Annotated in this window: 55 protein-coding genes and 1 pseudogene (2 of these 56 only partly in view); 30 read left to right on the top strand and 26 right to left on the bottom strand. The window is 61.9% G+C overall.

Annotated features, from left to right (window positions below; all coding sequences use genetic code 11):
• Together P4U43_RS00805 and P4U43_RS00800 are read right to left on the bottom strand one after the other, a co-directional pair.
• Positions 1-91: the 5' portion of a hypothetical protein gene (locus tag P4U43_RS00805; protein WP_277357024.1), read on the bottom strand. Its footprint begins 524 nt before the window's first position; only the first 91 of its 615 coding nucleotides appear in the window; its start codon is at positions 89-91; the stop codon falls past the left edge of the window.
• A gap of 41 nt (positions 92-132) precedes the next feature.
• On the bottom strand, positions 133-1176 hold the full coding sequence (locus P4U43_RS00800) for an NAD(P)-dependent alcohol dehydrogenase (protein WP_277357023.1): 1044 nt from the start codon (positions 1174-1176) through the stop codon (positions 133-135).
• Between the two features lie 147 nt (positions 1177-1323).
• Between P4U43_RS00800 and P4U43_RS00795 the strand changes: the two genes are divergently transcribed.
• Entirely contained in the window at positions 1324-2544 is a 1221-nt protein-coding gene (locus P4U43_RS00795; RefSeq protein ID WP_277357022.1) for an NAD(P)/FAD-dependent oxidoreductase, read from the top strand.
• Positions 2545-2597: 53 nt separating this feature from the next.
• Here P4U43_RS00795 and P4U43_RS00790 read toward each other — a convergent pair whose 3' ends face one another.
• Both P4U43_RS00790 and P4U43_RS00785 read right to left on the bottom strand, forming a co-directional pair.
• Complete coding sequence (locus P4U43_RS00790; RefSeq protein WP_277357021.1) at positions 2598-3335, bottom strand: class I SAM-dependent methyltransferase; 738 nt, start codon at positions 3333-3335, stop codon at positions 2598-2600.
• A complete protein-coding gene (locus P4U43_RS00785; RefSeq protein WP_277357020.1) occupies positions 3335-4366 on the bottom strand; it encodes an NAD(P)/FAD-dependent oxidoreductase in 1032 nt (343 codons plus the stop codon). The genes P4U43_RS00790 and P4U43_RS00785 overlap by 1 nt, the downstream gene beginning before the upstream one ends.
• Positions 4367-4432: 66 nt before the next feature.
• On the opposite strand from P4U43_RS00785, the gene P4U43_RS00780 reads away from it, so the two are divergent.
• On the top strand, positions 4433-5011 hold the full coding sequence (locus P4U43_RS00780) for a helix-turn-helix domain-containing protein (protein WP_204534488.1): 579 nt from the start codon (positions 4433-4435) through the stop codon (positions 5009-5011).
• Positions 5012-5018: 7 nt separating this feature from the next.
• On the opposite strand, the gene P4U43_RS00775 is transcribed toward P4U43_RS00780, so the two are convergent.
• Complete coding sequence (locus P4U43_RS00775) at positions 5019-5762, bottom strand: helix-turn-helix transcriptional regulator (RefSeq protein ID WP_277357019.1); 744 nt, start codon at positions 5760-5762, stop codon at positions 5019-5021.
• A 90-nt stretch (positions 5763-5852) separates the two neighbouring features.
• Between P4U43_RS00775 and folE the strand changes: the two genes are divergently transcribed.
• Complete coding sequence (folE, locus tag P4U43_RS00770; RefSeq protein WP_277357018.1) at positions 5853-6458, top strand: GTP cyclohydrolase I; 606 nt, start codon at positions 5853-5855, stop codon at positions 6456-6458.
• Between the two features lie 71 nt (positions 6459-6529).
• Entirely contained in the window at positions 6530-7780 is a 1251-nt protein-coding gene (locus tag P4U43_RS00765; protein ID WP_277357017.1) for an NAD(P)/FAD-dependent oxidoreductase, read from the top strand.
• A gap of 151 nt (positions 7781-7931) precedes the next feature.
• Here the strand turns inward: P4U43_RS00765 and P4U43_RS00760 are convergent, their stop codons facing one another.
• From P4U43_RS00760 to aztA, 3 genes are all read right to left on the bottom strand, one after another.
• On the bottom strand, positions 7932-9401 hold the full coding sequence (locus P4U43_RS00760; protein ID WP_277357016.1) for an HNH endonuclease signature motif containing protein: 1470 nt from the start codon (positions 9399-9401) through the stop codon (positions 7932-7934).
• A gap of 153 nt (positions 9402-9554) precedes the next feature.
• Complete coding sequence (locus P4U43_RS00755; RefSeq protein ID WP_277357015.1) at positions 9555-10091, bottom strand: GNAT family N-acetyltransferase; 537 nt, start codon at positions 10089-10091, stop codon at positions 9555-9557.
• Complete coding sequence (gene aztA / locus P4U43_RS00750) at positions 10088-10750, bottom strand: zinc ABC transporter ATP-binding protein AztA (protein ID WP_404800672.1); 663 nt, start codon at positions 10748-10750, stop codon at positions 10088-10090. The genes P4U43_RS00755 and aztA overlap by 4 nt, the downstream gene beginning before the upstream one ends.
• A 141-nt stretch (positions 10751-10891) precedes the next feature.
• Between aztA and aztD the strand changes: the two genes are divergently transcribed.
• Positions 10892-11959 (top strand): zinc metallochaperone AztD, encoded by a 1068-nt coding sequence (gene aztD / locus P4U43_RS00745; RefSeq protein ID WP_277357013.1) that lies wholly within the window; start codon positions 10892-10894, stop codon positions 11957-11959.
• A 206-nt stretch (positions 11960-12165) separates the two neighbouring features.
• Positions 12166-13155, top strand: a complete 990-nt coding sequence (locus P4U43_RS00740) for a copper resistance D family protein (protein WP_277357012.1) — start codon at positions 12166-12168, stop codon at positions 13153-13155.
• A 42-nt stretch (positions 13156-13197) separates the two neighbouring features.
• Here the strand turns inward: P4U43_RS00740 and P4U43_RS00735 are convergent, their stop codons facing one another.
• Together P4U43_RS00735 and P4U43_RS00730 are read right to left on the bottom strand one after the other, a co-directional pair.
• Positions 13198-13851 carry a class I SAM-dependent methyltransferase gene (locus P4U43_RS00735; protein ID WP_277357011.1) on the bottom strand — a complete coding sequence of 218 codons (654 nt, stop codon included), beginning with the start codon at positions 13849-13851 and terminating at the stop codon, positions 13198-13200.
• 40 nt (positions 13852-13891) lie between these two features.
• Positions 13892-14923: a matrixin family metalloprotease gene (locus tag P4U43_RS00730; protein WP_277357010.1), complete on the bottom strand. Its 1032-nt coding sequence runs from the start codon at positions 14921-14923 to the stop codon at positions 13892-13894.
• Positions 14924-15125: 202 nt separating this feature from the next.
• Here P4U43_RS00730 and P4U43_RS00725 point away from each other — a divergent pair, with 202 nt between their 5' ends.
• Positions 15126-15776, top strand: a complete 651-nt coding sequence (locus P4U43_RS00725) for an SDR family oxidoreductase (RefSeq protein ID WP_277357009.1) — start codon at positions 15126-15128, stop codon at positions 15774-15776.
• A 69-nt stretch (positions 15777-15845) separates the two neighbouring features.
• Here the strand turns inward: P4U43_RS00725 and P4U43_RS00720 are convergent, their stop codons facing one another.
• Entirely contained in the window at positions 15846-16376 is a 531-nt protein-coding gene (locus P4U43_RS00720) for a hypothetical protein (RefSeq protein WP_277357008.1), read from the bottom strand.
• A 305-nt stretch (positions 16377-16681) separates the two neighbouring features.
• On the opposite strand from P4U43_RS00720, the gene P4U43_RS00715 reads away from it, so the two are divergent.
• Positions 16682-17890, top strand: coding sequence for an aspartate transaminase (locus P4U43_RS00715; RefSeq protein WP_277357007.1), 1209 nt, complete (start codon positions 16682-16684; stop codon positions 17888-17890).
• Between the two features lie 16 nt (positions 17891-17906).
• Entirely contained in the window at positions 17907-18581 is a 675-nt protein-coding gene (locus P4U43_RS00710) for a 4-carboxy-4-hydroxy-2-oxoadipate aldolase/oxaloacetate decarboxylase (protein ID WP_277357006.1), read from the top strand.
• A gap of 480 nt (positions 18582-19061) precedes the next feature.
• Here P4U43_RS00710 and P4U43_RS00705 read toward each other — a convergent pair whose 3' ends face one another.
• Positions 19062-20015: a LysR substrate-binding domain-containing protein gene (locus tag P4U43_RS00705; protein WP_277357005.1), complete on the bottom strand. Its 954-nt coding sequence runs from the start codon at positions 20013-20015 to the stop codon at positions 19062-19064.
• A gap of 250 nt (positions 20016-20265) precedes the next feature.
• Here P4U43_RS00705 and P4U43_RS00700 point away from each other — a divergent pair, with 250 nt between their 5' ends.
• The 13 genes from P4U43_RS00700 to P4U43_RS00640 all read left to right on the top strand — a co-directional run bounded on the left by P4U43_RS00700 (position 20266) and on the right by P4U43_RS00640 (position 32612).
• Positions 20266-21348, top strand: coding sequence for an extracellular solute-binding protein (locus P4U43_RS00700; RefSeq protein ID WP_277357004.1), 1083 nt, complete (start codon positions 20266-20268; stop codon positions 21346-21348).
• A 39-nt stretch (positions 21349-21387) separates the two neighbouring features.
• Positions 21388-22506 carry an ABC transporter ATP-binding protein gene (locus P4U43_RS00695; RefSeq protein ID WP_277357003.1) on the top strand — a complete coding sequence of 373 codons (1119 nt, stop codon included), beginning with the start codon at positions 21388-21390 and terminating at the stop codon, positions 22504-22506.
• Positions 22503-23420, top strand: a complete 918-nt coding sequence (locus P4U43_RS00690; protein ID WP_277357002.1) for an ABC transporter permease — start codon at positions 22503-22505, stop codon at positions 23418-23420. Before P4U43_RS00695 ends, P4U43_RS00690 begins: the two co-directional genes overlap by 4 nt.
• The gene (locus P4U43_RS00685; RefSeq protein WP_277357001.1) at positions 23420-24232 is read left to right on the top strand and encodes an ABC transporter permease; all 813 of its coding nucleotides are present in this window, start codon (positions 23420-23422) and stop codon (positions 24230-24232) included. Before P4U43_RS00690 ends, P4U43_RS00685 begins: the two co-directional genes overlap by 1 nt.
• Before the next feature lie 190 nt (positions 24233-24422).
• Positions 24423-25202, top strand: coding sequence for a LamB/YcsF family protein (locus P4U43_RS00680; RefSeq protein WP_277357082.1), 780 nt, complete (start codon positions 24423-24425; stop codon positions 25200-25202).
• A 1-nt stretch (position 25203) separates the two neighbouring features.
• Positions 25204-25920: a 5-oxoprolinase subunit B family protein gene (locus P4U43_RS00675; protein WP_277357000.1), complete on the top strand. Its 717-nt coding sequence runs from the start codon at positions 25204-25206 to the stop codon at positions 25918-25920.
• Positions 25917-26930 (top strand): 5-oxoprolinase subunit C family protein, encoded by a 1014-nt coding sequence (locus P4U43_RS00670; protein ID WP_277356999.1) that lies wholly within the window; start codon positions 25917-25919, stop codon positions 26928-26930. Before P4U43_RS00675 ends, P4U43_RS00670 begins: the two co-directional genes overlap by 4 nt.
• Positions 26931-26974: 44 nt before the next feature.
• On the top strand, positions 26975-28315 hold the full coding sequence (locus tag P4U43_RS00665) for an MFS transporter (protein ID WP_277356998.1): 1341 nt from the start codon (positions 26975-26977) through the stop codon (positions 28313-28315).
• 70 nt (positions 28316-28385) lie between these two features.
• Positions 28386-29138: an SDR family oxidoreductase gene (locus tag P4U43_RS00660; protein ID WP_277356997.1), complete on the top strand. Its 753-nt coding sequence runs from the start codon at positions 28386-28388 to the stop codon at positions 29136-29138.
• Positions 29135-29914 carry an SDR family NAD(P)-dependent oxidoreductase gene (locus P4U43_RS00655; RefSeq protein WP_277356996.1) on the top strand — a complete coding sequence of 260 codons (780 nt, stop codon included), beginning with the start codon at positions 29135-29137 and terminating at the stop codon, positions 29912-29914. The genes P4U43_RS00660 and P4U43_RS00655 overlap by 4 nt, the downstream gene beginning before the upstream one ends.
• A gap of 88 nt (positions 29915-30002) precedes the next feature.
• Positions 30003-31025: an L-idonate 5-dehydrogenase gene (locus tag P4U43_RS00650; protein WP_277357081.1), complete on the top strand. Its 1023-nt coding sequence runs from the start codon at positions 30003-30005 to the stop codon at positions 31023-31025.
• A 44-nt stretch (positions 31026-31069) separates the two neighbouring features.
• Complete coding sequence (locus P4U43_RS00645; protein ID WP_277356995.1) at positions 31070-32014, top strand: 2-hydroxyacid dehydrogenase; 945 nt, start codon at positions 31070-31072, stop codon at positions 32012-32014.
• Positions 32015-32063: 49 nt separating this feature from the next.
• Entirely contained in the window at positions 32064-32612 is a 549-nt protein-coding gene (locus P4U43_RS00640) for a gluconokinase (protein ID WP_277356994.1), read from the top strand.
• 417 nt (positions 32613-33029) lie between these two features.
• Here P4U43_RS00640 and P4U43_RS00635 read toward each other — a convergent pair whose 3' ends face one another.
• The 5 genes from P4U43_RS00635 to P4U43_RS00615 form a co-directional block, all read right to left on the bottom strand.
• Entirely contained in the window at positions 33030-36245 is a 3216-nt protein-coding gene (locus tag P4U43_RS00635) for a UvrD-helicase domain-containing protein (RefSeq protein ID WP_277356993.1), read from the bottom strand.
• Positions 36242-38950, bottom strand: coding sequence for a PD-(D/E)XK nuclease family protein (locus P4U43_RS00630; RefSeq protein ID WP_277356992.1), 2709 nt, complete (start codon positions 38948-38950; stop codon positions 36242-36244). Before P4U43_RS00630 ends, P4U43_RS00635 begins: the two co-directional genes overlap by 4 nt.
• 93 nt (positions 38951-39043) lie before the next feature.
• The gene (locus tag P4U43_RS00625; protein ID WP_277357080.1) at positions 39044-39757 is read right to left on the bottom strand and encodes an endonuclease/exonuclease/phosphatase family protein; all 714 of its coding nucleotides are present in this window, start codon (positions 39755-39757) and stop codon (positions 39044-39046) included.
• 173 nt (positions 39758-39930) lie between these two features.
• The gene (locus P4U43_RS00620) at positions 39931-40692 is read right to left on the bottom strand and encodes a maleylpyruvate isomerase family mycothiol-dependent enzyme (protein WP_277356991.1); all 762 of its coding nucleotides are present in this window, start codon (positions 40690-40692) and stop codon (positions 39931-39933) included.
• Complete coding sequence (locus P4U43_RS00615; RefSeq protein ID WP_277356990.1) at positions 40689-41390, bottom strand: HAD family hydrolase; 702 nt, start codon at positions 41388-41390, stop codon at positions 40689-40691. Before P4U43_RS00615 ends, P4U43_RS00620 begins: the two co-directional genes overlap by 4 nt.
• A gap of 124 nt (positions 41391-41514) precedes the next feature.
• Between P4U43_RS00615 and P4U43_RS00610 the strand changes: the two genes are divergently transcribed.
• Positions 41515-41877: an Asp23/Gls24 family envelope stress response protein gene (locus P4U43_RS00610; RefSeq protein ID WP_056550403.1), complete on the top strand. Its 363-nt coding sequence runs from the start codon at positions 41515-41517 to the stop codon at positions 41875-41877.
• 40 nt (positions 41878-41917) lie between these two features.
• Here P4U43_RS00610 and P4U43_RS00605 read toward each other — a convergent pair whose 3' ends face one another.
• The gene (locus tag P4U43_RS00605; RefSeq protein WP_277356989.1) at positions 41918-42523 is read right to left on the bottom strand and encodes a cysteine hydrolase family protein; all 606 of its coding nucleotides are present in this window, start codon (positions 42521-42523) and stop codon (positions 41918-41920) included.
• 218 nt (positions 42524-42741) lie between these two features.
• On the opposite strand from P4U43_RS00605, the gene P4U43_RS00600 reads away from it, so the two are divergent.
• Positions 42742-44091, top strand: coding sequence for an MFS transporter (locus P4U43_RS00600; RefSeq protein WP_277356988.1), 1350 nt, complete (start codon positions 42742-42744; stop codon positions 44089-44091).
• A gap of 83 nt (positions 44092-44174) precedes the next feature.
• Here P4U43_RS00600 and P4U43_RS00595 read toward each other — a convergent pair whose 3' ends face one another.
• Positions 44175-44963, bottom strand: coding sequence for a DUF4386 domain-containing protein (locus P4U43_RS00595; RefSeq protein ID WP_277356987.1), 789 nt, complete (start codon positions 44961-44963; stop codon positions 44175-44177).
• 121 nt (positions 44964-45084) lie between these two features.
• On the opposite strand from P4U43_RS00595, the gene P4U43_RS00590 reads away from it, so the two are divergent.
• Complete coding sequence (locus P4U43_RS00590; protein ID WP_277356986.1) at positions 45085-45753, top strand: TetR/AcrR family transcriptional regulator; 669 nt, start codon at positions 45085-45087, stop codon at positions 45751-45753.
• Between the two features lie 378 nt (positions 45754-46131).
• On the opposite strand, the gene P4U43_RS00585 is transcribed toward P4U43_RS00590, so the two are convergent.
• The gene (locus P4U43_RS00585) at positions 46132-46914 is read right to left on the bottom strand and encodes an alpha/beta fold hydrolase (RefSeq protein WP_277356985.1); all 783 of its coding nucleotides are present in this window, start codon (positions 46912-46914) and stop codon (positions 46132-46134) included.
• Positions 46915-46992: 78 nt separating this feature from the next.
• Entirely contained in the window at positions 46993-47349 is a 357-nt protein-coding gene (locus tag P4U43_RS00580) for a hypothetical protein (RefSeq protein ID WP_056550394.1), read from the bottom strand.
• Between the two features lie 100 nt (positions 47350-47449).
• On the opposite strand from P4U43_RS00580, the gene P4U43_RS00575 reads away from it, so the two are divergent.
• The 4 genes and pseudogenes from P4U43_RS00575 (at position 47450) to P4U43_RS18015 (ending at position 51915) form a co-directional block, all read left to right on the top strand.
• Positions 47450-50581: a DEAD/DEAH box helicase gene (locus tag P4U43_RS00575; protein ID WP_277356984.1), complete on the top strand. Its 3132-nt coding sequence runs from the start codon at positions 47450-47452 to the stop codon at positions 50579-50581.
• Between the two features lie 235 nt (positions 50582-50816).
• Entirely contained in the window at positions 50817-51074 is a 258-nt protein-coding gene (locus tag P4U43_RS00570; RefSeq protein WP_277356983.1) for a helix-turn-helix transcriptional regulator, read from the top strand.
• Positions 51071-51346, top strand: a pseudogene (locus P4U43_RS18020) (HipA N-terminal domain-containing protein); the annotation flags it as partial. The gene P4U43_RS00570 and the pseudogene P4U43_RS18020, both read left to right, overlap by 4 nt.
• 89 nt (positions 51347-51435) lie before the next feature.
• Entirely contained in the window at positions 51436-51915 is a 480-nt protein-coding gene (locus P4U43_RS18015; RefSeq protein WP_318532991.1) for a HipA domain-containing protein, read from the top strand.
• A gap of 47 nt (positions 51916-51962) precedes the next feature.
• On the opposite strand, the gene P4U43_RS00560 is transcribed toward P4U43_RS18015, so the two are convergent.
• On the bottom strand, positions 51963-52820 hold the full coding sequence (locus P4U43_RS00560) for an SDR family oxidoreductase (protein ID WP_277356982.1): 858 nt from the start codon (positions 52818-52820) through the stop codon (positions 51963-51965).
• A gap of 15 nt (positions 52821-52835) precedes the next feature.
• Positions 52836-53282 (bottom strand): nuclear transport factor 2 family protein, encoded by a 447-nt coding sequence (locus P4U43_RS00555; protein ID WP_277356981.1) that lies wholly within the window; start codon positions 53280-53282, stop codon positions 52836-52838.
• Positions 53283-53336: 54 nt separating this feature from the next.
• Here P4U43_RS00555 and P4U43_RS00550 point away from each other — a divergent pair, with 54 nt between their 5' ends.
• The gene (locus P4U43_RS00550; protein ID WP_277356980.1) at positions 53337-53984 is read left to right on the top strand and encodes a TetR/AcrR family transcriptional regulator; all 648 of its coding nucleotides are present in this window, start codon (positions 53337-53339) and stop codon (positions 53982-53984) included.
• Between the two features lie 34 nt (positions 53985-54018).
• Here the strand turns inward: P4U43_RS00550 and P4U43_RS00545 are convergent, their stop codons facing one another.
• From P4U43_RS00545 to P4U43_RS00535, 3 genes are all read right to left on the bottom strand, one after another.
• Complete coding sequence (locus P4U43_RS00545; protein WP_277356979.1) at positions 54019-54279, bottom strand: Txe/YoeB family addiction module toxin; 261 nt, start codon at positions 54277-54279, stop codon at positions 54019-54021.
• Entirely contained in the window at positions 54276-54518 is a 243-nt protein-coding gene (locus P4U43_RS00540) for a type II toxin-antitoxin system Phd/YefM family antitoxin (protein ID WP_449658164.1), read from the bottom strand. The genes P4U43_RS00545 and P4U43_RS00540 overlap by 4 nt, the downstream gene beginning before the upstream one ends.
• Positions 54519-54625: 107 nt before the next feature.
• Positions 54626-55349, bottom strand: the final stretch of a protein-coding gene (locus tag P4U43_RS00535) for an amidohydrolase family protein (protein WP_277356977.1). The gene runs 746 nt beyond the window's last position; only the last 724 of its 1470 coding nucleotides appear in the window; its start codon lies off the right edge, out of view; its stop codon occupies positions 54626-54628.

The following is a 55349-nucleotide window of genomic DNA, read 5'->3' as shown; positions in this document are numbered from 1 at the left end:
AGGCCACGCGGATGATGCGCGTGAGCGTTCGCCGTGCCTCCTCCGATAGCTGCAGCTCATTGAGCGCCGAATACTTTGCGGGATACGCCATGGGAATCACCCTTCGGGTTCAGATGCGGTACTTGGTGGCAGTTACTTGTTGAGACGGGGGACGAGGATGCCGCGGCCCACCAGGGCGCCGCTGTCAAGATCGTGCATGGCCTGGACCGCATCCTCGAGGTCATACTTCTGGGTGTGGAGCGTTACCTTGCCCTGGGCAGTGAGCGTCATCAGCTCGACCAGATCGGTGTAGGTCCCCACCAGGTTTCCGACGACGTTGATTTCCCGCGAAATGATCTCGATCGTGTCGATATTCACCGCGCCGCCGTAGCCGATACTGTAGTAGCTGCCGCGGTTGCGCAGCGCCGTGACGCCGAGGGACTCCGTGCCGTGCTCTCCCACGAAGTCGAACACCACGTGTGCGCCGCCGTCCGTGATATCGAGCAACCGGCCGGCGTCGCCGTTGCCGTCGGAAGAAGCGTTGACGGTATGGTCTGCACCGAGTGAGTGTGCCAGTTCAAGTGCCTCGGCTGAGCGGTCGACTACGGTGACGGTTGCCGCCGTCAGCGCCTTCAGGGACTGGACTCCGATGTGGCCGAGGCCGCCGCTGCCGATGACCACCGCGTGCGATCCGGGCGGCAGTTGCGGAACCGCCTTGCGGACCGCGTGGTACGCGGTGAGGCCGGCGTCGGCGAGGGCAGCGATGTCGGCCGGCTGGAGGGAGGAATCGAGCTTCACCACTGAGCGGGCGTTGGTCCGCATGTATTCGGCCATGCCGCCGTCGACGTTGAGACCGGGGAAGGTGGCGTTGTCGCAGTGGGAATCCTGGCCCTCGCGGCAGGCCATGCAGAGTCCGCAGGTCACCAGCGGGTGCATGATCACGGTGTCTCCGGCGCTGACGTTGCTGACGGCGCTTCCCACTTCACGCACCCAGCCCGCGTTTTCGTGCCCGAGGATGTAGGGGAGTGAGGGATGCTGGATGTGATCCCACTGGCCTTCAATGACATGGAGGTCGGTCCGGCAGAGCCCCGCCGCACCCACCTCGACAATCACATCCCAGGGGCCGATGACGGTGGGCTCGTCAACATCATCTAGGTGCGGATCTTCCCGGTACCTGTGCACGCGGACGGCTTTCATGGTCCTCCCTCGACAGCGAAGTGGTGTGACTTCGAGTGTGAGGCGGGTCACCCACTCCGCATAGAGTCGTTATCGCGTGGTGAGAAAGCCGGTAGGGTCGAGGCATTCGGTCTCTGTTCGGCAACAGTTCGACCCAGGAGGTGCTCGATGCACAGCAGCAAGGACGTCCAGCGGATGGAAAAGGGGCACCACCAGGTACTCGTGATCGGAGCTGGGAACGCGGGTATTTCCCTCGCCGCCCGCCTGAAGCGTTACAGGGTGAAGGGTATTGCCGTCGTCGACCCCACCGAACAGCATCTCTACCAGCCGTTCTTCTCCCACATTGCCGGCGGTACAGCGAAAGCGGAAATGGCCGTTCGACCGCAGGAATCCGTGATGCCAAAGGGTGTCACCTGGCACCGGGACTCCGCGACCGCCATCGACCCGTCGGCGAAGACCGTGACGCTCGCGTCCGGGCAGACCTTCACGTATGAGCACCTGGTGGTGTGTCCCGGTATCCAGAAGAACTGGAACGGGATTCCCGGACTGCAGGACGCCTACGATTCTCCCTACGGCGCAACGAATTACAGCCTCGATTTGGCGGTGAAAGCGTGGCGGCTGCTGAGCGGCCTACGCTCCGGGACCGCCATCTTCAGCATGCCGGACGGCCCCATCACCTGCGGCGGCGCTGCCCAGAAGCCCATGTACCTGGCGTGCGACTACTGGCGCTCGCAGGGCGTGCTGGACAATATCCGCGTCATCCTCGCGGTGCCCACCAGTAGCGTGTACGGCGTCGACGTGGTGGACGAGGAGCTGAACCGCAAGATCACCGAGTACGGGATTGAGTTGCGCTGCAGCACCGAGCTCACGTCGGTTGACGCCGAGGGCCGCCTCGCCACCCTTCGGGATACCGCGCGCGGTACGGAGGAACAGATCCGGTACGACGTCCTGCACGCTGCACCGCCGCAATCCGCTCCGGATTGGATCCGCAGCACCGGACTGGCTGACGACGACGGTTTCGTCGCCGTGGACAAGCACACGCTCCGACACATCACCCATCCAACGGTGTGGTCACTCGGCGACGCCGCAGGGACACCGAACTCGAAGTCCGGTGCAGCGCTCCGTCAGCAGACCAAGGTGCTCGCGAAGAACCTGCAGTCTGTACTCAAGGGCAATCAGCCTGGCCAGAAGTACAACGGGTATGGCGCCTGCCCTTTCACGGTGAGCCGCTCCACCGTGGTGCTTGCCGAATTTGATGACACTCTCGCTCCAAAGCCATCCGTTCCCGGCTGGAAGGGTCTGGCAAAGGAGAAGCGACTCACCTGGCTCGTGGAGCGGTATGGGTTCATCCGGCTCTACTGGTACGCCATTCTGAAGGGCCGGGCCTGAGCCGCGACCCATCCTGCAGGCTTCTCCGAGGACCAGCGCGGCCGGATCGGACCTCAGCCGCGCCGGCGCCCCCGGTAGACCGCATCCGCTACTGCGAGTGTGGCGCCGTCAGGACCGCTGGCTTCCCGCGGACGGGACTCGACTCTCTGGTGTTCCCAACCGTCGTCGAGCAGGTCCACTATGTCCTCCGCCGTGAAGTACAGATCCGGGAGATCGGGTCGTGATGCGCCGCTCTGCATGTCTGAAGGATGGTGCCCGACGATGAACAAGGTTCCGCCCGGCGCGACGGCGCGTGCCAGGCTACGGAACAGCGGTTCACGTTGCGCGGTGGGTAGGTGCATGTACTGCGCCGTGACGAGATCGAATGCTCCGGCCGGAGGTTCCCAGACCGTGAGATCGTGATGTTCCCAGCGCACGGGCGGGGTAGCGAGGTCTTGGCTTCCGCTTTGGTTCTTGTGCTGCTCCTGCTGATGCTCCTGCTCGTGTTCGGCTGCGCGGGCAAGGGCAACCGCTGAGATGTCGACGGCGGTGACTTGCCAACCCTGTTCGGCCAGCCAGAGGGCGTCGGCACCTTCTCCGCAGCCGACGTCGAGCGCTGTGCCCGGCGGTAACCCGTTTGCCTCAGTGATTAGTTGCGGATTGGGACGACCACTCCAGATACGCTTCTTTTCGCCATAACGTGCATCCCAGAAGGCTTCGTCGAACTCGCGGGAACCGTGGTCGTGATGATTGTGCTGGTGACCGTGGTCGTGCTGATCGTTGGGCGTGTGGTGTGAGTGCTGCGACTGCATCAGGAAACCTCCGCTCCTATCCTGCTATCCCGCAGGGTTGCCGCGGAAGAGGAAGCACCCATGGAAGATGCGCGGTGAGCTGCAAGATCCTGCTGGAGTTCTTCGACCATCAGGTCATTGTTGATTGCCATCGCTGCCACTGATCCCGACGCAGCGGACGGCAACACCTGCAGCATCAGGTTGGCGACGTTTCCTGCTGCCCATACGCCGTCCACGCCGGTTGCGCCCATCTCATCCGTGGCCAGGTGCTCGCCGACTCCCATCGGGTGCTGGACCGGAGCAAGGCCGAGACTCGCGAAGATTCCGGTGTTGGCGACGAACCGCGGCGCAACCACGAGGGCTTCCAACGGAACCACGCGGCCGCCGGTGAGTTCGACGCCGCTGAGGGTGCCGCCGTCGTTCTGGTTCAGGACACGGGCAACCGAGCCGTCGACCACAGAGACGCCGCGGGCGGCCAGGTGCTCCCATTCTTCTTCGGTAGGTTCAACGGTGTCGTTGAGAAGAAGAGTGATGTTGTTGCTCCACTGGCGGAACAGCAGTGCCTGATGTACTGACATGGCGCTGGTGCCGAGGATACCGATCTGCTGGTCGCGCACCTCCCAGCCGTGGCAGAACGGGCAGTGCAGCACTTCCTGGCCCCACTGTTCGCGGAGTCCGGGGATTTCCGGCAGTACGTCACTGAGCCCTGTGGTCAGAAGCAGGCGGCGGGAGAGGAGGACCGTCCCGTCGTCGAGCGTGGTGCGGAAGCGATCACGGGAATCATCGGTGGAAGCGACGTCGACGGCGGTGCCGGGAACAATGACGCCACCGTACAGCTGGACGTCGGCCCGGCCCGCGGCCACAAGGTCCAGCGGGTTCATGCCCTCGCGGGTGAGGAAACCGTGTACACCGCTGGCTGGGGAGTTGCGTGGGTGGCCGGCATCGACCACCGCGACACTCCGGCGGGTACGCCCGAGCATCAGTGCCGCGCTGAGGCCGGCAGCCCCGCCGCCGATAACGACGACGTCGTATGAGTTCAGTTCAGATGTCATGTATTCATCGTGGATTGCAGAACATGGATCAGCAAGTAACATTGCTGATCTGGCAAACTAGGGTCTATGACGGATGAAATTGGTGAAGCACTTGCGGCAGTAGGTCCGCGACTGAGGGCGCTGAGAGTGAAGCGGGACGTGACACTGCAGTCGTTGTCGGAATCGACCGGAATTTCGGTGAGTACCTTGTCGCGGTTGGAGTCGGGCCAGCGTAAACCCAACCTTGAGTTGCTGCTTCCTCTGGCCCAGGCGCATCAGGTGCCGTTGGATGAGCTCGTTGGTGCGCCGACCACGGGGGATCCGCGCGTTCACCTGCGCCCGATCGACATGGGTCGCGGAACGGTGGTTCCGCTCACCCGCAGGCCAGGCGGCATTCAGGCCTACAAGCACGTGTTGCATGCCGAAATGGCACTGGAGGAGCCGGACCTCAAGGTACATGAGGGTTACGAGTGGCTGTACGTACTGAACGGGAACCTGCGGATGGTCCTCGGTGAGCTCGACCTGGTGTTGCCCGCCGGTGAAGCGGTTGAGTTCGACACCCGGGTGCCGCACTGGTTTGGGAAGGCTGACAGGCATGCGGTGGAGTTCCTCAGCCTGTTTGGCCGTCAGGGGGAGCGGCTGCATCTTCGGGCGAAGACGACGTAAGCGCAGCTTACCTGGCGTCGGTGCGCCGGGTGATGCGTGCGCAGCAGTGAGGTCCCTCGGGGTCAGGCGTTACCGCGTGTGTGACGTCGCCACTGCCTTCGAGTGCGCCGGAGAGAAGTGCGCCGTTCATTCCGCACACCACCTCCGAATGGCTGCGCGACAGTCGATGGAAGGGGCAGTTGTGCAACAGGAAGCCACCATCTCCGTCCGGATGCGGTTCGTAGCCGGACGAATCAAGCACTCCGTCGATGCTGCCGGCTTTCAGGCCAAGGCGACGACCGGCGTCGTACGCGGTTTTTGACAGCGCAGGCTGGATGGCAACGTTCTCGCGAATGGAAGCTTCGATTGCGGCCGCCATCAACTCGGCGGCGAGGTCGTAGCGGCGGTCCGGAACCGATGCCGTCACCTCTGCATGAGCAAGCTGATATAGCTTTGCCGGTCTGCCTGACCCCGGTCCGCTACGTTCACCGAGTTTCCGGAACTCCACGGTGAGGAGTCCTGCATTCACCAACTTCTCCAAGTGGAACAGCAAGGTACTGGACGAAAGCCCGGTGAGTTCTGCCAGCTGGTTTCGGGTCATTGCTTCGGCGTTGCGCTGGAGGGTTTGGTACACCTCGCGTCGGACAGGGTCACCAAGGGTTGCTACCGACTCCAGCCGCTCATCAAGGTTGGCGTGTAGGCGCAGCGTGGCATCTGATGCGCCGCGACCTGAGCGGGCTGCCGGGCCTGGATTGCCCTCGAAGTCAGACATATGCCGAGCCTATCTGGAGTTTGTTCACCATTGACTTCTTCAGTGTGCGCTTCTAAAGTCAACAATACAATATTTAGAAAGAGGGACGCCATGTCATCGCATTCAGAGGTTGCGCTCCGGCTGTTGGAAGACGACATTGAGCAGGACAGCTCTGTCGGGGCTATCGATCTGCCAGCAGCGAGGTTGGCGGTGGCCGACTTGCTGCGTGCGCTCGGGCGGGACGTGAATGATCCGCACCTCAGCGATACCCCGCGCCGCGTGGCGGGCGCTTTCGAGGAAATGCTGACACCCCGGACCACCTCGTGGACTACCTTCCCGAATGACGAGGGGTATAACGACCTGGTGCTCGTAAAGAACATCCCATTCAATTCACTGTGCCAGCATCATCTGTTGCCATTCAGGGGAATCGCGCATATCGGCTATCTGCCGGGGGAACGACTTCTCGGTCTGTCCAAACTGGCGCGGGCACTGGAGATGTTTTCACGTGACCTTCAGGTGCAGGAGCGGCTCACCAAGCAGGTGGCGGACTGGCTGTTGGACCTGCTCAATCCGCGTGGAGTCGGTGTGGTGCTGGAGGCAGAGCACCTGTGCATGTCGTTGCGCGGTGTGCAGAGTGCCGGTACCACTACCCGGACGGCGACGTTCTATGGCGACCTCGCAGTCGGGGGCCCGCTACGCGACCAATTTCCAAACTAACGCTTCTGCCCGAATCAACGCTTCGTGGCACCGCGCATTCGCAGGCCACCCCACCAGAAGAGAGAGTATCCATGGACAACACCAGTTTCCCGGCATCTGATGACGCAATGGTGATCATTGGGGCAGGCCTGACGGGCGCGACGGCGGCCGCAACTTTGCGCGAAGAAGGCTTCACTGGTCCTGTGGTCCTCGTTGGGGCGGAAGGTCAGGCGCCCTATCTGCGTCCGCCGCTGTCGAAGGGATTCCTTGCCGGCAAGGAGAGCGAGGAGTCACTCCTGCCCTGTCCCGAGAAGTGGTACGCAGAGAACGACGTCGAACTCCTCACCTCGGATGAGGCGGTCAGTGTGGATCCCACCGCCCGTACTGTTGCTTTGTCGAGCGGCCGTTCGCTTTCCTATGGTCGGCTCCTGCTCGCTACGGGCGCTGTTCCCCGTCAGCTGAACCTGCCAGGTACCGATCTCCAAGGGGTGTACTACTTCCGTACGAAAACGGATAGTCAGCGTCTTCACTTAGAGTTGGCAGGAGGTGGCCGTCACCTCGTGCTTATCGGTTCCGGCTGGATCGGTATGGAGGTTGCCGCAACTGCACGGGAACTTGGCAATGAGGTCACCTTGCTCGGGTTGGAAGAGGTCCCGATGAGTGCGGCGATCGGTCCCAGGCTTGGCACCGTCTTCATGGATCGCCATAGTGAAGCTGGTGTTCAGTTCAGGCTGCCGGCTTCGGCGAAAGAGATCAGGGGTGACGATGCAGGCCGTGTCACTGCAGTAGTGACCGATGCGGGTGAAACCTTGTCCGCGGATCTTGTTGTGATCGCCATTGGCGTGGTGCCGCAGACGGCGCTTGCAGAGGAAGCCGGGCTTACCATCGGGAACGGTATTCAGGTCGATTCGGGGCTGCGGACCAGTGCCGAGGGCATCTTTGCAGCTGGGGATGTGGCCAGCGCGCTGCATCCTGTCACGGGCCAGTATGCCCGCAGTGAGCATTGGGCAAACGCTATTAGCGGCGGGAAAGTGGCCGCACAGTCGATGCTCGGCCGAGACGCTGTGCTGGACGACATTCCGTACTTCTACACAGACCAGTTCGATCTGGGCATGGAGTATTCCGGCTACGGTGCCCTGACAAAAGATGCGGACGTGGTGGTCCGGGGCAGCCTCGAAGATCGCGAATTTGTTGCCTTCTGGCTCCGCGAGGACCGGGTGGTAGCCGGCATGAACGTCAATGTGTGGGACGTGCAGGAGGAAATTCAGGATCTCATCCGGAGCGGCAGGGCTGTGGACCGGGCTGTGCTCACTGATCCGGACTCGGACTTGAAAACTGCCTGATGGGGGAGCAGGATCCGAGGGCCGCCTGATCTGGAATCGACGCCTGCCACGTGCGCTCGCGGTTCTGTCACCTCTGCCACGCGCTCGGGGCACAGTTGACTTGGCGGTGCTGCGCTCGCTCAGACGCCGGCTACGGCGGCATTTCCGCTGATCAGGGTGGTGCCGTGCCGATGCTCGTGGACACGTGACTGACCGTGTCTGCAAGTTGGTCGTGTATGGCTTGTTCTACTTGCCAGTAGCGGTTGCGTCTGGGTGTTCGTTGCGGGTCGTGGTATTTGGGTGGTGTGAACCAGGGGATTCCGTGGACTGATTCGACTGTCCAGTTTCCTTCGTGGATCTGGTGGTGGTGTCGGGTGCAGAGCAGCACGCCGTCGCTGATGTTGGTGGTTCCGCCTGCAGCCCAGGGAATGATGTGGTGGGCTTCGCACCAGGTTGCGGGCGTGGTGCAGTCGGGGAACGCGCAGCCTTTGTCGCGTGCGACCAGTCCCCGTCGCAGATGTGGTGGGAAGAGACGTTGGGTGCGGCCGATGTCCAAGACCTGACCCTTGCCGCCGAGGACGAGCGGGAGGATGTCGGCGTCGCAGGCGAGTTTGCGGATGCTGCGGGCGCTTATCTGTTGGGCGAAGACCGAATGCCCGTCGTGTCCGCTGCCTGTCAGGTCTTTGAGGAGGTCGCGGTAGTTGATGGTGACCATTACCTGGGGTCGGTGTCCTCCGGTCGCTGGAAGACCATCACCTGTTAGCGCAATCCGGCATGCTGAAACCAGTCCGTCGAGGAGGTTCTGTTCACGGGTCGGTTGGCCCGGACTGGTTAGAGCTTCTTTGCCGCGGTCCGTCGTGCCGTCTCCGTCGGTCGTGCGGTCTCCGTCGGCCTCGCCAGTGATGCTGTGGGTTCTGGGGTTGGTGGCGGTGTTCATGACGGTGATGAGGTGTTCGTATTGTTCGTCGGTGGCGCCGATTTCCATGAAGTGCAGGCCGTGGCGCCTACCGCGCAGGAACACGCCCTGGCGTGCGCGGAGGGTTTTGTCGGTGGGTTCGGTGCCGTCCTGGTCGATGATGTCTTCCCAGCGTTGGGCGAGGGCCCGCAGGACGTCTTCGTCGGACTCAACGGCCTGGCGGACCAGGTGCTCTTCCATGGCATCCAGCTCACGGCCGGTCGCGACAGTGGAGACCCGGTGCACGGAGTTGCGGATGATGGTCGCAGCACGGCTGCTGAGCGCACCGACCTTGGTCGCTTCAGCCAGCACACCCAAGGCAGGTACGAGCGCGGCTCCTGGCCCGGGAACCTCGGGCAGGACGTCATGTCCGAGGCGTAACCGGCGGTTCGCTTCGGAGCGGCTGATACCGATTTTCGCCCGCAAATAGTCCGCAGTGTTCTTGTACGGATCTAGGGCGTCAACGGTAGCGAGTTGGTGGTCCTCAGCGGCACGGGCAACCACAGTCTGCAAGTGGTCGACCAGGTTGGAGAGCTGCTCAACCTCGACCAGCGTTGCCGCGGCCTCCTCAGGCCGAAGCGTCAGGTAGTTGGACTCGAGATCCCGCACGTAAGCCAGTAAGCCGGACCGCATCCCACCCAGGAGAGACGTGTCCTCCGGGCGGGGTTCGAGCAGTGCGACGGCCATACCCAAAATTTTATCGAACACGTGTACTAACCGCGACCGAAAACCACCAATGTGCAGGACAAGTCAAACGGACTTATCCACACCCCGGCGTGGGGGTAGGCCCCCTGCTCAAGCCGCACGCCGCTCGACTGGCACAATCCCGCCAAACCCCACTCAGCCCAACGCACGCTCCAGCACGAAGTCCGTTTCCACGTTCCGTCCAAGCTGAAACGTCTTTGCCCCCACGCGGGTGAATCCGTGCTTCTCATAAAATCGGACTGCACGGGCATTGCGGTCATTGGTGCCGAGCCAGATTCCCTTCGCGCCGGTTCCCTTCGCCGCGATCTCCAGTGACGCTTCCATGAGGTGCGACGAGGAACCTTGTCCATGATGCGACGGGTGCACATAGAACTTGCTCAGCTCGATGGTCGGGAAAAGCGAGAGAGAAGACCGCACCTGCTCGTCCTTGGGAAGTCCTTTGACCAACGTGCTCCAGGCAAGAAGGTGGCCGTCCTCCCGCAGGCACAGCAAGATCTTGTCAGGGTCCGCTATGTGCTGGGTGAACCGTTCCTCGGAAAGCTCTGATGCGATGAAGTGTGCAATGTCGTCGGGGTGCGACGTCGGTGGACAAGCGAGCGGGAAGGTGACGGCAGCCAGGGTGGCGAGGGGGCCGGCGTCGTTCGCGGTGGCATGGTCAATAACAACGGTCACGAAGTCAGGGTAGCGCTGATCGCCGGCCGGAACATCGATCCTGTATCGGAGATGACGAGGCCGCCCTCGAGTGTGACTACCCGCTCCGCTCGCTCGATGTCCTCGGGCGAGTGGCTCGATTCGATGACGGTCACGCCACGCAGCAGTTCCTCGTCGACCGCCAAGCGGATGAGCCGGTGTGCCGCACTGTCCAAGCCGGCCGTGGGCTCGTCAAGGATCAGGATGTCCGATTCCTGCGCCAGCCCCTGCGCAATAAGCGCACGCTGACGTTGCCCGCCGGAAAGCCCGGCGAGTTGCCGATCAGCGAGGCCCGAAATCCCCAAGCGTTCCATGGCATCCCGCCCGATACGGCGATTTTGCGGACCAAGCGGCAACAGCCAGGAACGATGAGGCCACCGTCCCATCTCGACCGTCTGACGCACCGTACAGGGAAGGATCTCCGAGGTCCGCGTGTGCTGGATGACAAAGGCCGGCCGGCGGCTGGTGGTGAGGGTCACCGATCCGGACTGCGGCTTCAGCGCGCCGGCAACCAACGCCAGCAATGTCGACTTTCCTGAGCCGTTGGTGCCCGTGACCACGGTGTGCACCCCTCGCTCGAGCGCGAGAGACACCTCCCCAAGCGCGCGCCTGCCCTGATAGGCGTATCGAACGCCGCTCACAATCACCATCATTTCTCCTTATGTGCGAATCATTCTCATTATCAATATAGGATGAGTCGCGATGGAATGGTTACTTGAGCCCCTGAGCGCGTCGTTCGTGCAGCCGACGCCGCAGTAACCGTTGCTGAACCCACCCCTCGCGTGGTCACCACATACGACGGCGGCATCCAGGTGCTCGACGGAGACACTTTCGAGGTGCTCGGCGACTTCCCGATGGAGGGCTTCAACCGGATTAATCCGGCCGGCGATGGACGCCACGTCATCATCTCGACCGCCGAAGGCTTCGAAGTGCTCGACACCGGAGCCTGGACCGACGGCGGCACCTCCCACGCTGAGGAACCGGTGATGACGGACATCGCCTTTCCCACGAGCAAGCCCGGTCACGTGGTCCGCCACGACGGCAAGACCATCCTCTTCAGCGACGGAACCGGCGAAGTGACGGTTTTCGAATCCAGTGACCTCGCCGAAGGCCAGCCGGAAGTCGAGACCTATTCGACGGAGGAAGCGCACCATGGTGTCGCCGTCGAGCTTTCCAGCGGTGAACTGGTGCTGACGCTCGGCAACGAGGAAGAACGCCCCGGCATTGTGGTCTTCGACGAAGACGGCAAGGAGATCGCCCGTAACGAGGATTGCCCGGGTGTACACGGTGAGGCGACGGCCGCAGGGGAAGCCGTGGTGATCGGTTGTCAGACCGGCGTCCTCATCTACGACGACGGCAAGATCACCAAGCTCGACAGCCCCACCGAGTACGGGCGGATCGGCAATCAGGCAGGGTCTGAGGAATCGGTCATCACACTTGGCGATTACAAGCAGGATCCCGACGCCGAACTTGAGCGCCCCGAAACAATCTCGCTGATCAACACCGAGACGAAGGACCTCACCCTGGTTGAGCTCGGCACGAGTTACAGCTTCCGGTCACTGGCCCGCGGTCCGCATGGTGAAGCGCTGGTCCTGGGCACGGACGGCTCGCTGCACGTGATTGACCCTGAGACCGCCGAGGTGACCAACAGTTTGCCGGTGATTGGGGAGTGGGAGGAACCGCTCGAATGGCAGCAACCGCGACCAACCATCTTTGTCGAAGACCACACTGCCTACATCACCGACCCGTCAACCAACTCCATCCATGCAGTTGATGTGGAATCCGGGGAAATCACCGGAACCGGTGAACTGAAGCAGACTCCGAACGAGCTGACCGCCGTCACCGGATGACCTGAGCAGATCAGGAGGACCCCGTCGCTGGGATCGATCAGCGGCGGGGTCCTTTCGCGGGTCCACGGCGGGGCCCACTGCCGATCCTAGGCCGCACGCTGGCTTAGGATCGGAGGACCGTCTCTGAGCAGTGCCGATGCTGAGGCGTACTGACCGTCCGGAAGGCTGGGATGCAGGTGTTCCCTCGAACAGCGCACGCTGTCGGTGTGCCCTCCCGACATTTCCTCAGCGCCATTTCGGTGGCCGTGTTGGTGGCGGCATTGATTCCGCTGGCACTTTTCGGACTGTCCGACGACGACGGCACCGCCAACTTTGTCGGCTGGACTTTGCCGCTGGTGCGCGTGCTGGTGCACCTCACGAGCCTGACGGCGATTGCACTGTTGTGCGTTGGCGTCCTGTTACCCGCAGGCAACCCCCAAGGCGACGACGCCGGTTCGGAAGTTCTCGCCCCCTTAGCCGTGCGGCTCGGCAGGCGGGGAAGTGTGGCGGCGCTGGCCGCCGTCGTCGTTTGTGGGTTGTTCCTGCTCTGGACCTACTTCGACGTGCTGGGTGAGGGCCCGTTGCAGGGGGCAGGGTTCGCGGACTTCGGGGTCTTTCTGGATCAGCTCGCGTCGGGGCGTGCGTTGATTGCGCAGATCGGATTCCTGCTGGCCAGCGCTGTCATGGCGTGGTTTGCTCGGACCTCCACTGCATTGAGAATGGCACTGTTCCTGGCCGTTGCGGGCACCACTACGCTGGCCCTCGGCGGACACGCCGCTTCCGAGTCGGGGCACAGTCTCGCGATGTTCAGCATGACCGGGCACATAGCGGCAGCATCGGTGTGGGTCGGTGGGCTTGCGGGTCTCGGATGGCTGGCGCTGTACCGGGTTGAGGTGCTGCACGCCGTGGTGAAGCGGTTCAGCCGCCTCGCGCTGATCTGTGCAGCGGTGGTCACTATCAGCGGTGTGGTCAGCGCACTCGTGCGGGTACCGGACCTGACGGCGCTGCCTGGCTCCCCGTATGGCCTGGTGCTGTTGTTGAAGGTGGTTGCGCTGGGAGGGCTGATCGGGTTCGGGGCGTTGCACCGCCGTCGTCTGCTTGCGGGAACCACATTCAGCTGTGCCGATTTCGGAAGGCTGGCGGCCGGTGAACTGGTGGTCATGGGCGCTGCGTACGGGTTGGCGGTTGCGCTGGTGGGGCTTGAACCGCCGCTGTAGATTCGGCCCGGACCGGCGCTCGCAGGGTCCCGGAACTCCTGCTCAAGGGGCAACCGCGTGACCGAGGATGTGCGCAACGCGCGGGGCCAACGGCTGAACCGAGAACCCGAAGCGCTCGTTGTCCCTGATGTCGAAGCCGGCGGCGCTGATTGCTTGCAGCGTGTCCCGGTTGGGGTGGCAGCCGCCGGCAGCTCGTTGCCACAGGGGTGTCATCACGTCCTCGAGGGCAGCGAGGACTTTCCGGTCCGAGCGGACGTGCTCGTAGAAGGCCAGAATCCCGCCCGGGCGCAGCACCCTGCGCGCTTCAGCCAGTGCAACGCCCTGGTCCGGCACGCTGCACAGTACGAGGCTCGCGACAACAGCGTCCGCACTGCCATCCTCAGCCGGAATGCTTTCGGCCGTGCCGGTGATCACTCGAACGGGAACCGGCGCACCGGACGCCCGGCGGATGGCGATGGACCTGAGGTGATCGTCCGGTTCGACCGCCAGAACCTCGGTGACCGTGCGCGGATAGTGTGCGAAATTCGATCCCTCACCGGCACCGATCTCGACCACGACACCGGTCAAGTCCGCCAGGAGCGCGCGGCGGTGTTCATCGGCGCCCCTGCGGTTCATTCCCTCCACAGCCCGGGCATAGGCACGCGCGAATCGGGGATGTTGGAGTTCGGCGGGGCCTGACTGGAACGGAACGGTCATTGGCCCACTGTGGAGCCGCGGTGAGCTGGCGTCAAGGGTCTTAGAGCTCCGGCACACACGGCCCTGCGCCGAGCTTCGCCAGACCGGCAAGATCCCCGTCTGCGAGGGTGGTCAGCTCCCGGGTCTCCTCATACATGAGCTGGTTCGGATCATCCACGTGGTCGAGACCGAGCACGTGCCCCAACTCGTGGATGACGATGGCCCTCACGTGGTCGCGCCCGCCCGGATACCCGAGGATCTCGGTCATGGCCGGCGCATCGAGCATCACCTGACCCGCCACGAGAACTATGGGCTTGTCCGGACGCTGCGCTACCTCACTGCCGCCGAGTCCCGCTGTGGGACCGGCGAGATCCGGCGCCTCGGCCGGGCTGGTCCACGTGATCAGGACCGGTGCCCAGCGCTTGCCGTACAGCTCAGGTTGGTAGGAGTCGCGGCTCTCAGGGCTTGGAGCTTCGGTTGTTGGTCCGTCGAAGACGAAGGTAAGCCCGGTCGCAGCGGCCACCTCGGCAACGGCTTCCTGAACGATCCCCTCGGTTCCAGCCGGCGCAAAATCGGGACGGATCACATAGTGCACGGGCCGGCACGGGTCATAGGCGACAAATTCCTGCCGGAGGCCGGGGTACTCAAACAGCTTGTACTGCGCAGAACCGGTCGACGGCGGCGGCGTCCCCAGCGGCGCTGCTGCTGCTTCCACACCGCGCGGCGGCACGTTGGACCAGGGCAGATGTGGAAGTACATCCGGGAAGATGTCGCGCTCGAAGACGGTGGGAGTCAGATAGAGGGCAAGAACAAACGCGATGAGCACCCCGGTGCGGACCCGCAGCTTACGGACTGAAGACCGCTCACGACGACGGCGGCGGCGCTCTCCCCGAACCCGCCTCCCGCCGTTCTCAGCTGCGTACGCGCGAAGCTGTTCGTTCAGCGCTTCCTCGAGCGCCCATTGCGGAACGCGCCCCGAGCTGGATTGCCGCATCCCGCCCGACAACGGCGGCACTGACGACGACGACGACAGCCTGCCCGACGACGGCGGCACGTCATCCCTCCGGGACCATTCGCGGTCCAGTACCCCCATGTGTGTGTCTCTTTCTCCTAGGGCAGGCCTTCCCAGAGTCAGTTTTCCCTACGGATTGTGGCTCATCTCCTGTTTTGGGCCAATCCTGCTGAAAAGCTGCGCGGCGGCAACGCCCCATTCTTTGGTGGCGGACATCCCGTTGGAATGCCCAGCGGCTTCGTGGTGTTGCCAAGGACAAGACACCCAACGAAAAGGAGCGGATATGTCACGCATTGCCATCATTGGAGGCCACGGGAAAGTGGCGTTGCACCTGTCGCGGATCCTGTCCGGAGCCGGTCATGAAGTCAGCTCGATCATTCGCAATCCCGATCAGTCAGCCGACATCGAGGACACAGGAGCGAAGCCGGTGATCGCGGATGTGACTCAGTTGGCGGTGGGCGAGCTGGCCGACGTCGTGCGTGGGCATGATGCGGTGGTGTGGTCCGCGGGTTCGGGCGGCAGTAGCCCTGAGGCAACCTACGCCATCGACCGGGACGCCGCGATTCGTTCCATGGATGCCGCGAAAGAGGCCGGCGTCAACCGGTACGTAATGGTTTCCTACATCGGCGCGCGCAAGGATCACGGCGTACCCGAGGACAACGGGTTCTTCCATTACGCGGAGGCGAAGGCTGCGGCAGACGAGTACCTGCGCGGGACTGACCTCGAGTGGACCATCCTCGGCCCGGGCGCGCTGACCACGGATCCCGGCAAGGGAACCATCGAAGTGTCGGCCGAGCCGCAGCAGGATTCAGTGGCCCGTGAGGACGTGGCACAGGTGGCTGCATCGGTGCTGAACAACCCGGGAACTGTTGGGAAGTTTATCCAGTTCAACACCGGCGAAACCCCGATCGCGGAGGCGCTTGAGGTGGTGTGACGCCGTCGTCGTTCTTGTGGAGTGCTGCCCCTGTGCCCGTGTGGTGCGGGGGCGGTGCTCTGTCTGGGTTCAGCGGGAAGGGCTGCTGTGCCGCACCTTCGTGCAAACCCTGCGGATTACATTGCGAACTTCCTGCGGGGTCAGTCCTGTTGCAATGGCCAGATCGAAGCTGTCGCATTCTGTAAGAGTTCGGGCACGCTGGATGAAGAGTTCCCGCTCCTTTTCAAGTGATGCTTTCAGATTTGTAGCCTCGACGAGTTCGTCACAACATCCTTGGATGTTCGTCAGATGGGTTTCCGCGCGGGTGGTGCTTCGTTCCAGATCATCGTAAGTTCGAGCAATTCTACGAACTATGCGGGGAGATTCTCCGCTCACCTGGGCTACTCGCACCTCCGGGACACCGTCTTTGACCGCTTGAGCGATCATCATGTTTCTGTCGACTGTCAGCGTCCGGATACTACTGGCGACCTGTGTCAGCACCTGACGCTTGTGGCCGAATAGTTCCCTAAGTCGTTCAACCATCGACTGCCCTTGTTCCGGACTGCCCATGCGCTCCGACGCGGGGCCGGCAGCCGTCGTCTTCGACCGGTAGCTGTACACGGGGTTCGTCCTTCCTGGTTGCCAGGTTCCTCGTCGGGCAGTCCTGCGAGATGACGGATGAGCACCTTCACGCTAGGGCACTGCTGACCGCGTGGACCAATACCAATTCTCCGTGGGGTCATAAGGAGAAGTTCTAATACGAGCGCAAAGAGCGGCCCGCACCCGCCCCAGGCTGTGGGTTTTCCTCCCCACGTCATAAGCCCGGCTTATCCGCCCACGCACTATTGGTCTTATTCACACGGCAGCGCAGTGCATACGCTCGAACCTGATTACACCTGTAATAGGAAGCCGTTCAAGGAGGAAACGTGGCCCACTATGAGCCAGCTGCGCGGGTCACTCGTATCAAAGCTTCGGCGAGTGTTGCCGCGGCAGCACGAGTGCGAGAGTTGCGCGCCGACGGACAAGAGATCATCGATCTGACCGTTGGCGAACCGGACTTCGACACTCCTGACCACATCAAGCAGGCAGCCGTGGCCGCCATGGACGCGGGCAAGACGAAGTACACGTCTGTCAACGGAACCCCGGAGCTACAAGCGGCCATAATCGAACGTCTTGCGCGCCATACCGGGATCCGGTATCGAACGAGCCAGCTCACCATCGGTGGCGGGGCGAAGCAAATCATCTACACGGCGCTCATGGCTTCGCTGAATAGGGGAGACGAGGTAATCGTCCTCGCCCCATACTGGGTGTCTTACCCGGACATGGTTCTGGCCAACGACGGCACACCCGTCATCGTAGAGTGCGGCGAGGATGTCGGTTTCAAGCTCACGGCAGCGGCCCTCGAAGAAGCGATTACGCCGCAGACGAAGTGGCTCATCCTCAACAGCCCCTCGAACCCGACCGGGGCCGTGTACGACGCCGACGAGTTGAAAAGCCTCGGCGAGGTGCTGATCAGGCATTCCCACGTCCACGTACTGACTGACGAAATTTACGACGAGATCTATTTCGGCGAAGGGCGCCTCCGAAGCCTCGTAACTGTGGTGCCTGAGCTCGCCGATCGTACGCTGCTGGTCAACGGCGTATCAAAGTCCTATGCCATGACGGGATGGCGCCTAGGCTACGGGGCGGGCCCTGAGCCAGTGGTGGCGTCGATCAACAAACTACAGTCGCAAATCTCATCGTGCCCGTCGTCAATCAGTCAGGCCGCTGCGGCGGCCGCGCTCACCGGAGACCAAACCTTTGTTGAGGACAGCGTCAAGATCTACCGGGAGCGCAGGGACGTCGCAGTCGAGGGCTTGAACCGGGTGCCTGGTCTGTCCTGTGTTTCTGCAGCCGGGGCTTTTTACCTCTGGGTAAATTGCACCGGTGTGATCGGAAAGACCACTCCGGACGGCGCGACCATCGTCAACGACCAGGACCTCGTTTTGTACCTCCTGGAATCAGCGTCGGTTGCCGTTATCCAGGGCTCCGCTTACGGCCTTGCCCCCTATTTCCGTATGTCCTTCGCAACGTCGCTGGAGACCGTGCAAGCCGGCGTCACCGCGATCGGTGACGCGCTCGCAGCCCTACGCTAACAACGAAAGAGAAACCATGATCCATGTAAAAACCAAGTTTGAGCGCCCGACAGCCGATGTGGTCGAGAGGCTCGCCGCATTTTCCTCAGCAACGATTCATGAGGCGCAAGGCAGAAAAGGCGCGCTCAGTTCCAAGATCAAGCCCATCTCGCGGGCCATGTCTTTCTGCGGCCCAGCCGTCACCGTGCGGTGCGCGCCCCAAGACAACCTGATGCTGCAGGTTGCAATTCACTACGCGCAGCGCGGAGATGTAGTTCTGGTCGGGGCCGGCGAGTTCGAGGAAGCCGGTACCTTCGGCGACGTCTTGGGAAATGCAATGAGCGCCAAAGGGATTGCAGCAATGGTGACTGACTCCGGCGTTCGAGACACCCAGGACCTGATTGACTTGGGCCTCCCTGTTTTCTCGGGAAGCATCAGCATCAAAGGCACCGTTAAAGAGACTCTGGGACCCATAAATCACCCCCTGGTTTTTGGGGATGAAGTCATCTACCCGGGCGACATCCTCCGTGGCGACGCTGACGGCGTTGTCGTTGTTCGACGTGAAGAAGCCGAAGAAGTCATAGCGCTCTCCCAAGCGCGGGACGACGCTGAACGTGACCTCATCAAGGCCTACCACGAGGGAGGGACCACCATCGAGCTGTGCAAGCTGACGGAGGTCCTGAAGGCAAAAGGTCTCCTGGTCGAGGACTGATCCTCGACTGAATACCTCTGTTACACAACGAAAGAAGGGGCCGGCTGGATGCCGCCCCTTCTTTCGTTGCTCTCCTTGCAGCTGTGGCTATGCTGCAATCTGTCAGTGCTTCACATCTCCTGCGGCCATGGTGTAGCGCCCGAAGCGCCATCCACCAAGACCCATTCCGTGCTTTCACCCCGGTGGGCAGGCATGATGCTCCCCTTGAAGATGAAGAGCGGTTCCACGCGCGTGTTCGCAGGGCGCCATAGCCCATTGCGAGGACAGTGAAAGCCGGTTCGTGTCTGTACCGGAAATTCAGATGCAGGTCCTGCAGCCACTGAACGACGCTTTTTCATCATCGATTTCCTCACGCCTTGTCCCAGAATGTCACTGGACATACAAATAAACTGACAACTCAATGTTATTTGTGTACACACTTTTTGAATAAGACGAAAGATGACTGTCAAGATAAGGTTTCTTTATGGATGGCGCGGCGGTTCAGTCGGCCCCACCGTATTGCCTCACAAGTTGGACCTGCAGCATTTCGCGCATGAGAAGGAGTACCGCCGACGCCGCTTCGGAAAGCGGTTCATGATCCGGGGTGCAGAGCGCAATCCTGCTCTGCAGCGCGGGTTCCCTGAGTCTGAATACCTGAAAATCCTCACGTGCAAACAGTGCGTCCGCTGCCGATTTGGGCAGAATGGTCGCCCCGACATTCTCGTCGATCAGCCGCGCGAGTGAAGGAACGGACTCCACTTCGCCGGCCAGACGCAGGTTCAAGCCCTGCTGCTGGAATCCATCCTCGATGAGTTGCCGAAGCGTGTGGTTGCGTTCAGGCAGGAACAAGGGGAGAGCTGAGGCCGCCTCGAGGGTGACGCTTCCATCGGTTGGCGTCAGGGGCACTTCCGGACTGCACACAAGGTGCAGGTCTTCGACGATCATCGTGGTGAACCGAACACCGCGAATGGGCCCTGGTTCATAGATGAGGGCCATGTCCAATCGCCCGTTCTTGATCGCCTCGCTGAGAACACCGCCGAAGATTTCGGTCAAGTGCAGCACGATGTCCGGGTATCGACGATGTACCTCGGTGACGATCGCCGGTGCGAGGCTGGACGCCATGCTGTAGGGAGCGATCGCAATTGACACCCGACCGGACGGCGCCGCACCTGATGAAGCAACATCGAGCCGCGCCTGTTCCACCAGCCTCAGAATGCTTTGGGCATGCCGGTACAACGTATTGCCGGCGGCAGTCGGACTCACCCCCTGCTTGCTGCGGATGAGCAACCTCTGCTTCAGCTCGTTTTCCAGCGATGACAGCTGCTGGCTCAGAGCAGGCTGCGCTACGTGCAACGCCGCGGCAGCCTTCGTGATGCTGCCGGAATCAACGATCTGAACGAAGTAGGCAAGCTTGCGCGTATCCATCTCAAGGTCCTCAGCAGACTGCATCGTCATAACAAAACTGTATGTGGGTACATATAACTGATCTTTGTGTGATCACCGTCTCAGCCGTAGGTTTTAACCCTGAGGCGGCTATCTGTTCCCAATTATACGGGGCGGGCGAAACGACGTGAATATTGTCGATGGAGTTCGAATTTGCCGATGCAGCCAAATTCAGTAGTAAATATTCTATGCCGGAGTCCGCAATGATGCGGAGAATGCAATTTCAGATATTTCGGTACGTCACCCAGTGAAAAGGATTGACATGAAGAACAGCTTCAAAGTAGGAATCGCCGCGACGGTTGCCATCACATCGGCATTCGGTCTCTCGGCGTGCGGCGGCAGTGCGGATAGCGCTGGCGAGTCCGATTCAGCGACTTCGGGTGAGGTGAGCCTCATCGCCTACTCCGGTATATGGCAGGACCAGTACATGAAGGCAGTCATCGAACCCTTCGAAGAGAAGTACCCCGACATCGATATAAATTTCGCGTCCAAGCGCTCGTCCGCTGAGATGCTCAGCGCCCTCCAGGGTCAGAAGGGCAACCCCGCCACAGATGTCGCGATCATGGACATCTCCGTATCCGAGAGCGGAAACGACCAGGGTCTCTTCGCTCCGATGGAATCCTCCGAGATTCCCAATCTGGAAAACGTCGGAGAAGACTTCCAAAACGAGGACGGGTTTGGTCCAGTGGTGATGGCTGATGCCATCGGCTTGCTGTATGACAAGGAGACATTCCCGGAACCCCCCGAAAGCTGGGACGTCCTTTGGGATCCTGCCCACGCAGGCAAGATCAATGTCATGGCGCCTCCGTCGCTGCTTGGACTTTCCCTGACCGCCATCACTTCCACGATGGAGGATGAGGATTACATCCAGAGCATCGATAAGGCTGTCGCGAGGCTGCAGGAGCTAGCGCCGGCAGTTCAGACCTTCGCGCCCAACCCTGATGAGTACCAAAGCGTCATTACCGGACAGACTGTGCTCGGCATAGGACAGAACGCTCGCGGGCAGTACTACAGCGACGAGAGTAACGGCAAGTTGGGCGTTACCTTCCCCGAGGAAGGAACGGTGTACCAGATGAATACCATCAACCTCGTGCAGGATGCGCCTAACGACGCCGCAGCGAAGACTTTCATCGACTACGCACTGTCGCCTGGGGCACAGTCAGCGTTCGCGGAGGCGCTTTTCTACGCGCCAACGGTGACCAATGCTGAGCTCTCCCCGGAGGTGCAGGAGCGTGTGGTACCGACGGATGGGTCCCTCAACATCATTCCGTTGGATGTCAATTTCCTCGCCGGAGCGCGAGACGAATGGACCGACATCTGGAAGCGCGAAATCATCAGCCAGTAATTCAGGCGCTCAAAGCGTCCGCTGCAGGAGACCAAAATTATGAATGCTTCCAAACTGTCCATCGTTGACCTGACCAAGAGATATGCACCAGGGATGGAGCCAGCCGTTAACCGGCTGAACATGCACGTCGAAGAAGGGCACCTCGTCGCCCTGCTCGGTCCTTCGGGCTGCGGAAAGACCACCACGCTGCGAATGGTAGCGGGCCTCATGGACCCTACCGCAGGCTCCATCATCGTTGACGGCAAGGACATTACTCACACACCCGTGAATAAGCGCGGAATGGGCATGGTATTTCAGTCCTATGCCCTGTTCCCCCACATGGATGTTGAGCAGAACGTTGCTTTCGGGCTTCAGATGCGGAAAGTGTCCGGCGCCGAACAGCGCCGCCGGGTGGAGGAGGCGCTGGACATGGTTCAGCTTGGCCACCTCGCCAAGCGACGGGTGCGTGAGCTTTCGGGCGGACAACAGCAACGCATAGCCCTGGCGCGGGCACTCGTCGTAGAGCCCACCCTCCTCCTGTTGGATGAACCGTTGTCCAACCTGGATGCGAAGCTTCGCGAGACCATGCGCAGCGAAATTCGGTCTATCCAGCAGCGGACGCGAGCGACCACGCTCTTCGTAACACACGACCAAGATGAAGCGCTTGACATGGCTGATCGTATAGCCGTCATGAACGGTGGTCTGATTGAACAATTCGGCTCACCAACCGAAGTGTACGAGCGACCTCGCACCCGCTTCGTAGCGAACTTCATCGGCCAGGCCAACTTCCTCAACGCGACCGTACTGTCGGAGGACGGACCAGCATCCGGAGACGAGCGTTTCTACAAGGTGCAGGTCGATGGCCTCGGCCGGTGTGGAGCTGTCGGCCGGCCTGGGCTCGCCGGTAACTCCCAGGAACTCGTCATCCGACCCCACCGGTTGAAAGTTGATTTGCAGGCCAAGCCGGAGGACGATCCGCTGGCGGGAACGATCGAGCGCATCAGTTATACCGGTGACATGCTGGGCCTTTCAATCCGCGTGGCCGGGCAGCTCATTGACGCCCAGCTTCTGACCTCCAGTGCCGGCGTTCCGAGGCTCGGTGATTCTGCGTATCTCAGCTGGGAGCCGGCTGACGCTTACCTCATTTCCGAGACACCGGGTGAAGAGGGTGCGCAGTGAGTACGCTGACGCAGGAAAGGCGAAGTCCTCAACCAAAGGGAGAGGGGGAGCTGGAGCGCGCGAAAGCCGCCCGTGATCGGCGGACCTACCTCATCCTGCTTTTGCCCGCACTGCTTGGGCTGCTCGTAAGCTTCGTATTCCCCTTGGTCTACATGATCCGGATGTCCTTCAACAGGGGGGCTCCCGATGGCGTGATCGAGGAGACTTTCACCTTTGACACCTATGTACAGCCGCTCACGGATCCTTATTACTGGACCGTAACCCTCGATACATTCCGTATGGGCGTGGTTGTTGGGCTCCTATGCATTCTCGTTTCCTACCCGATCGCGCTCTTCCTCGCAAGGACAACTAGCCGTTGGCGCGGCATCCTGATGGCGATCGCGATTGCACCGCTACTCACCTCGGCTGTCGTGCGCACCTATGGGTGGATGGTCATCCTGGGAACAAACGGCCTGGTGAACTCCTCCTTGCAGGGGCTCGGTGTCATCGAGACACCTTTGAACCTGGCGAACAACATGACTGGCGTAACGATCGGCCTCGTCGAGATTTTCATGCCCTACGCGATACTGGCCATGATTTCCGGGTTCGGCCGCCTCAATACCCAACTCGAGGAGGCGGCTGGGTCACTCGGCGCGAGTCGATGGAAGGTGTTCCTTCGAGTAACGCTGCCGCTGAGCCTTCCAGGCATCCTTACGGCCTTTCTCATGGTCTTCGTACTGTCCATCAGCACGTTCATCACGCCCAGGCTCCTAGGTGGAGGTGTCGTACAGGTGCTGGCCACAGAGATCTACGACCAAACCACCGGCTTGCTCAACTGGCCGTTCGCCGCTGCCCTATCGGTAATACTGCTTGTTCTTTTCGGTGCGGTCGTCGCGCTGTATCAGCGGGTAACAAAGAAGCTTGGAGACCAGTAATGAGCGAGATTCGCGAATTCAAACCACGAGTCGACCTGATGAAGCCGATATTCGGGGTTCTGGTATTTTTCCTTTACCTTTTCCTGTTGGCTCCGCTGCTCATAGTATTTGTCATTTCTTTTTCCTCGAACCAGTTCTTGTCTTTTCCACCAGAGGGATTCACCCTGGATTGGTACAAGGCACTGCCGGAACAGCGCGCCTTCACAGAAGGCATGAAGGTCAGCCTCATAGTTGCTGCCGCTGTCACGGCGATTGTCCTTGTGATCGGTGTACCTGCGGCCCTGGCAATAGACAGGTTCAAGTTCAAGAGCACGGGCGCGGTGCTGTCCTTCTTCCTATCGCCTCTTCTTGTTCCAAGCATCGTGCTCGGCCTTGGAATGGTGCTCCTGTTCAGCCCGCTGGGACTGACGAACACCTACACGGGAATCATCATCGGACACGTCGCAATAACCTTCCCTTTCGTCGTCAGAACCACATTGATGAGTCTGGCCACCTCAGACACGTCCTGCGAATCTGCTGCTAGGGTACTCGGTGCAGGTCCCTGGACTGTGTTCCGCCGTGTGACCCTCCCCATCATCCAGCCGGGAGTCATAGCCGGCGGCGTCATAGCCTTCATCGTGTCGTTCGACGAGGCCGTGATAGCCCTCTTCGTCGCGGAGTCGGGGCTGCCCACCCTCCCTGTCCAGGTCCTTCGCTATGTAGAAAATTCGGCGGATGCGGCAGTAGCGGCTCTCTCGGTCATTCTCATCCTCTTTTCACTCCTTGTGGTAGTGATCGTGGAGCGAGTAATGGGTCTGCGCAAGGCGTTGTAAAAGCACAAGCATAAAGGACGCCTATCACGACATAGCTAATAGGTCTTTGTGGGTTGGTTCAGGCAAGTGCAAAGATCGAACATCGGCTCAAACACATTTTTCGGTGTGCAGCTGAAAGGGCTTGGAAACGTTCGGTTTTGAATCTCGAAACGTAATTATTTGACTTCAGGAAGTGATAGCAGTGAATCGAATGATTGATTTGGTGGCTGACCTCGGAGAAGGCTTCGGGGCTTACTCGATCGGCGACGATCAGCAGCTGCTGGAAATCGTTTCGAGTGCCAACATTGCCTGCGGTTTCCATGCGGGAGACCCCGACATCATGGACCGTACGGTGGCTGAATGTATGCGGCGGGGTGTCGGTATAGGGGCACATCCCAGCTTCCCCGATCTGCGGGGGTTTGGCAGGCGCGCGATGGACCTTAGCGCAGACGAAGTTCGGACCGACACCGTGTACCAGGTCGGCTCCCTCGCTGCGTTTGCGGCATATCACGGCGGCGTGGTCTCGCATGTTGCGCCGCACGGAAAGCTTGGCAACCTCGTTGCCGTGCGACCGGATTACGCCGAATCTGTTGCCCAGGCTGTGGCCGGCGTCGATCCCCGAATGGTTATCGTCGCCCAGGAGGGCGAACTTGCCCAGGCAGCCCGTCGCCATGGCCTGCAGGTAGCGATCGTCGGAATAGTAGACCGCGCCTATCAGGACGACGGCACGCTCGTGCCGCGAGGGCAGCCCGGCGCAGTCCTGCACGACGCGCGGGAGATCGTCGACCGGACGGTTCGGATGGCGTGTGAGGGCACGATCGTCAGCTCATCAGGGGCGAGCCTTCAGATCAGTCCCGACACCATCCTGCTTCACGGTGACAACCCTGGCGCAGTTGGTCTCGCGCGATTGATCCGGAAGGAGCTTGAAGCCGCCGGGGTGCGCATCGCTCCGGTGGGCGATGTACTCGCTGCGAAGCAGGAAGCGGCATGAGATGCCTCGTGTAGACCCAGCGCAGATCAGCATCCAAGAATGTGGCGACGGGGCAGTGAGGGTCGAGGCATCATCGGCGAACGTTGAAGACAACTGGTCAACCGTGCACGGGCTGGCGAACTGGCTTGAAGGGTGCGGTGCAGAGGGCATCTTCGGCGCGGTTCCCACGTACGATTCGGTGCTGATCGAGTTCGATCCGTATGTAATCTCAGCTGCGCAGGTCCGTGCGTTCGTGGGGCTGGGCCTGCGTGATGAGCAAGTCCGGAGCCGGCGCGCTCCCCGTGAGTTCATCGTTCCGGTGGTGTACGGAGGGTCTTACGGGCCGGACCTCGAGCGCGTAGCTGAACACCAAGGAATCTCGCCTCAAGAGGTCATCGCGCTTCACTCGCAAAAGACCTACACGATTCGTTGCCTTGGCGCGCCCGCCGGATCCCCCATGATGGACGGCCCCGACTTCCCGCGACCGGTTCCACGACTGAAAGATCCCCGGTTGAGCGTTCCTGCCGGAGCAGTATCAGTGGCTGGTCGGCAGGCAGTGATCGCCCCTGCCGTAGCACCGGGAGGATGGTGTGTGATCGGTCAGACGTCGCTGTCTGTGCTGGATCTCGACGGTCCCTCCCTCGTGCCGTACAGCCCTGGTGACCGCCTCCGGTTTGAAGTCATCTCGAGTGACGAGTTTGAGTTCAGCGTGGGCAAGAAGATGGAGCCAACGGCGTGAGCGGGCAGATCCTGATCAGCCAACCCGGGTTGTCAGTCGTTACGGACCTTGGCCGCTTCGCAGGGCCCAAGTTCGGCCTCCCTGTCAACGGCGCACTCGATCAGTACTCCGCGCGTGCAGCGAACATCCTCGTTGGGAACACCGACAACTCGCCGCTCATCGAAATCACCGCGCTGGACTTCAGGATGACTCCTCAAACGGACCTTCTGATAGCTGTGACGGGTGCACCACTCCAGCTGACGGTTGGCGGGCGGGCCTGCACACAATGGGAACCAGTGTCGGTCCGGGCAGGGGAGCACGTGACGGTTCGCGGAATCCACAGCGGGATTCGCGCCTATCTGGCCATCCACGGTTCCATCGATGCTCCGACCCTGCTCGGAAGCTGTGCTCCAGACACCGTCGTGGGATTCGGCATGCAGCTCGCTGAAGGCTCGGTCCTGCAAGCCAGTCGCTCCGTGCGACCTGTCCGCCAGCCCTACTTCGACCTGCCGCTGTTTCGCATCGGTCTGCAACGGCCCACCATGGGCAGCCAACACCTGATCGAGGTCACGGACGGACCGGACATCACCGACTTCGGTTCCTCCAGTGCGCTGTTGTTCGAAGGCCCCTACCAGGTGAGCGGCCGAAGCAACCATATCGGCTTGAGACTGAGCGGCGCTCTTCCTGAGAGGCAAAGCGACGGAGAAGTGCTCTCCCGTGGAGTGCCGGTGGGAGCCGTGGAGGTGCCCTCGCGAGAGGAACTCCTGGTTCTGCACCGGGGGCGCGGAGTCACTGCGGGTTACCCCGTACTCGCGGTTGCTACCCGCCTTGGGCTCGATTCTCTAGCCCAGGCGCGGCCCGGAGACACGGTGCGCTTCAAGCACACGACCGTCAAGGCGGCCACAGCATCCTACCGACGCGCTATGAATCAACTGGAGGCTCTCCGTGGATCCGTTGATGCAATCTTCGCTGCGTTAGGGATTGCTGGGGACGTAGAGCCAGCGGAGCCGCCCTTGCGGGCGTGCGGCTGACACAACAACCAATTACTTCTAAGCTCGAGAACCTAGGGAAACTCATGGCAACATCAACCAGAGCGGCCACCTTGCAGGAGAACGGCCTGAACGCAAAGCAGACGCGGAAAGTTGTGACTGCGGGCTGTGTCGGCATCTTCGTGGAGCTCTACGACAACGGCATCTTCGCGTTCATGGCAGGAACCCTTGCGCTGGTGTTCCTTGCCCCCGGAAATCCCGACAACGCACTGCTCTTTGTCTTTGCCGGCTACGCAGTCTCCTTCTTCGTTCGTCCGCTGGGCGCCGTCGTGTGCGGGTATCTCGGCGACCGCATCGGCCGGCAGAAAATGCTGGTGCTGGTGATCATGCTGATCAGCGTGGCAACTGCCGGCATCGGTTTCCTCCCGCCCTACGCCGCCATCGGCATTGCGGCCCCGATCCTTCTGGTGGTCCTGCGTCTTGTTCAGGGCTTTTCAGTCGGTGGAGAAGCAGCCGGTGCCATGACGTTCCTGGCGGAGCATGCGCCGAACGGGAAGCGCGGCATCATCACCTCCTTCGCCCAAATCGCTTCATTTGCGGCACTCCTCACCGGAACCCTGGTCGCATTCGCAATGTCGCCATGGTTGACCGAGGAAGCAATCAACGGCGGCGGATTCGGTTCCTGGGCCTGGCGTATTCCATTCCTTGTCGCAATCCCGATGGGCGTCATTGGCTGGTACATCAGAAAGGCAATCAGCGACACACCGAACTTCGAGAAGCTCAAGGAAGAGGGGGGACTGTCGAAGAACCCGCTGAAGGAAGCTTTCGCTTCCCCGGTGCACCGGAAAGCGATGCTCCTCGCGCTGTTCATCCCGCTCATGAATGGATCCGGGTACTACGTCCTCTTTTCCTACATGCCCACCTTCCTCAAAGGCGACCAGTTGAACTTCACCATCGGGGAAGCACTGATTGTCACCGCATGCAGCCTTGTCGCGATCTGCGTGGCGATACCCGTCATGGGAGCGCTGTCCGACAGGATCGGAAGGAAAAAGGTCATTGCGGGTGCGGCCATCGCCATGGCCATCGTGGGCATCCCCTGCTACGCGCTCATTGCAACCGGCAGTATGGGCCTTGCCATTCTCGGGGCCTCCATCATGGCCGTTGTTTTCGCTGGCCACACGGCCGTCATCCATATTTTGATCGTCGAACTTTTCCCGACCCGGGTGAGGTACTCCGCTTACGGTCTCGGATACAACATCTCCTCCGCCCTCTTCGGTGGAACTGCACCCCTGTTGATGACCTGGCTGATCGGTAGCACTGGAAACATCTACATGCCGGCTTTCTACGCCGTGATCACTGCTCTTGGAACCCTCGCAGCAGTCAGCACCGTGAAAGACCGGGCCCACGAACCCTTGCGCGACGCGTAGAAACTCATTTTCAGGCGCGGGGAAACTTTCTCGCCCTCTCACCTCCCGCTCAAAAACCTAAGGACACGCAATGCCATTTTCCGATTACCAAACTGCCTTCGTAACGGGTGCCTCGACCGGTATGGGAGCCGCCATCGCAGAGCGACTCGCCAAGCGCGGCCTCAAAGTCCATGTTGCGGCCCGTAGCGAGGACCGCCTCAATGAGCTCGCGGACCGGACGGGTGCCACCCCGCATGTCCTCGACATCACTGATGCTTCGGCGCTGAGCAGCGCCGTGGATGGTCTGGAGATTGACGTTCTCGTCAATTGCGCGGGCGTGTCCAGGCCAGGCAACATCCTCGACTCCACGGAAGAGGATCTGGACGAGATTGTTGACGTGAATCTTCGCAGTCTCCTGCAGCTCACCCGACTCGTTCTCCCTGGGATGGTCGAGCGCGACCGCGGGCATGTCGTCAACATCAGTTCGATCGCCGGTCTCTACAACTTCTATGGCCATACTGCCTACCACGCGACCAAAGCTGCCGTTCATCAGATATCACGGCAGCTGCGGAACGACACTGTCGGCAAGCGGATCCGCATCTCGGAGATCTGCCCCGGGCGGGTGGAGACGGAGATTTTCGGTCGCAATCTTGGCGGTACTCCCGAAGCGATGGAAGAAGCATGGCAGACGTATTACGAGGGTTACGAGTCGCTCACCACAGATGACATCGTCAACGCCATCGACTACGCGATCGAGACGCCCCGGCACGTCAACGTCGGCATGCTTGAACTGATGCCTACCTTCCAGGTACCCGGCGGTCTCACCTTTGACCGGCGCGCATGAGCGGCAGGAGCACCGCCTTTGATCTGACCGGCGATGTAGCGCTCGTTACCGGCAGCAGCAGGGGGATCGGAAAAACCATCGCTTTCGGGCTGGCAGAGGCCGGAGCATCCGTCGTTTTGAATGGTCGAAACGAAGATGCGCTTGAGCAGACCCGAGTCGAGTTCGAGGACCATTTCGGCTCAGACCGGGTTCATGTCGCGGGCTTCGACGTCACGTCGCCCGATGCCGCTGCCGCGGGCGTGGCGAACATCGAGCGAACCGTGGGGCCCCTCGACATACTGGTGAACAACGCCGGTGTGCAGCATCGGGTCCCTATGCTCGAACTGGATCCAGCTGACTGGGACCGTGTTCTGTCCACCAACCTGACCAGCGCATTCCTCGTTGGACGCGAGGCCGCTCGACAGATGATTCCCCGCGGCCGGGGGAAAATCATCAATATTTTGTCTGTGCAGGCAGACCTCGCCCGGCCAACCATCGCCCCCTATATCGCCTCAAAGGGTGGGCTAAGGAACCTGACCCGGGCCATGACAGCGGAATGGGCCGCTCACGGATTGCAGATCAATGGGCTCGCGCCGGGCTATATCCACACCGAGATGACTCAGAACCTCGTCGATGATGAGCAGTTCAACTCATGGATTCTTGGACGGACGCCCGCGGCGCGCTGGGGGAAGACCGAGGACCTTGTCGGGCCGGCGGTATGGCTGGCGTCCAGGGCCTCCGACTTCGTGAACGGCCAAACGATCTTCATCGATGGGGGTATGTCCGTTGTCGTATGAGCCTTCTCCGGTAGCACAACCGGCGCGACTGGAAGTACAGGGTGCGCTATCCCTGAAGGCAGACGTGCCACAATTCTCGCTCGCAGTGATGGCGCATGGCGCCGGTGACCTCAGAGTGGAGCAGGTCGCACTACCGGCGCCTCGGCGGGACGAAGCGATTCTCGAGATTGCCTATGGCGGCGTGTGCGGCTCCGACCTGCATTACTGGATGCATGGTGCCGCAGGTGAATCGATTCTCAGGGAACCGATGGTGCTCGGCCATGAGGTTGTCGGCACTGTTGTACAAGCTGCAGCCGACGGCACGGGCCCGGCCGCCGGAACCACAGTGGCGGTTCATCCTGCCACTCCGGGTGACGGCGCAGCGAAGTACCCGCGAGAACGTCCAAATTTGTCACCGGGGTGCACGTACCTGGGCAGCGCGGCGCAGTTCCCCCATACGAACGGGGCATTCTCACGGTACTCAGTGCTTCCCAGCCGCATGCTTCGGCCTATCCCGCCGGGGGTATCGCTACGGACCGCTGCACTGATTGAGCCGGCAAGCGTTGCCCTGCACGCAGTCGCAGGCGCGGGAGAGGTGAATGGTAGGAGCGCGCTGGTTGTGGGCAGCGGACCCATCGGTGCACTCACGGTAGCCGCACTGAAAAGGGCCGGCGCCGCCGAGATCACCGCCGTCGACATGTTCGACAAGCCGCTTGAGATTGCGCGCGCACTTGGGGCGACCCGAACCATTCAAGCCACGGATGTCGACGCTATCGCCGCTACAGAGGCCGATGTGGTCGTCGAATCCTCCGGGAATTACCGCGGACTGTCCTCCGCCATCCGAGGCGCGGCGCGTGGCGGACGAGTAGTCATGGTCGGTTTACTTCCCACCGGTGACCAACCGGTACCCATATCCCTTGCAATTACGCGTGAGCTTGAGCTGGTGGGATCGTTCCGGTTCAACAACGAGATCGATGAGGCCATTTCAGCACTGGCGGACGGCAGCCTCCAGATCTCGTCGGCCATCACTCACGAATTTCCGGTCTCACAGGCCTTGGCCGCCTTCGCGGTGGCCAAGGATGCTGCCACGTCAGGGAAGGTGCTGCTCAGGTTTGATGAAGCTGCACACTGACTCGATCCCAGTTGGACATTGAATTAGACGCCTTTGGAGGCACCATGAAACACGTTCACACCGTAACCCTCCCGGACCATGAAACACTGGCTCAGCTCGGACCCGTTCCGGACGGGATCCGCACCGCGGTATGGGATTTGAAGTCGATGCCCGAGGGCGCCGACTTGAGCGAGATCCAGGGGGTCATCCTTCCGTACCTGAACGCTGGAGAAGTGCTCGATTCGCTCAAGAAGGTACCGAACCTGAAGTTCGTCCAGGCGCAGTCAACAGGTTTTGATGGCATCAGGGAAGCTGCCGGGCCCAACGCCGCCGTTGCCAATGCCTCAGGCGTCCATGCTGCTGCCACTGCCGAGCTTGCCATTGGTCTCCTGATCGCGAAACTGCGTGGAATCGACGTCGCCGCGAGGGACCAGCTGGCACGCAAATGGCAGCCTGATCGGCGCCTCTCCCTGGCAGACCGGAAGGTTTTACTGGTTGGTGTTGGCGGGATCGGTCAGGCGATCACCAGCCGCCTCGAACCGTTTGAGGTAGAACTGACGCGCGTCGGATCCAGCGCGCGTGATGACGCCTTCGGTCACATCCATGGAGTCGACGAACTGCACGATTTGGTGCCTCACCATGACGTCCTCGTGGTAGCTACTCCGCTTACCTCCGGAACGAAGCACCTCATCAATGACCGGGTTCTGTCCGCCCTTCCAGACGGTGCCCTTGTCGTAAATGTTGGCCGAGGGGCGGTCATCGATACCGATGCCCTGACGTCCGAGGTGCTGAGCGGACGGCTCTACTGTGCGCTCGACGTCGTAGATCCTGAGCCGTTGCCGAACACACACCGCCTTTGGGGTGCTCGCAATGCGTTAATCACGCCGCATGTGGGTGGAAATGCGTCAGCGTTTGAACCACGCATCCGCGCGTTGCTCATTCGGCAGATCAATGCACTCGCGTTGGGACGGGTGCCGGAAAATCTCGTGCAGGTCGGTCAGTTTAGATAGCTCGTCCAGATGCTACGCGGGCACGACGAGGATAGAAAAGGAACCAGAGATGAATGATCGAACCCATTTCATTGTCATGGGAGTAGCGGGATGCGGTAAGACGACACTCGCGACCGCGCTTTCAGAACGGTTGGGGTGGTCCTACGCCGAGGCTGATGACTTCCACTCGGTTGAGAACATTACCAAGATGGCTAACGGGATTCCGCTGAAGGACGATGACCGGTGGCCATGGCTCACAGCGATCAAAACTTGGATTACTGAGAAATCTGCAGCAGATGAATCGACAATCGTGACCTGTTCAGCGCTGAAGCGCAGTTACAGGGACTTGCTCGCCTCCGCAGATGGCGAAGTCGTTTTCATCCATTTGCATGGTGATGCGGAGCTTATCCGTTCGAGGATGGCGGGACGCAGCGGGCACTTCATGCCTGAATCGCTTCTGGCCAGCCAGTTCGAAACTCTCGAAGCACTTGCAGATGACGAGTGTGGCATCGCGGTGGCGAACACCGGGAAGCTGGAACAGACTATTGACGCAATTCTCAGGCGGCTCTCGACGGATACCGGTGAATGTGAAGCGGAGGTGGCTCAACGTCGTGGTTGATTGAAGGCTGTCCCCACCTTTCCCGGCTGCGGAGGTTGTCTGAAGGATACGGTGCGTATCTGCACGTACAAGGGTGGTGCCCACCGGTGTGAGCTGAATGAGCGTGATCGTTATGCAAAATCCAACACCTCGCACGCCCGCGGAGCCCGCGCTAGTTTTCTGCCTCCGCGCTCAGCGATGAGATCCGAGTCGCCCGCCATAATCGGAAGGCTACGCGCCCTCGCTCGAAGTCCTGCGCTTCCACGACCATTACGGCGTCGAACTTCTGCTCCGTCGGAAGGTGGGCGGCTTCCTCCTTGCCTGAACGCCAACACCACGCCATCCGGCAACGCTGCCTTCAGCACCTGCCAGACGGCCCGCTCGGCCGACTGGCCGTCATCGAAGGTGGGCTTCTCTGGGATGCAGTGGACGGTGTGCTCAGTCAATTCTGTACACCTTGCCGAGGGCCGGCAGGTGGATCAGTGTCTCGATGACCGGCTTTCCGGTCACATCGAGGAGTGCCTGACGGTACGTTTCCATCTGCCCGAGGTTTTCCTTGCGGATATGTTTCGCCGGATCCTCACCGGGGTAGCTCTTGTGGTCGATCAGGACAAAACCCTCGGGCAGCTCAATGAGCAGGTCGATCCAGCCTTCCATGTACTGGTTCTGCTCAGTACGCCAAGAGATCGGCACCTCTCGGAGGATCGACCCTCCCGGATACATCGACGTCAGATATTCCGCGAACCGGTCGCCCGAGGTGAGGAGCAGTTCGACGTCGATGAGGTCGCCCACCTGCCAGCGGTCAAGAATCTGCTTGGCGACCCCGAGCTGCGCGGCACGATCGAGCGCTGTGTACTCCGTGCCGAGGTACGCGTGGACGGCCGAACCCACGGAGGCCCATCGTTCGTCTCCTCTGGTGGCCAGCGGGTCACCGAGGTTCGCGTGCTCATGAATAAGTGCGTCGGCGTCGGTCCCGTTCGTGGTTGTCTGGGCGCTCGCCTTGATTCGCGCGGGCAGATAGGACCCGGCTAGGGGAGCGGCAGCGGCGTCGTCGTACTGGATAGATGAGGCGGAGGTGACGCTCTCCGGTGCGTCCTCTGCAACGTAGGTCTGCACATACGCCGGCAGTTCTTTCCCGTTTACCGTGATCACGCCGTCATGCTTCTCGCCCGACCACTTGATCAGGCCGGTGATGCCGAGGTCATTCAACCCAAGCGGCGAGCTGCCCTTTGCGGTGAGGACGGTGGTGTTGATGGACCGGGTCATGCCCACATACATGAGGCGCGCTGCGTTGCGGCGTTCGCGGTCCTCATTGGCCATGAGGACGGCGCTCGATTTCGCTGCGGCATCCAGCGGTGAGCCCTTGTACGGGAAGGGAGAGGGCCAGAACCGGATCCAGCGTCCGGCAAGAGGTTCATCGAGGTCGAACTCGCCGTCGGACTGCACCGCCACACCGAACGCACGGGCGCCCACTTCGCGGTCCAGGCTCTCCATAATGACCACCGGCCACTCGAGCCCCTTGGCCTTGTGATACGTCATCACATTAACGACGTCGTCACCTGAGTTGTCAGAGGCAACAGCCTCCGATTCGGACAGGAACTGCAGTGCACCGCGCAGGGTTGCCGGGGCCTTCAGCGCCTTGGCGGCCTCGTAGTAGTTGTTGAACTCGGCACGCACAGCATCGAGGTTCCGCAGGCGCGTCTCGGGGGCAGACCAGGTCTTCAGCAACGCCGGGAGGCCGATGAGGCTGACCACCTCTTCGAACACCTCAGTGGGCGTAGACGCGATGGCCCGCTCATTCAGCTCCGTGAGCGCTGTACAGAGCGGATCGGCAGCCCATTCCGCGAGGGTTTCAGCAGGCTCGGGCGAGGCCAGCAACGCCTGCTGCCACTTTTCATGTGCCCGGTGCCCCGGATGCAGGGCAACAACCTCACTGAGTGCGATGGTGTCACGTGCGTCGGCAACGAAGGCCAGAGCGGCCCGCGCCAACTGCACCTCACGGGAACTCAGCAGCGGCTGGCTGTTGAGCGTTGCCCGGATGCCGAGTGCGGACAGCGCTGCTGCCACTGCCTGCGCTTCCTTATTGGTGTGCGTCAGCACGGCGATCTCTTTCGGTTCCAGCTCCGGACGCCGGCGCAACAGGTCAACGACACCGACGGCGGTTGCCGCAAGCCGCTCTTCGTCTTTCCCCGCTGTCCGGCTCCACGCTTCCAGGAACCCGCCGGTGCAGTCGGCACGGGCGTCCGGCAGACGGAGCTCCACGGACTCGCGGCTCATCCCAACGGCTGCCAACAGAGGGATGAACGTTGCGTTGGACAGGTCGAGGGGAACCTGTTCAGACCTCCAGGAGCTGCTCAACATCTCACGCTGGGTCACCTTGGAGACCACCGCATCCATCAGCTCAGGATCGGTTCCGCGGAACTCGTAGATGGCCTGCTTGGGGTCACCCACCCAGACGGCGCGATCCACGAGCCTGCTGAGCTGCAGGAAGAGTTCAAGTTGAAGGGGACTGGTGTCCTGGAATTCATCCACCACCAGGAACTGCACCCGCTGCGAGAAGGACTGCCTGAACGCCTCATTCTCACGGACGAGTTTGAGGGCCAGGGTTTCCTGGTCAACGAAGTCCATCAGGCCGTGGGTGTGCTTGAAACGCTCGAACGCTTCGAGGCATTCAGCCGCACACGCGTAGATAAGCCGGATGAACTGCTCAATGTCATCGTGGAACGCCGGATTGCTCAGCAGCTCTTCGGAAAATGCGGCGATCGGCTGCTCGAAGATGGTTTTGATGAGCTTTGAGGACGCGGCCGGAATAGCGCCGCGCCATTGCTCCCAGGAGACGTCCTCGACGTCCCCCATGGAGGTGATCCGGTGGACAATCTTGGGCCAGTTCTCCGCGAAGTTCTTGGCTGCCACATTGACGGGTTTGCCCGCGGGGTCGAGGCCGTCACGCAGCACGGCCTGAAGTTCCGGCAGCGCGTGGCGGAGGCCGTCCAGCCAGGCTTGCCTGCCGTCATAGCTTCCGCGTTCCTCCAGGACGCTCTGGTAGCCCTGCCAGGAACGTTCGGCACAGGCAGCGAGGTCCTGTGGTTGCAGGAGGTTGTTGCGGGCCGCATCGCAGATACCGCGGACGAGCACCATCCACGCGTCGTCCTCCACCATGCTCATTCTGCGTGCGATCGGCAGGATCTGGTCCGAATAATCGGCAAGCACTTCGTCCGTAGCGAGCCGGAAAATGCCGTCCTGCTCTCCCTCGGCGATCGCTTCAAGGGCAGGAGAAAGCCCGGCGTCGATGGCGTATTCGGTGAGGAGCCTGCTGCAGACGCTGTTGACGGTGCCGATGAGGCTTGTGGACAGTTGCTGTGCTGCTTCCTTCAGCTTCAGGGGATCCGGCACGCTCGAGTTGTCGGAGCTGAAACCCTGTTCGCTGGAGTTCTGAGCGCCCGATCCGTGAGCGCCCGAGCCCTGATCGTCCAGCAGCCGCAGAGCTATGCGTTCCTTGAGCTCACCGGCCGCTTTCTTGGTGAAGGTGGTCGCCATGATGGCAGCGGCAGGTGTGCCGCCGGCGATGCGGTCAGCAATGACGTTGGTCAGCGCATGCGTTTTCCCGGTGCCGGCGCTCGCCGAAATCATCAGTACGTTGCTGAGGGTGTTCATGAGAAGTCGCCCGCCAATCCGCAGAGCCTGCTGAAGTGGCAGAACCGGCAGGGTGGTTTGCCATAAAAACGCCCGTCCGCCGTTGCCCGGGCCTCACCGGTTTCCCCGCCGTCAGCCTCGCGGGCTGTGTCCACCAGCGGCGTTGCTGAGATACGGCCATGAACTACTTCCGAGACAGAGAAGGTTACCGCTTTCACTGCGGAATCCCACAGGGCGTCCGGTCCTTCGGCTGCTGTTGCCGATCCGCCCAGCCCCGGGTGGGTGGTCGCAAAGCTGCCTTGCTTGAGCAAGTAGTAAGCGGCGGGTCTGCCCACGCCATCCGATCGATTCCCGTCGGTCGGCGCAGTTTCGCTGACATCTCCTTCGGTTTCCCCACCGAGCGCCCACTGGTACAGCGCCAACTGGAGGGCCTTTCCCTCGCGTACCTCTTCCAGACGGTACTTGTCCCGGTTGCTCCATTTCAGGTCAATGACGGCAGGCCTGCCCTCGCCGTCTATCCCCGCGACGTCGATGGAGCCTCTCACCGGAACCGACATCTGCTTTCCGTCCACGGTGAGTTCAAGGAACTTCTCGAACGGCTTCTCGACGTCCTGGATGGTGATCCCGGCAGCGCTCACCCAGGTGAAGAACTTCATCACGTTGGAGGACAGCACTGCGCGCAGATTCTTCAGCCTTGCGCTTTGCCCTGGTAGGAGAAGCTCCGATGCGAGGTGCGGCAGGAGTTTGTCGATCTTGCGGTCGATTTCCTCGGGCGTGGGGACGGCGCGGAGTTGGGCTGAGAGATCGTGATGCAGTTCCTCGACCAGCTTGTGCGCGAAGATCCCGATCATGGTGTTGCCGCTCGGCGCGCTGTCGGCATCCGCGGGCCGTAGCCGCATTTTCTTGTCGAGCACCCAGGCCAGGGAACATCCCAGCAGGTTGCCGAGCTGGCTGAAGGACAGCGCGTCAGGGGCGAAATCAGCGCGCGGCTCCAGCTCGAACTCAGGAGGCGGCGGCGCTACGCGGACGGGATCGACGGGGCCCATCCGCGCCGACCGTCCTGCCAAGGCCCAACGGTTGTTCTGGACCAGTTGCACCGGTGTCACAGTGCATTCCCTGATCTGCTCGCGTAGCGATGGCCCCGAACCGGTTGCGGGCTGTGCGGCGACCAAAGCCTCAAGCAGGGGATTGTTCTCAGTGGGCTCGCCTTCCTGCTGGGCAGTCTGGACGATAAGAAGGTTCCGGCAGCGCGTCGAGGCCTGGACTGTCTGGGTGATCTGCAGCATCGCCAGGCTCTCGGGTGAGGGCAGGTGCACGCCCACCGAAGAGAGTGCCTCAATATCGGAACGGTCCCAGCGACGCGTTCGTGGCGCCGTAGCGTTCTGGAATCCCCACCACAGGACGTCATCCACTGGATCCATCAGCTCGGTGAGGTGCTCAAGCCGCAGCCAGTCGGACGCTTCGCTGGCTGCAAGCGGATTGGTGGTTTCCGCCACGACCGAGGAGATCATCCGCCGAAGGTCCGTTCGGGACACCAACGGCAGGCCGGAAATCAGGGCAATCAGCGTCTGCAGCTGCGCGTAGGTGGAGGCCAACTCGGTGCGATGACGAGCGAGCCGATTGAGCCGTTTTGCAAGCCATTCGGTCTTTGCCGCAATCTGCGTACCGCTGACACCGTGGTGCTCGATCAGGAGATTCCGGGAGAATAGCTCGTCGAGCTCGGAGGCCTGTTCCCTGTCACAGTCGGGTAGCTCTGCGATCGCCTGCAGCGCCACGTTCCACGCTTCGCCACCGGTTCCCGGCTCCTCTTTCAGGGCTTTGAGGAGTTCGCGGCCGGCATCACGCCGTACGGGCGAGACCGGGAGTGCGAGGAACTCGCTGAGCAACTGCACATTCGCCGGACCCCAAATGATCTCCATGAAGAGCGGGATGATCTGGTCCTGTGCTCGCCAACGGGATCTGGCTCCGATGCCGATGCGCGGCAGTCCACGGGCGGAAAGGTAATGGTCCAGAATGTTGGTCTGGTGCGATACGACGACGGCGGTACTCGCCGCAGTGCCCGCAGCGCCCGCGCTACCGCTACCGCTACCGCTACCGCCGGCACCCAACCACCGGGCAGCGTGCTCTGCGGCTTCCCACTCAGTTTCCGCGTGCAGAACCGTGATGCGTGGTGGCGGCGCTGCGGTGGGTTCCGGCTCCACGATGCTGACGCCGCGCACTTCGAGCTTCCCGAGAATCGCCTGCCAAATTGAGGGAAAGGAGGACCGCGGGTGCTGCAGCGCAACGGCTGAGATGCCGAGCGGAAGTGGAGTTTCCAGGGCAGCCGTCAGCCCGGCGACGTCGTCAGCAAGTGCCGGAGCAAGCGGAAGTTCGACCGCCTCGGCCGCCGCCAGAGTCTGCAACAAATTGGAGGGATGGCCTGCGGGAAGACGGCCGTCCCAACCGTTGGCCACCAGGTCATCCCGCGCATAGAGGAGATCCTGAGCGGTTGACCATGGGTCCACGGCAAAGGAGGTCGAGAACCACGCTGACGAACTGTCCAGTGCCCGCAAACGCGCGGTGTACTGGTTCACGCGCCCAAGGTGCGCGACTTCTGGCCGTGTGATGCCAAGCCTGGTCTGCAGCAGTGCCACAAAGCCGAGGCGGCCCACTCGTACGGTGTTCAGGCCACCGGATTGAAAAGACCACGGCGCGCGGTCGAGAAACCAGCCGAACTCAACCCTCATGATTGCCCCGCTCCCCGTGCCCGCCGTCGCGGATTGTGCTGCCTGAGCAGCTGTCCAGTGGAATTCTGAACGTAACAGCCGCTCCTGACAATTCTAGGCGGGCTGGATCTCGTCCTCCGTAGACGGCTCCTCGACGTTGGCCCGGTAGTCCGCGAGCACGAGGATCGGCAGGTGGTCGGACGCCCCACGCGGCAGGGTCTCCACCTTGTCGATTTCCAGTCCGCGCGACGTCGCAAAGTCGAAGTGTCCCCGGAAGACCATGCCGCGGGTGTAGGTTCGCCGGTCGCTCAGCGACAGATCGTAGCCGGATTCGTTCATGCGCTCGGTGAGTTTCTGCGTGAAAAACGGGTAGTTGAAGTCGCCGACCATCAAGGTGGCAAAACCGTCCCCCATGCTCAGGAGTTCGGCATGCGCGGCATTGATCTGATGTCTGCGCAGCGAATTAGAGGCCGTCAGGGGAGCCGCATGGAAGGACCCGGCCACGAGCGTGTTGTCCGTCTGCAGGTCGAGGAGCTTGACGCCGATCAGCCGCTCGTGTGCAGGCGTGAGCACACGGTCATGCAGGGACTTCTTGAGCGAGAAGGAGTCGGCACGGACCATGTCGAAGCGGTCGCGCCGATAATACATGGCGAGTCCCAGCCGGTTTTCCTTGGTGGCGGTTGCCATCTGCAGCCCACCAACGACGTCAGGCAGGTCCGATGCATCGCATTCCTGCAGGCACAGCAGATCCACCTCGTAATCCTCGGCGAGGGCTTCGAGCTCACCGCGCGCCTTGTGCTCACGAAGGTTGTAGCTGATGGTGCGTATCAGGACCGGACTCCTTTGGCGATTGACGGCAGCAGCAGGTTCAGTCTAAACACTTCCAGGCTCCGGAACCGCGTCAGGAGTGCCGCATCTGCGCAGGATCGTAGGGACGTCCCCACGATCCTGCACAACAACGGTGCCTTTGCGGAGCAGCAGTCCTCGCTGAATCCGGCACTTCAGGTGGTTGCGGCCAGGCGCCGTCGTAATTCTGCTGCCAAACCGGCGTCGCCAGCTTGAATGGGCAGCGGTTCGCGGCCCCAGAGCCACAACAGAATGTCGTTGGGTTCCCCGCTGATACTGGCATCGGGGGAGGAGCCTGCCGCATCGGCGGAAATCTCGACGTCGTGAGGCAGCAGGTGAACCGACCAGGATGCACCGCCGCTTTCCAGGATCAAATGTCCGGTGACTTCAGCAGGACCGGAATCCGTGCCCGCCGACCGCCCGCGCTCGAACATGACTGTCAGCACCTCGTCGATCCCGTCGACTGCGAGCTCTGTCTCGACCGGCTGCGGATCGCCCAGGGCTGCTTCGAGGTCGTAGCGGTGGATCGAGGTCTCGTGCGTCAGTCGGCGGATCCAGAAACCCACGGTCTGATCCTCAGTCACCCACGATTCCGCGGGGTCTGAGGGATCATGGGCATCGAATTCGCCAGTGATCCGCTGGTAGCAGGTCTCCAATATCTCGGCCGGACCCAGCTGCAGAATGTCCTCCGGAACCCAGCGGCCCTGCGGCTTGGCGCCGGTGCGGATGGTCTCGGCTTTCTGCAGGTACACGAGCGCGGTGTGCCGGACCAGCTGTTCGACATCCCAGTCCGGACAGGCAGGAATCCGGGCCGCGGCGTCGGCGGAGCGTGTGAGCTCCAGAAGCCGCGCGAAGTCCTTCTCCATCAGCTCCCGGTAGCGGGCAAAGGTGAGGGCGTAGGGATAATCGGGCTTCATCCGCCGGTTGCTTTCGCCAGTTCAGGAACCTCGCCGGCGAGGACGGCGTTCAACAGCTCCCGGACGTTCTCAAACACATAGGCCGCACCGGCGTCGCGCAGTTCAGCTTCGCTGGTTCCGCCGGTAGTGACGGCGATGGTGCGCATGCCGAGCTTGTTGGCGGCGAGGACGTCCCAGACGGCGTCGCCAATGAACACTGCCTCTTCGGCCTTGAGTTCTCCGACGCCGAGTGCTGCTTCGAGGATGTCCGGGGAGGGCTTGCTGATGCCGGTGTCGGTTGCGGTGGTCGCGCCGGTGATCGCGTCATCCGCATCGATCACCTTCTTCAGGACGGCCAGCTCCTCGTTGTTCGCGGACGTGGCCAGCACGACGGCGAGGCCCACTTCCGCGCAATGATTCAGTAGGTCCCGGGTGCCGTCAAACGAGCGGATGGCAGGCCACTGAGCTGAGAACAGCGCCCCGTGGGTGTCCTTGAGCTCCTCGTCCTGGCCGGTGTCCCGGCCCTCGCCGATGAGGTGCTCAATGAGGGTGGAGCCACCCATCCCGATGGTGCGATGGATGCTGGCCATCGGAACGTCGTGGCCGAAGCGGCGGAAGGCTTGCCACCACGCGAGGGTGTGCAGGTAGTTCGTGTCCACCAGCGTGCCGTCAACGTCGAACAGGACGCCGCGTACGCCGTCGTCGTGCTGTTGTGTCATGTTTTCCGCCTACATCGTCGTCGGGTAAGTCGCCGTGCAATAGGATGTGCTCGCATACGGGTGTATTGGCGGTAACTCACCAACAGGATCCCGGACTATCCACCTTGTCTCAGAAGGAATACCCATGTCGAGTTACTCCACCCAGAATCGTGCCCCATATCCGAGCGAACAGCCCTTCGCGGCCGCCAGCACCCGCCGGTCTCCGGGCATGAGCTATGCGGGGTCGGACTACGAGGGAAAGCGCGCTGCCCAACTGTCTCTTGCCTATGGCGTACTCGGGATGTTCCTGTTCTGGTTTGTCTTCGGGCCGCTCGCGATCAGCTCGGCGAACAAGGCTGAGCGGATGGGTGAACCGGCAGCCGGCGGGCGTCTGCTGGGGTGGGTCGCGATTATTCTCGGCGCGCTGAGCATTCTGCTCATCATCGGCTGGGTGCTGTTCTTCGCTGCCGCTTTCACGAGTGGATTCTCCACCGGTACCAGCGTCTGATTTTGAGGGCAGCGGTCACCGTTACCCGACTAACGCGTAGTCACTGACTCCCAACTGCGGCCGTCTGCGCCGGTGCAAGCAGGTCAGCTGTGTTCACGACGGCGGCAAACTCGCCGTGCAGGTTCACGGCAGTCATGCGGTAAATCGCGTCCGCTGAAACATCATCGCCATCCGGACCGACGCGGTTGAAGGTATGCGTGGCATCAAGCGCGAATAAAACCATGTAGCCCAGATTGCCTCCGACGCGGGCTGTGGTTTCGCAGCAGTGATTCGTGGTGATTCCGCAGATAACCAGTTCGGAGATGGCGTTCTCCTGCAGCCAGGCGTGGAGATCAGGGGTGCCGTGGAAGCTGGAGTTGACGCTTTTGTGTACCAGCAGGTCCGGTGTGCCGGTGATGAAGTCCTTGAACGCGTGTCCCGGATGGTCGGGGTGCAGGGGAGACTCCGGATCTGTGGAGTCGTGCCGGACAAAGACGACGGGACGGCCGGTCTCGCGCCAGTGAGTCAGGAGGGCGGCGATGTTCTCCTCGCAGGAGGAGTTGATGCGTGTGCCCCAGTAGGCGGCGTCGTCGAAGGCTTGCTGGACGTCAACGATGACGAGCGCGGCACGGTCACTGAGGGAGGGGGCGGAGTGGGTAGCGGACACGGTGCAACGATAGCAACCGTGCCAGGCATCGGAGCGGCTTGTGCCGAGGCTTTGACGCGGCCCCGGCCAGCGCCCTAGGCTGGCATGAATCGATTCAATGTGAGCGCCGGCACAGGTTCTGTAACTCCTGTCCAATGCGCTCCTGCCGGTCACAACACGAAGCCATGCCGGGACGGAAGTTGCGGCTCCTTGCCAATGGCGACGAAGGAATATCAGCAATGAGTAGAACGCCCACCGAGGACGTCAGCCCGATCCGCGATTCCAGCGTCGGTCAGAGGAATCCCAAGAAGGCCGCGATGAGCGGTTGGATCGGGAGCGCGCTCGAGTACTACGACTTTGCGTTGTACGGGCTCGCCGCAACCTTGGTCTTCCCCGCTATCTTCTTCCCGTCCGAGAATCCGACGGTGGGAATTATCGCCTCCCTTGCCACCTACGCCGTGGGATATGTAGCCCGTCCGGTCGGCGCTGTGGTCCTCGGTGCGTACGGTGACCGGCACGGCCGCAAGCAGGTGCTGGTCGCTGCGATGCTGCTGATGGGCTTCGCGACCTTCGCCGTCGGTCTGTTGCCCACGTTCGGGCAGGTAGGTCTCCTCGCGCCCGCCCTGCTGGTGGTCCTCCGCCTGATCCAGGGGTTCGCGGTTGCAGGTGAGCTCGGCGGAGCCAGCGCCATGATCGTCGAGCACTCACCCGATGCCCGGCGTGGATTCTTCGCAAGCTTCAGCCTCCAGGGCACGCAGGTCGGGTCAATCCTGGCTACCGGCGTCCTGCTCTCACTCGCTGCCATCTTTCCGGATGCCGAGTTCGAGGCCTGGGGCTGGCGCATCCCGTTCCTGCTCAGCGCCCTGGTGATCCTCGCCGGTTACTACATCCGCCGTCGGGTGGAGGAGCCTCCGGCATACCAGGCCCAGTCTGCAAGCGGAGAGACAAAGCGCCGGTTCCCGCTGGTCGAACTGCTGCGCACGTACCCCTGGGTAGTGGTTCGCTGCATCATCATGACCTTCACCAATGTCATCGGTATGGCAACGCTAATTTTCGGCGTCGCTTATGCAACGCAGGATGGGTACGGCATTGGCTACTCAAGCGATGATTTCCTCTGGGTGACCCTCGTAGCCAACGTGGTCGCTGTGTTGACCATCCCGGCATTCGGCGCGCTGTCGGACAGGATCGGCCGGCGGACTCTCATGGTGGTTGGCGGGCTTGGCGGAGGCCTGCTGGCAGGAGGGTACTTGTGGGCCATCGATCAGAGGAGTTTGCTGCTGGTCTTTGTGTGCGTCGTGATCGTGCAGGGGCTCTTCTTTCAGATGTGGAACGCCACCTTCGCCACGTTCTTCCAGGAGCAGTTCCCCATGCGGATCCGCGTCACCGGTTTTGCGGTGTCGCAGAACGTTGGGCTGATGATCGCGTCATTCTTCCCGAGCGTCTTCACGGCCATTGCTCCGCCGGGTTCATCGAACGTGCCGATGGTTATCGGGCTGACTACGTTCGGTATCTGCGTGCTTGCCGCAGTGGCAACACTGCTGTCCCCTGACACCAGGAGCAAGTCGCTCGAAGACCTCGAAGGCTCCTAGACCAGCAAGGGCAGGATCTGCCCTTGCTGAACCACGGATGTTCACGGAACGTACGACGACGTCGCTGAAGTTATTGCCGCCTCTCACCAGGCCGGCGCTGGCGTCACTTGTGCCGGCAGCCGGCCCGCCACGCGCGGAGTGCGGACACCGATGATGAGTAGGTACAACACCATCCAGATTTCTGCGATGGCCGGCACAATGCCTAGGTAGCTATGAATCTGCGTTGCGAGTGCGGGAAACAGGAACGCGAGGGCAACATCGACCAGGTAACTGGCTGTGGCCAGGATGAGGATGAAGCCAAGCGCCCTTGGGAATAGCTTCGATTTGATCACCAGGTAGCCCAAGGGTGCCAACCACAACCCGAAAAAGACCTGTGCGGCAAGGATGCCGTAGTGCTGGATGTCCAGCAGCAGAAGCACCAGTGCATTGGACCCCAGCAGCCCGAAGGCATCCGTATAGGAGCCGTTTGTTGTTACCTGGAGCGCCACATAAGTGAAGACTGCACTGACCGAAATAATGCCGGCGGCGACGATCACAGCCAGCACCATGAGACGGCCCGCATGTTTGCCTGCGTGCTTGAGCAACAGGTAAAGCGTCACCGCCGTCAGGAGAAAGAAGACGGCGTCCACGAGGTGGGAAACGACGCCGATCCGCACGAGTGTGGGGTTCTCCGTCACGTTGCCGGCGGTTGCCGCCGCGTCACCGGCGACATAGAGGAAGGGGTCCATAAACCCCGCAGCGAAGCCGCCCGTGATTCCTACCAGGAGGTAGAACACTCCTGCAATCCTCGCAAGGCGCTTGGGTGACGCCGGTGTAAGCCTCGACGATGCCGGTGCCGGTGCCTCGGGGAGAACCCCGTGTGAATTACTCATAACCGTTCCTTTGGTGAATCCGTGAACAGTTTCACGGAATGTGTACAGCGTACACGCAGTAGTGTACTAAGTACACGAGAAGTAAGTGGGAATTTTCGATGGCCGAGCGAAAAGGGACGAGATGTCAGAAGCGAGCACTAACGCCGGGACACGCCGTCGACCCCTCACCAGGGAGCGCGTCGTTCAGGCTGCCATTGCGCATGCGGACGCTGCGGGACTGGAGGGACTGACAATGCGCCATGTCGCCAAGACACTGAACGTCGCTCCCATGGCCCTCTATCGCCATATCTCGCACCGGGATGACCTTATCGATGCGATGATCGACATCGTCTTCGGTGAGATTCCGGTTCCTCCTGTGCAGGGGGAGTGGAAAACAGCAATGCGGGAACGGGCGCTCTCGCTCCGGGACGCACTTGCGCGCCACCGGTGGGCGATCGGACTGATGGAGTCACGAAGGCGGCCTGGAGCTGCCAACCTGCGTCATCATGACGCGGTCATCGGCAACCTCCGTGGGGCAGGGTTCGATATGGCGATGGTGGCACACGCCTACTCGCTCCTCGACGGATACATTTACGGCTTCGCACTCACAAAGATGAGTATGCCCATCGATACCCCGGCCGAAATCGAAGCGATGGCGCAGGACATGTTTGAGCCGTTTCCTGCCAATGAGTACCCAAACCTGGCGGCGTTCGTGACGGACCACGTTCTGCAGCCGGGCTATGACTTCGCGGAGGAATTCGAGTACGGCCTCGACGTGATCCTGGACGGACTGGAACGAGCCCTCAGTTAGAGCCGAATGCCCTTCGACGGTACCTTTGCGACCTTCAATCCGGACATCAGCTGCCAGTGACGGACCAGTCGCGAGCGTCATGTGCTCGTCGTCGGCGGTAATAATCCCCAAAGCTATCCCGTGAGGGCAAAGGGAGACGAGAATAAACGGCAGCGGGATGTGATCTGGACGGAGATCTCCCGCGAGGCGGGGCCCGTTTCCCCCGATGTGGCCCCGCCGCCTCACTGCCTCCCTTCCCAAGGAATCAGCAAGCCCCGCGGGTGATGATTGTGCTGGGAGCGGCCGTCATGACCTGACGGACGTTCTCACCGGGCAGGGTCCGCTTGCTCAGCCTTCGGCAGCGGACCGGCCCGGTCACCTGTGCTCCTGGTCGAAGGCTTACCGACCCGTTGAATCCAGAATGAAGCGCGCGGCTTCCTCCGGCTGGTCCCAGTGGGGGAAGTGCCCGCAGTTCTCGAAGACGTGCAAGGTGGCGTCCGGGTAGAGCGACATGGCGACTGCCGCTTCGCTGAGCGGAGTCACCTTGTCCTGCCGGCCCCAGCCGAACGCGAGGTTTCCCTTGAGTGTGCCCTGCGGCGCACCCAGCTGCCGCGGCCCGTGTGCCAGTGACCTGCGCGCCTCATCGAGACTGGGGGAGGTACTGAATCCGCGAAGCTCCGTGAGCACCAGGTCCGGATCGAGTTTCCACGGAGCCGCCGAGAACTGCGCGAGCAGTGCGGTACGGCCCGCAGCCTGCTTGACCAGTGACGGCAGGATGGACTGGATCCGGCGCACCAGCGCGATGGACGCCGTGATGGTGCTGTTGAAGATGCGCACCTGGGTGTCGTTCCAGAATCCACCGGGATCCAGCGCCACGACGTTGCCCGTGTGCCCGCGGCGAGCCATCTCGACCACCATGCGCGCACCCATCGAACTGCCGACAATGTCAGCATCCTCAAGGCCCTCCTCGCGAAGGAACCGTTCGACGGCGGCGGTCAGGGTGTCAATGGTCACCTCACCTGTGAGGGGCTCGCTCTTGCCGAATCCGGGCAGATCGACGGAGATGACCTCACGCTTTTCCTGCAGCATGGGAAGGACCGGATCCCAGTTACGGATGCTGGATCCGAGTCCGTGGACGAGGACAAGCGGTGTGCCGGAGCCGGTTCGTTCGGTGTTCAACATGTGGATCGTGTTCCTTCCGTCGCAAGGCTGTTCGTCGTACCAGGGCCTGTGGATGCCTCGCGTCAGGAGATGAAAGCTCTACCGCCAGAACACCGCAATGATGATGTTGAGCAGCGTCAGGCCGCCAATTACTCCCAGAATGGCGGACGGCACTGCGTCCTTCTTGCGGTTGATGAAAGCCAGTACGACGACGGCGACCATCACCAGGAGCTTCACTCCAATTTTGATGTTGTCGACTTCCGCCAGATCTCCGGCTTCGAGAACGCCGACCAGTCCCAGCCCGGAGACCAGCTGAAGCCAACTGCCGTGCATGATGCCCGGTGTCACCACGGCCCCGCCGGTACGCATGCTCCGAATCTGCGCGATGACGCCACCCAGGATGGCAGCAAGACCGACAAAGTGCAGAACGAGGAGCAGGTTGCGCAGGAATTCCATGGCACCAGCTTAGGTCGTGGTCTCCTCACCCGCGGGGTACGGCGAGACCACTACGGCGGCGCGCTGCCGGTCAGCAAAGCGCACCGGTATCCTTGAGGTGATGCCATTCGACGCTCCAAAAACACCAGCAAAACCGCCTGCGCAAGAGGCACCCACAGCGCCTGCATCTCCCGACTGGCAGCGTAGCCTCGACTCGCTCCTGAACCCGAAGCCTGCTGCGCCGGTGAATACGTACTCAGCCAGCGGCTACTCCACCCGTCCACCCGGGCCTGCGGTTCCCCTGGCGCTCTCCTTCGAATTGCGTGAAGACGCACCGCGTTCCTCGCCCAGCCGGTTCAAGCGGCAGGACCCGGGCGTGCATCTCGACATCCGACCCGTGCAACGCAGCGCCGGCGGCACCTGGATCACCGGCCAACTGCGCTGGCAGAGCTTCTTCGCCGGGTACAACAGAGCGGGCTTCGAGGAAGCGCACTGGGACTGGATGTCCACCTTCGCGGCAGTCCGCGCACGGAGCGCAGGTACGGGTCAGGGCCCCGGTGACTCAATCAGGGTGGACGATTTCCGGAGCCCGCTGCTGTGGGACCTGTTGGTGCGCGGACGAGAGGCAGGAGTGCAGTTCATCACCGCTGGAAGCGGGAAGGTAACGCTCCACAACACCGCGGAGGTAAGCCTCAATGTGCAGGCCGACGGCGGCGGACTGATCCTCGCGCCCCACGTGGAGGTTGACGGCGATGCCCTGGATCCGACGTCGATCGGTCTGGTCGGTTCGCCGGTCCACGGTATCTTCTGGTGGGACCCGGAGGACGCAGACGCACCGCTGTCCGACCGGAATATCGGACTTGCGCCCACGTCCACTCCGATTCCGGGGACCCTCCGTTCCCTGGTGACTGCACGAAGCCCGCTGCAAATTCCCGAAACCGGCCGCGAAGCCTTCCTCCGCGATTACTATCCCCAGCTGCACCAGCAGGTGAACCTCATATCGAGGGACGGCTCGGTTGAGTTGCCGGAGATCCCGCCGCCTTCCCTGCTGCTGGAAATCAGCTACGCGCCCACCGCAACCGGCTCGCGCCGTCGTGCCTCCGATTCCCCCGCGCAGACTGAGGCAGTGCGGTTGAGCTGGTCCTGGGAGTACACCCAGGGAGGAACGACGACGGCGCACCCGCTTCCCGACGACGGCACGGGCCACCGGGACCAGCCGGCGGAAGCCGGCACCCTGGCCGCCGTTGCCGGCGTGCTCGACGGTTTCCGCGCAGCCTGGTATGACGCCTTTCCGCGGCCGGCGGACGGCTTTCCGGGCCGGCCGGAACCGAGGGAACTGCACGGCGTGGCCGCCGCACGGTTCGTCGCCGAACTGGTGCCGCAACTCGAAGCTCTCGAACAGGTGCGCGTTGTGCAGAGCGAGGACGTCCCCGACTACACGGAGCTGACAGAGCAGCCAATGGTTTCCGTGAGTACCAGCGAGACGGACGACCGCGACTGGTTTGGCCTCGGCGTCAGCGTCTCGCTGGGCGGCACGGAGGTTCCGTTCGGCGAGTTGTTCCGAGCGCTCGCCCTCGACGAGGACCACCTGCTGCTGCCTGGTGGCGGCTACTTCTCGCTGGACCAGCCGGAATTCTCCCAGCTCCGCCGGTTGATCGAAGAAGCCCGGGCGCTGCAGGACAAGGACACTGCTGAGCTGCGGATCAGCCGCTTCCAGGCAGGCCTATGGGAGGAGCTGGCGGACCTCGCAGCCACTGCCGAACAGGCCGAGTCCTGGCGGAACTCGGTGTCCGCGCTGCTTGAGCTGTCCGAGGTGCCTGCCAGGGACGTGCCGGCCGGAATTCAGGCAACGCTGCGGCCCTATCAGCAGGAGGGCTTCAGCTGGTTGGCCTTTCTCTGGGAGCACGGACTCGGCGGCATCCTGGCCGATGACATGGGGCTCGGAAAGACGCTTCAGGCGTTGGCGCTGATCGCGCATACGCGGGAGACGCACACGCGGGAAGCGGGGCAGGAAACGCGGCCATTCCTTGTCGTCGCTCCCACGTCCGTGGTGCCCAACTGGGCGGCCGAGGCTCACCGGTTCGCGCCGAACCTGCGCACCGAAGCAGTAATGGATACGCTCCGCCGCAGCGGTGCCGATCCTGCCGTGCTGGCGACCAGCAACGACGTCGTAATTGTGTCCTATACGCTGTTCCGGCTGGATTACGAGGCCTACGCCGCACAGGAGTGGGCAGGGTTGATCCTGGACGAGGCGCAGTTCGTGAAGAATCCGGTGACCCGGGCCAGCGAGAATGCGCGGGACTTCCCGGCGCCGTTCAAGCTGGCGATTACCGGCACACCGATGGAAAACAACTTGATGGAGCTGTGGTCGCTCTTTGCGATCACCGCCCCGGGCCTGTTTCCCAGCTCCAGAAAGTTTGCGGAGTACTATCAGCGGCCCATCGAGAGGGAGTCCGACGCCGAGAGGCTGGCTCAGCTGCGGCGCAGGATTCGTCCGCTGATCACCCGCCGCACCAAGGAGCTGGTGGCGAGGGACCTTCCGCCCAAGCAGGAGCAGGTGCTCGAACTTGAGCTTTCTCCCCGGCACCGCACCATCTACCAGCGGCACCTGCAGCGTGAGCGCCAGAAGGTGCTTGGCCTGCTCGCTGACATGAACAAGAACCGGTTCGAGATTTTCCGGTCGCTGACGATGCTGCGGCGGTTGAGCCTGGACGCGTCGCTGGTGGATGAGAAGTATGCAACGGTTCCATCGAGCAAGCTGGACGCGCTGTTCGAGCAGCTTGAGGACCTTGTTGCGGAGGGCCACCGGGCGCTGGTGTTCAGCCAGTTCACCGGGTTCCTGGCCAAAGCAGTTGAACGGCTGGAGGCAGCCGGAATGGACTATGCCTATCTGGACGGAAAAACCCGCCGACGTGCGCAGGTGATCGAGAAGTTCAAGTCCGGAGAAGCGCCCGTCTTTCTGATCAGCCTGAAGGCGGGCGGGTTCGGTCTGAACCTCGCCGAAGCGGATTACGTCTTCCTGCTGGACCCGTGGTGGAACCCGGCCAGCGAAAACCAGGCGGTGGACAGGGCGCACCGGATCGGGCAGCAGCGCAACGTGATGGTGTACCGGCTGGTGGCAAAGGACACCATCGAGGAAAAGGTGATGGCGTTGAAGGAGAAGAAGGCGAAGCTCTTCACTGCAGTAATGGACGACGACGCCATGTTCTCTTCCGCTCTCACCGCCGGCGATGTGCGGGGCCTGTTTGAGTGAGACGGCTGGCGGTACTGCTTTTTTAGAGTGGCACGCAACGTCTAAACCAGTAGGGCGACCGGCATGATCGTGCCGTTTTGTCGATTTTGACCTCAAAACCTGGCTGTTCTCAGGACAGATAGGCACGAATCGAAACGTTCGTACCGTTTGATGCTCGATTGCCGTTGAAAAGCTCGTCAGGGGCCCACATACTGAAAGAATCGGTACGATCGTGCCGGACGAGGAGTGGATAAAAGTGGCTTTCGAGCAGACTCTTGCGGAATCCGTGCGTGCCCGGCGCGTCGCCGAGCAGCTCACGCAAGCTGATCTCGCTGACCTTGCCGGCGTTTCGGAACGATTCGTCCGATCCGTTGAACACGGGAAGCCGACGGTCAGGTTGGAGTCGCTGCTGGTGGTCCTTCGCACACTGGGACTAGATCTCGCTGTCACGGGCTGGCGCCGCGAGACGCAGGGCGCTGAAGGGCCCGAATCGCAGGGCGGTGGCATCCGATGAAATCATTCGAGGATGTCAAGGGTCAGCGGCAGGCTGACGTCTACAAACGGGGTGTCCTCGCCGCCCAACTGGAACGGTATGAAAGCGGGACACGGTTCAGCTATCTGCCGGAATACCTTGTGACGGGCGGTCCAGCAGTGGCGGCATCGCTACCGCTGTCATCCGAAGCCGTGATCCTGACCGGTGGCGCTGTGCCCCCTTTTTTTGCTGGTTTGCTGCCTGAAGGGCGCCGCCTCTCATTGCTGCGCAGGGCCGTAAAAACGTCGATGGACGATGAACTGTCCCTTCTGCTCGCAGTGGGAGGTGACACGGTGGGTGATGTGCAGATCGTCCCCAGGGGCAGTTCCGTGACGGAGGGTTCATGGGGCTGCATCCCGCCGCTAAATATGATGTGCCCTATGAACAGGTGTGCCGGGAACTCATCGCACTCTGCGATGCTCCGCTTCCGGCGCTGCGCAACCTGGCGCTGCAACTGGTCTTCGCCTGGCTGACGGGGAACGGCGACCTTCATGCGAAGAACGTCTCTCTCCTGCAGGATGCGCTCGGCGGGACCGCAATAGCGCCGGTCTATGACATTCCGTCGACCGTGGTTTACGGAGACAGATCACTTGCTTTGCCCATAGCGGGGAAGCGGACAGGTATCTCGCGCAAGCATCTTTTGAGGTGGATGGAGGATGTGGGCCTGCCGCAGCGGGTAGCCGATCGGGTTCTCGACATTGCTTTGAGTGCGACCGGCACTCTGATTGACGACCTTCGTGGGGGAGCGGTTCCTTTCTCGGACGCCGAGATCAGGAGTTGGGTGACGGAACTGAAGAACCGCAGGCGGCTGGTCGAGGAGTAAGGCTCGCGGCGGGGCATGCAAATTCTCACCAAACGGCAGAAACAACCTCAGCCCACGTGCTGGACCGTGGCGCCGAGGAATTCCCTGAGCGAGGTCCCTTTCACACCGTAAGTTTCCGCCATGCCCGTCATGTCCATCGGGGAATCATAGGTCTCCAGTGCCGTGAGGAGCTGCACAATGAATTCCGGCATCCCGGGTACCGGTTCACCCAGAGGAACTGTGCGGACCTCCACCGGACGGCCCAGGAACTGCTCGAACGTCGCGACGACGTCCCGCCAGGAGAGCGGTTCCGGACCGCCCACCCGAACGGTTTGATTCTCGGACGCGCGGGAGTGGAGCGCGGCCAGGGTGTAGGCGGCGACGTCGGACACCGCCACGAAGGAGTGCCTGCGCTCGCCGGAGCCAACCAGCGTGACAGGGCCACCCGACAGCGCCGGACCCCCGACGACGCCCATCAGCAGGAGGTCGATATACACGTTCGGCTGGATCGACGTCCAGACCATGCCGGATTCGGCAAGGTGCTTTTCCGTCTTTCCCTTCGCCTGAAGCAGCGGCATGGTGCTGGCGGGGTCCGCGCCAAGCGATGAGATGAAGATGAACCGCCCGACCCGCTCGGCAGCGGCAGCATCCACCAGATTGCGGTTTCCGGTCAGATCCACTGACTCGATGGTGTCGGCCCCGCCCCGCGCCGTTGAGTTCGCCGTAGTGATGACCGCGTCGACACCCTTGCAGGCTTCGCGGAGTGAGGCCGGATCCTTGAGGTCACCGAGGGCAACCTCCGTGGTCGGCCCGAAATTGCCCACAGCATCCGGCCGGACAAGGACACGGACAGGTTCGCCCTGCTGAATGAGTTGCTGCGTAATGAGCCCGCCGAGCTTGCCGGTGGCTCCGGCTACGAGAATCATGATGCTTCCTTTGGGCTAGCGGTCCAGTTGGTGAGTGAGAGCGGCGGTGACGCCCCGGGCGTCGTCGTCGACCGGTTCCAGAAAGAATCGGGCGCCGGTGATTCTTTCAGTACCGACCGTGAAGATAACGACGCCGCGCAGCAGCTTGGCAGAGCCGTCACGGCCGGTGCCGCGATGCTCCCATTCGGTCCAGACCACCTGACCGTCGATGGCCGCGCTGACAACGCTCGTCTGGATATCGGGAAGAGATTCGAAGATGGTGCGCCAGTTCTGCCGAACCTGATCCACTCCGGTGAAGCTGCGTGCCGGGTGGGCCGGTGTGATGTTGACGTAGTCGTCCGCGAAACAGGCGGTGAGGGCATCGAGGTCGTGGTCGTTGACGGCGCTGACGAGCCTGTCGATTACCCGTAGCGGGCTCCGCTGCGGGTCATCTGCATGAGGGTGTTCCTGGTTGCCGTTCATCGGCTAACCTTTCATTACAGTGCTTTGTACCCAATACCAAGTATGGAGCTGGCAATGCCTCCGGTCAATGGCCGTCGCCCCTATAATTCAAGCCGCCGAAAGGCACTCGCAGAACAGACGCGCGCCATGGTTCTTAATGTCGCGGAACAGCGGTTTCTGCAGGACGGCTACGCTGCGACAACCGTGGCCAGCATCGCGGCAGCGGCGGGTATCTCCGCGGAAACTATCTACAAGTCGTTCGAGAACAAGTCAGGGTTGGTCCGCGCCATCTACGAGCGCGGCTTGACCGGCACGGGTGACACTCCCGCCTACCGACGCTCGGATGACATCCGAGAACGCATCGATGATCCCCGGGAGCTGATGCACCAGTGGGGCACCCTCACGGCTGAAGTGGCGTCGACAGTTACCCCGATCCTCCTGCTCATCCGCTCCGCAGCCGCGACAGACTCGTCGATGGCCGGACTGTTGGAGGCTAGTAACGCGCACCGCGTGGAACGGATGAGGCATAACGCTGAATTCCTGGCCGAACGCGGTTTCCTGAAGGAAGGGACCACCCTCTCGGACGCCATCGATGTTCTGTGGACGGTCAGCTCCCCGGAACTGTATGAACTGCTGGTGCTTCAGCGCGGATGGACGCCGGCACAGTTCGCAACCTTTGTCGCGGACACCATGAGTGCGGCGCTGCTTCCGCCGCGGACCTAGGGTGAGCCCCAGTCTTTGAGCGCACTGGAGGTGTTCACCTGCTGTAGTGGTACCGGCACTGGGCGATACGGACTTCCTGCTCCACCACCTTGTACACGAGCCTGTGCTCGTCGTTGATCCGTCGAGACCAATACCCCTGAAACCCGTGCTTCAGGGGCTCGGGCTTTCCAATTCCTTCATTCCCGTTCCGCTGCACGTCCCGAATGAGTATATTGATTCGTTTGAGGATCTTGCGGTCTTCAGTGTGCCACCAGAGGTAGTCCTCCCACGCTGACTCGTCCCAGACCAGCGTCATTCGGCGAGCTCGTGGGTCACACCCTTGCTGCTTTCAAGGTTCTCGATGGCACCAAGAAGTCGCCGGGCGTTCTCCGGGCTGCGGAGAAGATACGCGGTTTCCTTCAGCGACTGGTAGTCGTCCAGCGAAACAATGACGACGGGGTCCTTGCCGGCACGGGTGATCACCACTTCTTCACGGTCATCGAGCACTGCGTCAAGAGTGGCAGCGTAGTTCGCGCGGGATTCAGAATAGGTCATGGTTTTCATTGTTACCTCCTTGCGTACAGTTTATTGTACGCAAGGAGCGTGCTCCCGTGAACACCTCGATGACTTTCAGTGAGCTTCTCCCACGGCGGAGGAAGCAGTCAGGCCGGGAGGTCCGCCGCCTTCGCGTGGGTGGACGCGTCCCGGTAGTCGGTGTACATGTACGGGTTGTCCAGGATCTTGGTCTCCGGAACGTCCGGGTTCATGCCCTTCTGCCACGCTTCTTCGCCGAGGGTCGAGCGCAGGTGCTCCACGGTCGACTCCACCTTCGCGCGGATTCCCGGCAGGTCCGCACCGATCAGGCGGTGGTTGTGCTTGACCACCCGTCCGTTGACCAGCACGGTGTGTACGTCACCACGCCCGGCCTGCAGCGCCACATGCCCGTAGGGGTTGAGCAGAGGGAAGGACGTAGGGGAGTGATCGTTCTTGACAAGGACGACGTCGGCCTTCTTCCCCACCTCAAGGCTCCCGACCGCGTGGTCCAGGGAGAGCGCCGCAGCGCCTCCGCGCGTAGCCCAGTCCACCACGTGCTCAGCGCGCAGCGCCGAGTGGGTGATGGTGTCGCCGGCTTCGTGCGCCCGCATGTGCTCGTAGGATCGGTCTGCACCGAGGGTCGTGCGCATCGCGACGAACAGGTCGCTGCTGAACCACACACTGGTGTCGATGGACAGGGACATCGGAATGTCATGCTGGCGCAGAACCCACGACGGCGGATACCCCTGACCGCAGCTCTGCTCGCTCTCGGTGGACAGGGACACAGACCCGCCGGTGGCAGCGATGCGCTGGTAGGAATCGCGGCTCAGCGTCGCGGCGTGGACGTAGACC

Source organism: Arthrobacter vasquezii, from assembly GCF_029455255.1.
GTDB classification, from domain to species: domain Bacteria; phylum Actinomycetota; class Actinomycetes; order Actinomycetales; family Micrococcaceae; genus Arthrobacter_D; species Arthrobacter_D parietis.
The sequence above is the reverse complement of the archived record's forward strand: the minus strand, read 5'-3'. Positions and strand labels throughout refer to the sequence as shown.

Excerpts from the sequence above, each read along its gene's own strand:
- P4U43_RS00800 (WP_277357023.1), bottom strand. The coding sequence starts at position 1,176 with ATGAAAGCCGTCCGCGTGCACAGGTACCGGGAAGATCCGCACCTAGAT.
- P4U43_RS00795 (WP_277357022.1), top strand. The coding sequence starts at position 1,324 with ATGCACAGCAGCAAGGACGTCCAGCGGATGGAAAAGGGGCACCACCAG.
- P4U43_RS00790 (WP_277357021.1), bottom strand. The coding sequence starts at position 3,335 with ATGCAGTCGCAGCACTCACACCACACGCCCAACGATCAGCACGACCAC.
- P4U43_RS00785 (WP_277357020.1), bottom strand. The coding sequence starts at position 4,366 with ATGACATCTGAACTGAACTCATACGACGTCGTCGTTATCGGCGGCGGG.
- P4U43_RS00780 (WP_204534488.1), top strand. The coding sequence starts at position 4,433 with ATGACGGATGAAATTGGTGAAGCACTTGCGGCAGTAGGTCCGCGACTG.
- P4U43_RS00775 (WP_277357019.1), bottom strand. The coding sequence starts at position 5,762 with ATGTCTGACTTCGAGGGCAATCCAGGCCCGGCAGCCCGCTCAGGTCGC.
- folE (WP_277357018.1), top strand. The coding sequence starts at position 5,853 with ATGTCATCGCATTCAGAGGTTGCGCTCCGGCTGTTGGAAGACGACATT.
- P4U43_RS00765 (WP_277357017.1), top strand. The coding sequence starts at position 6,530 with ATGGACAACACCAGTTTCCCGGCATCTGATGACGCAATGGTGATCATT.
- P4U43_RS00760 (WP_277357016.1), bottom strand. The coding sequence starts at position 9,401 with ATGGCCGTCGCACTGCTCGAACCCCGCCCGGAGGACACGTCTCTCCTG.
- P4U43_RS00735 (WP_277357011.1), bottom strand. The coding sequence starts at position 13,851 with ATGACCGTTCCGTTCCAGTCAGGCCCCGCCGAACTCCAACATCCCCGA.
- P4U43_RS00730 (WP_277357010.1), bottom strand. The coding sequence starts at position 14,923 with ATGGGGGTACTGGACCGCGAATGGTCCCGGAGGGATGACGTGCCGCCG.
- P4U43_RS00725 (WP_277357009.1), top strand. The coding sequence starts at position 15,126 with ATGTCACGCATTGCCATCATTGGAGGCCACGGGAAAGTGGCGTTGCAC.
- P4U43_RS00710 (WP_277357006.1), top strand. The coding sequence starts at position 17,907 with ATGATCCATGTAAAAACCAAGTTTGAGCGCCCGACAGCCGATGTGGTC.
- P4U43_RS00705 (WP_277357005.1), bottom strand. The coding sequence starts at position 20,015 with ATGACGATGCAGTCTGCTGAGGACCTTGAGATGGATACGCGCAAGCTT.
- P4U43_RS00700 (WP_277357004.1), top strand. The coding sequence starts at position 20,266 with ATGAAGAACAGCTTCAAAGTAGGAATCGCCGCGACGGTTGCCATCACA.
- P4U43_RS00695 (WP_277357003.1), top strand. The coding sequence starts at position 21,388 with ATGAATGCTTCCAAACTGTCCATCGTTGACCTGACCAAGAGATATGCA.
- P4U43_RS00685 (WP_277357001.1), top strand. The coding sequence starts at position 23,420 with ATGAGCGAGATTCGCGAATTCAAACCACGAGTCGACCTGATGAAGCCG.
- P4U43_RS00680 (WP_277357082.1), top strand. The coding sequence starts at position 24,423 with ATGATTGATTTGGTGGCTGACCTCGGAGAAGGCTTCGGGGCTTACTCG.
- P4U43_RS00675 (WP_277357000.1), top strand. The coding sequence starts at position 25,204 with ATGCCTCGTGTAGACCCAGCGCAGATCAGCATCCAAGAATGTGGCGAC.
- P4U43_RS00665 (WP_277356998.1), top strand. The coding sequence starts at position 26,975 with ATGGCAACATCAACCAGAGCGGCCACCTTGCAGGAGAACGGCCTGAAC.
- P4U43_RS00660 (WP_277356997.1), top strand. The coding sequence starts at position 28,386 with ATGCCATTTTCCGATTACCAAACTGCCTTCGTAACGGGTGCCTCGACC.
- P4U43_RS00655 (WP_277356996.1), top strand. The coding sequence starts at position 29,135 with ATGAGCGGCAGGAGCACCGCCTTTGATCTGACCGGCGATGTAGCGCTC.
- P4U43_RS00650 (WP_277357081.1), top strand. The coding sequence starts at position 30,003 with ATGGCGCATGGCGCCGGTGACCTCAGAGTGGAGCAGGTCGCACTACCG.
- P4U43_RS00645 (WP_277356995.1), top strand. The coding sequence starts at position 31,070 with ATGAAACACGTTCACACCGTAACCCTCCCGGACCATGAAACACTGGCT.
- P4U43_RS00640 (WP_277356994.1), top strand. The coding sequence starts at position 32,064 with ATGAATGATCGAACCCATTTCATTGTCATGGGAGTAGCGGGATGCGGT.
- P4U43_RS00635 (WP_277356993.1), bottom strand. The coding sequence starts at position 36,245 with ATGAACACCCTCAGCAACGTACTGATGATTTCGGCGAGCGCCGGCACC.
- P4U43_RS00630 (WP_277356992.1), bottom strand. The coding sequence starts at position 38,950 with ATGAGGGTTGAGTTCGGCTGGTTTCTCGACCGCGCGCCGTGGTCTTTT.
- P4U43_RS00620 (WP_277356991.1), bottom strand. The coding sequence starts at position 40,692 with ATGAAGCCCGATTATCCCTACGCCCTCACCTTTGCCCGCTACCGGGAG.
- P4U43_RS00615 (WP_277356990.1), bottom strand. The coding sequence starts at position 41,390 with ATGACACAACAGCACGACGACGGCGTACGCGGCGTCCTGTTCGACGTT.
- P4U43_RS00610 (WP_056550403.1), top strand. The coding sequence starts at position 41,515 with ATGTCGAGTTACTCCACCCAGAATCGTGCCCCATATCCGAGCGAACAG.
- P4U43_RS00600 (WP_277356988.1), top strand. The coding sequence starts at position 42,742 with ATGAGTAGAACGCCCACCGAGGACGTCAGCCCGATCCGCGATTCCAGC.
- P4U43_RS00595 (WP_277356987.1), bottom strand. The coding sequence starts at position 44,963 with ATGAGTAATTCACACGGGGTTCTCCCCGAGGCACCGGCACCGGCATCG.
- P4U43_RS00590 (WP_277356986.1), top strand. The coding sequence starts at position 45,085 with ATGTCAGAAGCGAGCACTAACGCCGGGACACGCCGTCGACCCCTCACC.
- P4U43_RS00585 (WP_277356985.1), bottom strand. The coding sequence starts at position 46,914 with ATGTTGAACACCGAACGAACCGGCTCCGGCACACCGCTTGTCCTCGTC.
- P4U43_RS00580 (WP_056550394.1), bottom strand. The coding sequence starts at position 47,349 with ATGGAATTCCTGCGCAACCTGCTCCTCGTTCTGCACTTTGTCGGTCTT.
- P4U43_RS00575 (WP_277356984.1), top strand. The coding sequence starts at position 47,450 with ATGCCATTCGACGCTCCAAAAACACCAGCAAAACCGCCTGCGCAAGAG.
- P4U43_RS18015 (WP_318532991.1), top strand. The coding sequence starts at position 51,436 with ATGGGGCTGCATCCCGCCGCTAAATATGATGTGCCCTATGAACAGGTG.
- P4U43_RS00560 (WP_277356982.1), bottom strand. The coding sequence starts at position 52,820 with ATGATTCTCGTAGCCGGAGCCACCGGCAAGCTCGGCGGGCTCATTACG.
- P4U43_RS00555 (WP_277356981.1), bottom strand. The coding sequence starts at position 53,282 with ATGAACGGCAACCAGGAACACCCTCATGCAGATGACCCGCAGCGGAGC.
- P4U43_RS00550 (WP_277356980.1), top strand. The coding sequence starts at position 53,337 with ATGCCTCCGGTCAATGGCCGTCGCCCCTATAATTCAAGCCGCCGAAAG.
- P4U43_RS00545 (WP_277356979.1), bottom strand. The coding sequence starts at position 54,279 with ATGACGCTGGTCTGGGACGAGTCAGCGTGGGAGGACTACCTCTGGTGG.
- P4U43_RS00540 (WP_449658164.1), bottom strand. The coding sequence starts at position 54,518 with ATGACCTATTCTGAATCCCGCGCGAACTACGCTGCCACTCTTGACGCA.